Source organism: Pseudoalteromonas sp. T1lg122 (genome assembly GCF_002964825.1).
GTDB lineage: Bacteria > Pseudomonadota > Gammaproteobacteria > Enterobacterales > Alteromonadaceae > Pseudoalteromonas > Pseudoalteromonas gelatinilytica.
Genome location: NZ_PQCG01000031.1, coordinates 180,804 through 238,474 on the forward strand (window position 1 = coordinate 180,804; position 57,671 = coordinate 238,474).

The following is a 57,671-nucleotide window of genomic DNA, read 5'->3' on the forward strand; positions in this document are numbered from 1 at the left end:
ATGCGTGTGCTAGTAGCCAAATGGCAAGCAACGAAGACACGATTGAAGTGCCGAGTGTGGGTGGTCGTCCTGCGCGCATTATGTCGCGTCATACCTTATCTGAGGTTGTGGAGCCACGTTTTAGAGAATTATTCGAGTTGGCGATGGAAGAAATACGCCGCTCAGGTTTTGAAGACCAAATTGCTGCAGGTCTCGTCATTACTGGCGGAACAGCAAAAATGACGGGTGCAATGGAAGTGGCAGAAGACATTTTCCAAATGCCGGTCAGAATTGGCAAACCAATCGGGATTGTTGGTTTGACAGATTATGTAGATGATCCTTCGTACGCGACCGCGGTTGGTTTGTTACAATACGGCCGTACAATGCAATCGATGAATGCACAAAAGTCGAAAGCGGAAGGTGATAATAATTGGTGGAACCGTATTACTAAATGGTTCCAAGGTGAGTTTTAAGACTCAAGTCGGAGAGTAAACATGTTTGATATGATGGAACAGCACAGCGAAGAAGCTGTCATTAAAGTAATTGGCGTGGGCGGTGGCGGCGGTAACGCTGTTGAGCACATGGTAAAACAACAAATTGAAGGCGTACGTTTCATTGCCGCGAATACAGATGCACAAGCATTACGTAATTCGTCGGCTGATGTAACAGTACAGCTAGGTACACAAATCACCTCTGGTCTAGGTGCGGGTGCAAACCCTGAAGTGGGTCGTAACTCTGCTGAAGAAGACGCTGATACTATCCGTGCCAGCCTTGAAGGCGCTGACATGGTGTTCATCGCTGCAGGTATGGGCGGTGGTACGGGTACCGGTGCTGCACCAGTGGTTGCTAAAATTGCTAAAGAGTTAGGTATTCTAACGGTTGCTGTAGTAACACGCCCATTTGACTTCGAAGGTAAAAAGCGCGCTGCAGCTGCTGAACAAGGCATTAATGAATTGTCAGAAACTGTAGACTCACTTATTACAATTCCGAACAATAAATTGCTTAAAGTTTTAGGCAAAGGGACTACACTATTAGATGCCTTCGCAAAAGCGAATGACGTGTTATTTGGTGCGGTACAAGGTATTGCAGAGCTAATTACACGTTCTGGTCTAATCAACGTGGATTTCGCAGACGTACGTACAGTAATGTCAGCGATGGGCACTGCGATGATGGGAACAGCATCAGCGTCTGGTCCAGACCGCGCGCAAGAAGCAGCTGAAGCGGCTATTTCAAGCCCATTACTTGAAGATGTTGATTTAACAGGTGCTAAAGGTATCCTAGTTAATATCACCGCAGGTATGGATATTGCGATTGAAGAATTTGAAATTGTTGGTAACCACGTTAAAGCACTTGCGTCAGAAAACGCAACAGTGGTTGTAGGTGCGGTAATTGACCCTGAAATGAGCGACGAGTTACGTGTAACGGTTGTTGCAACAGGTTTAGGCGGCGATCGTCGTCCACAGTTTGGTATTGTTGATAATGGCTTTAAGAAAGCATCAGGTTCTGATGTACACAGCTCAATGAACCAAACGACTAGCAGCATGTATGTACCAAGCTTTGCAAGTCAAGGCAGCAGCGATGACGTAAGCATGTCATCTGCGTCTGAAAAGCAAGAGTCAGTACAACAAAGTACAGCGAGCAGCTCAGTATCTAGCAGCACTGAGAGCAGCAAAAAGTCTGATAAATCAGAGGGTGGCGATTACTTCGACATTCCTGCTTTCCTAAGAAAGCAAGCTGACTAAGACAGTTTTTGTTGGTAATTTTGTTCGATAAATAAACAAATTGGCAGCTGGATGTATTTATGATACAATTCGCCGTCTAACTGTAACTATAAGTGAGCGAACCTATGATTAAACAGCGTACGATTGCAGAAGTAGTCAAAGCCATAGGAATTGGACTTCATAAAGGTGAGAAGGTCACTATTACTCTCCGACCTGCGAGCGCAAATACTGGGATAGTATTTCGTCGCGTAGACCTTGATCCGGTTGTTGATTTTGAAACAACACCAGAAGCCGTTGGTGATACGCAACTGTGTACCTGTTTAACAAACAAAGATGGCGTTCGTTTATCAACGACTGAGCACCTTATTGCGGCGGTAGCGGCAATGGGTATTGATAATCTAATTGTTGAATTAGATAGCTCAGAAGTACCAATCATGGATGGTAGTGCATTACCATTCATCTATTTGTTACAAAAAGGCGGCATTAAAGAAGTAAATGCAGCTAAACGCTTTATTCGTATTAAAGAAAAAGTACGTATTGAAGAAGGCGATAAATGGGCTGAGATCGAACCATACGATGGTTTCCACATCGATTTTGAAATTGCGTTTGATCACCCAGCAATCAATGAAAGCCGCCAACGTATCGGTTTAGATATCACGGCACAAAGCTTCACTGAAGAAATCAGCCGCGCACGTACTTTCGGCTTTATGAAAGATATCGAGTATATGCACGCTAACAACCTAGCATTAGGTGGTAGCATGGATAACGCAGTTGTATTGGATGAGTTTAAAGTACTGAATCCAAACGGCTTACGTTATAGCGATGAGTTTGTTAAACACAAGATCTTAGACTGTGTGGGCGATATGTTTATGACTGGCCACAACATTCTAGGTAAAATCACGGCTTATAAATCAGGCCATGATTTAAACAATAAACTACTTCGTAAAATTATGGCGACTGAGTCAGCATGGGAATGGGCAACTTTCGATACCCCAGTGACTATGCCAGCACCAGGCTTAGAAGTAGCGACAGCTTAATCGCAAGCATATTACAGTTACAAAAAATGACGCTTTAAGTGTCATTTTTTTTGCCAAACTATTATCAAGAATTATAAGCCTAGAATAGCTTCAAGCTCGACCAACTGATTGATTTGATATGTAGGTTTAATATTCTCTGGTAGCTCAACTTCCGGGTGTTGTAACCAACACGTGTCGATACCCACATTGTGACCACCTAAAATATCACTGGCAGCGGTATCACCCACCATTAAAATCTGCTCTTTTGGCGGATTGCCCATTAATTGGAATGTGTGCTGAAAAATCTCTGGGGCAGGCTTTGCTTTACCGACTAACTCTGAAATAACAAGCCAATCGAACATATCCTGTAAACCGGTGTGCTCTAAGCGCTTTTGTTGTAACTTAGCAAACCCATTGGTAATAATGCCTAGCTTGGCGTGTGGCTTCAATTTTGTGAGTAATTCAACTGCACCAGGCAGTGGCACACAAATAGAGGCCATAGCGTCTAAAAAGCCATCGTTAAGTGCTTTTGCTGGTACATCGAGTTTATTTGCCCACTCGGTAAAGCGAGTTATCTGTAGTTCACTGGCAGTAATTTCGTGCTTTTGATATGCAACCCACAGCGGCTTATTAGTTGCTTGGTAATGATGATAATCTGACTCAGTAAATTCGACGCCGTAATGTGCAAACATCACTTTTAAACCTTCAAATGCATTAAAGCTAAAAAGCGTTTCATCTGCATCGAATAATACGTGGCTATACTTCATGGTTATCCTAATTACTGATTGAATAGGGTTGGGTGTAAAAATGGCGCCATGGCCAGTGTCAGCGCTTGTACATAAGTGCTTTCACGCGTAGCAAGGTGATTGGTCAATAAGCCAATAGCACCACCTTGTTGTTTGATATTAACAGTATTGAATGCCTCATCCATGACATCACCCAACTCTTTACCTGCCAGCAATGCATCGTAAAAAGGTTGCGGTAATGGCAGGTTGCTACTGCGACCAACGCTAAATTGTTGCTTGTTTGCAATCACCACAAAGGCAAAGGTTGCTGCGCCATAACTAAATTGTTCTGCGCCACCTTCCATTGCTGCATAAAAGTCGGCGTCAAAGTGATCTTGGCAATACTTAACACGATTTTCAGCACCGATGCGGGTTTCATCTTCACCTAGCGGTTGATCAGGCACGCCAGATGGCGCATGTTCACCTTTGCATTCAATCGTATGATTTGGGAAATAAAGACTAAAGACATGTTTAGCCGCGTTAATTTTAACGGGGTTCTTTGAACCAACAATAACACGTAATGTTTCTTTCAAGCCGACGACTCCATTGTTTTACCAGAGTCAGCAGTGTACCCGAGTGAGTTAAATCGGCAAGTCAACCGGGGCTAAATTTTCAAGAGCGCGTTTTTTCAAAATAATATCTTTGATCAACGGGGTTAGCACAAGCTCCATTGCTAAGCCCATTTTGCCTCCAGGCACCACAAGCGTATTGATACGAGACATAAAGCTGCCTTCAATCATGCTCAAATAGTACGGAAAATCGACGTCATCTATGCCACGAAAGCGAATAACAACAAAGCTTTCGTCTAGCGATGGAATGTCTTTTGCGCTGAATGGGTTTGAGGTATCAACAGTAGGAACTCGCTGGAAGTTGATATGAGTACGTGAAAACTGAGGAGTAATATGATTTATGTAGTCGTCCATCGAACGTACAATAGAGCCCATTACCGCCTCACGAGAGTGGCCTCGTTCCGAGGTATCGCGAATGAGCTTTTGGATCCACTCAAGGTTGATAATAGGCACCATGCCAATCAATAAATCGACATGCTTAGCAACATCATGATTCTCATCGACAGCACCACCATGAAGACCTTCATAGAACAAGATATCTGTATTTGATTCTAAATCTTGCCAAGGTGTAAAGGTTCCCGGTAATTGGTTATAAGGAACTGCTTCGTCGAAAGTATGTAAGTAGCGTCTGATTTTACCTTGCCCGGTTTCACCATATTGGTAAAAAAGCTCTTCAAGAGCGCCAAAATCGTTAGCTTCTCGGCCAAAGTAGCTAATATGCTTGCCTTCTTGTTGTGCTTCACGGACTTTTTTATCCATTTCTGGACGTGTATAACGATGAAAGCTATCGCCTTCTATGAAGGCTGCATCAATGCTTAAGCTTCTAAATATGTGCTTAATTGCATTGGTGGTTGTGGTAGTCCCCGCCCCAGATGAACCGGTAATAGCGATGATAGGGTGTTTAGCTGACATAATTATTCTCGTTATTGTTGATACCTATCGGCTTAAATAGTTAACCATTGTTGTGCTTAATGGTCAGTACCTTAACGCGTTTGGTATTATCGTGCATAAAATCAATCAGTAGAAACTGATAAAAAACGAACACGTCCTAGTTATAAAGGTCGAGCATGGTAAGGTCAAGTGACTGGCGGATTAATTAACGCTATCATGGGCTGATAAAAATTAAAACGAGAGAACAACATGAAATTGATTTCGTCTTTACTTTTCGTCGCAGCAGGGACATTTTTTACCAGTCACGCACATGCCGCGATGCCTAAAAGCGAAATATTACTTGCCGACTTAGACACCCCATATGGTATGCAGGTGTCGCGAGTAACCGATGATAAAACGTATAATAATCAACCGTTTTTAGTTGATGCTGGGCTTTACTACACCCATGAGGTTGTTGGCGAAAATGGCCAGTCACAAACCGATATTGCGTTTTATGACTTTGCATCTAAGAGCAGCGTGAATATCACCAACACGCCCGTCAGTGAATACTCGCCAACGCTTATGCCAAATCAGCAAGCCTTGTCTGCAATCGTGGTCGAAGCAGATGGCAAGCAAAAGTTATGGCAGTATCCATTAGCAGAAGAGCCAGCTGCGAGCCGAATTTTTGAATGGATTGAGCCGGTTGGCTACCATGCTTGGGGCGCTGATGAAGATCTCATCATGTTTATCTTAGGTGAGCCGCATACATTGCAATACACTCGTGTTGCAGCTGCTAAACCGCGTATTATTGCTGGGGATATTGGCCGTACTTTAATTTTTGATAAGCACACAAACAGTTATTTATTTAGTTATAACAAAGATAACCAACACTGGGTTGCGCGCTTTATGCCGCAAACAGAGGACGTTAGTGATTTATTTAGATTACCTGAGTCGGTGCAAGACTTTGCTTTAATTGATAAAGATACTGTGGCCTATGCGGTTAATAACCGAGTTCATAAGCGCAGTTTGTCAGAGCCAGAAGTGGTGTCACAGTGGCTTGATTTGAGACGCTTTTGTGATGGTTCAATCTCACGGTTAAATTATAAACAGAGCAAACTGGCATTTGTATGTAATAAATAAATGAGTAACGGTTTCAGCCTGATTACTGTACTGTGGTTAAACTATCCATGCTATTTGTAAGGAACGCCTTTGTCTTTTTCTGCCGAACAACTGAGTGTACAGCTGGTAAAAGCGGGCTGCCGCAGTACCTTTAAGATTAAGAATATTAACGAATTTATGCCAGCTAGCTCAAAAGAAGCATTTTATGTTCATGAGCAAAGTGGCCAAGCAAAAATTGTTATTAGACCTATATTTGAAGTATTCAGTGCTGATTTCGAGTCAATTGAGGGCATTACGCGTATCAAAGACTACTTTCACAGTAGTGAAATGACCCGTTTTCCAACTCGCATTTATAAAAGTGCACAGCCCTTTCATTATGGTATCGCATTTAAAGTCATGTCATCTGACGCTGCTGAACAATTTATATCTAAATTAACCGCTATTTTAGCGCAATAAAAAAGGGCCACATTGTGGCCCTTTTCGTATTTGCTTAAATTAGCGTTTAAGGAAGTTATTTACCGAGTTTAATTCACGATTTTTCAGAGCAATACAATCATTGATGCTTTCTTCAAGCTTACTAAGAGAGCGTGCATAACCAGGTACTTCAGTGATTTTATCGTTGAAGAAGGTTTTGGTTTTCTCTAAGCTTTTCGCATCACAGCTTGCCGTCGTGAAGAACGGTAAGTTTGGTACAAAGAACGGCGGTAAGTTCTTAGTGATCGCATCGTAATTGTTATAAATCCACTCAATAAACAGTGCTTCACGCTCTTTACCATAGCCTAAACCACCTAATAACGTACGCATATCAGAGGCTGTTACGTTATCTGTTAAGCTGTATTCTAGAACCGCATTTTGTAGCTCAGGTTTACCAAAGTAACCCATCGCTGCCAGCATCTTAGTACGAACTTGTGGATCTTTGGTCGTTTTAAAGGTTTGCTTGTACTTTTCAAGTAACTTCGCATCGCCATGGTAAGCCGCAAGGTTTAAATATGTTGAGGCTAAATATGGGTCAACATTTTCAGGGTTGTTTAAGTACAGTGCCGCTTGTGCTTTTGCTGTATCAATGACTTTTTGGTCATGGCCATCAAAGCCTAAACGAGCAATAACTTGCGCACGTAATTGCGATACCGCCGCGTCTTCACCTGCTTTTGCTGTTAAACCATATTGCTTAGCGGCAGGAGCAATGCTGTTACGGATAAACTTAGGCCATAAATCACGGTTGCTGTCGTCTTCGAATACGCGTTTTTGAGAAGCTAGGTAACCTAACGCTGTGTTTGCCACTAGTGGGTGAGCATCACTCACAAAGGCTTCTAAAGTTTGCATTAAGTGAGCCGCAGAGATAACACCCGCATCAAGTAATGAATCAACCGCAGAAAGTAACGCTAAGCGCTCACGCACCGTTAGCTTATCTGCTGCATTCTCTAATAGAGCATTGAACTGTGCATCATTTAATACCCAGCGGTAATAACCCATGGCACCTTGATCTGGGTAGATCCACTCAGGTTCAAAGTCGAGAGTCAATAGCTGTGTTTCTTTGTTCAGCAGAACATTTGCGGTTTTAACTTTGTCGCCCGCACCATACTTAATTGCAACCGGGACATTCCACAGTTGTGCAGGTGCATCAACGCCAGCATTTACAAAGCGGCTTTGGCTAATAGTAATTTTCTTACCATCTTGCGTTACTTTGATAAGTGGGAAAGATGATTGTTCGATAAATGATTTTAATACGCTTGCCACATCTTTATTAGACGCTTCGCCTAGTGCTTGCCATAGATCAGCGGCTTCTGCATTTTTATACGAGAACTTCTTCAAGTAAGCACGAATACCTTGCTGGAATGCCTCTTCGCCAATCCAGTTTTCAACCATAGATAAAACCGCACTCCCTTTACTGTAGGCAAGGCCAAGGCCGTCCATGATGTCAGCTTCAGTTTTGATTGGTTTACGAATAGGTTTAGTACTTAAACGCGCATCCAGTGCCATTACATGGTTTTGTGGCAAGTCTAAGTGCGACTCAAACTCTGGGTTGATTTGTGCAGTGATTTTCGCTGCCATCCAGCTTGCGAATGCTTCGTTTAACCATAAGTCATTCCACCATTTCATGGTCACTAGGTTACCGTACCATTGGTGGGCTAATTCATGGGCAATGATTGATACATTACGTTCTTTTTTGCTGCGCGTTGCTGTTGCTAGGTCTACCAATAAAATGTCTTCACGGTAAGTCACTAAGCCTGCGTTTTCCATCGCGCCAAATGGGAACTCTGGTACAGCAACTGAATCTAGTTTTTTGTAAACGTAAGGAATGCCAAAGTAATCTTCTAGTGCTTTTAACACACGCGGCATATTTTCTTTTGCGTAGTCAGCAAGATGGATTTTGCCTTGTGGAGTCAGAACGCGGCCAGGAATTGGCATGCCTTTAATTTCAAGCTCTTCAAACGGGCCTACAGCCATGGCGACTAAGTAAGAAGGAATAGGAGGCGTTTTGTCAAAAAAGTGCGTTGTCATATCGCCATCAACTTTGGTTTTTAAAACCGGTGTATTGGCATACACTTTTTGTGATGTTGGCGCTGTAATAGTTAGCTGAAATGGAATTTTATAACTAGGCTCGTCAAAAACCGGGAATGCACGACGCGCATCGCTCATTTCAAATTGGGTGAAAAGATAAGGCGTACCTTGATCTAAAGTTTTATATAAACCAACACTTTGACGGTTATAAGGGGCTGTAAAATCAACTTTTAAAGTGTATTTGCCTGGCTGAATTTTTTCTTCACAAGCGAATTTAACTTTGCCTGTTTTTAGCATTTCAGCACTTAGGTCACAGTTTTCTGCACCTAAAATTTTCGCCATGCTAACCGCATAATCAATACCGTTTAATTCGATATAATTCGTTGCTTTTAGAACCTCTAAAGCAATTTCGGTATGACCAGAAAAATTGTCTTTTGCAGGATCAAGCGTAAGTTCTACTTGTTGTGAGCTAGGCTTGGCAAGCTTTTCGATAACATATTCATTGGCATGGGCAGAGCTAACAGCAAGTGCAACACTTACCGTTAATAGGCTTTTTAAGAACATAAGTATCCCTGATTTTTTGTTGTTAGAAAGGCACCTGCTAAGAGGGGCGAATCACCATGCTATCAGGTTTTAATTTGAACAGTAATAAATAGTTAGTAACAAAGTTTGTCAGTTAATTATGGCGGTCGATGAAACGTTGCCAATGCAGGTGTGGGTTTATTTGTCGGACGTTTTGTAGCACGGCATTTAATAGTGCCAAATCAGTAAAGCGTTGTTCGTTGAAATCTTTAAAACCAAGTAAGTAGTTAAAGGCGTCTTTGCTATTTGCTTGCAGTGCATGAATACGCACTTGTTGTTCGAAGTTGAGCCGTAAGCTACTAATTGCGGTTTTCATACCTTGTTGATCGACATTAGGAATAGCACATTTTTGTAAGTAACCAGCACGTTCACCTTCACCCGAAAACCAAATGCGTACTTTTTCGCTATAGCGACCTGATTTTGCAGGTAAATCAAACATTAGTCGTTGTTGATTTTGATCTGTTAAAAAGTCTAAGTATTGATCAAGTCCAGCATCGAGTAATGCATTATGGATTGGCACATAGCGGGGTTTTATCTTGCCATGCGTATGAAAATCAAAGCAGCGAATACCGTCAAGGGTGACGATGTTATCTAGGGTTAAGTGGCCAATTTCATCGCTATAGGCACCAGTATAATAAGCAAATAAAGGCAGCCAAAAGTGCCAATGCTTAGCTTGCTCACGTGTTAAACGCTGATCACCATAGATGTAACCATTATACAGGGTATGTAATTCCATGGCCGAAAATGGCCTACGACCAAGATGGGACTTCAACCTAATACCTTGATAATAAAGATGTGTCGAAGAGTATACCTGATATACCCAAACCACCTCAAGATGCGAGTTTCAGTTGGAATTAAAAGCGATTTAGGCAAGGCATTGATTGCAAGTAATAGTGGTTCTATTGTTAAAATCAATATAAGTATCAAGTTTTCAGCTTAACGACACTGCCATAAAAACGGCAGTGTCGTTGTCAGCCTAAGGATTGCTATTAATCGCACAGTGCTTTAGCTAGACCAACCGGTTCGATTTCAACGCAAACTTGATCATCGTTCCAGTTTAAACCTACAAGTGCATCATCTTCGTTTAGGTCTTCAACCCATTCATCAAGGAACTCGTCTAGGCCAATTTCAACGGGCGTGTAGTCTTGCCACTCGTCTTTACATTGTGCTTTTGCAGCGTCTTCAGTGCCCCATAGTAATAGCACATCAGTGTCGCTAAATTGGTTTGATTCACAGACAACAAAACCACCATCTTCGGCACCGAGTGCCCACATAGATTCGTTCAAACGAACTTTTTCTACAAAGCTAACTAATTCTGATTCAATTTCGATATCGCTCATTTGCGTAACCCTTATCTTTATTTTCGTGGATCTGTTTGTTGTACCGCCGCTTTATCGGCGAATTTATGATAAAAATCAACTAAGTTATTTAGTTGGCTAAAATCAGTTAATTCGCGGAAGCGGATCCAATCTAGCAAGCAGTATAAACTGATGTTGAGGTATTCACAGCTTTTAAATACTGGCTCCAATAAATGACTATTTAAATAGGCTAATGTTTCAGCAATTCGTTCATTCTGTAAATTAAAAAACAGTTTGTCGGTGTTGGTATCAAACCCCGAGCGCTGACAAAGTAGAATTTCTACTAATGAATCATTACACGCATTGATAATGGTTAAATAGTTCTCTTGCTGCCAGCTAAGTAATGGCTGATCTGCTTGTTCAAGCAAATAGCGAATAATTGAGTTGGAATCACACAAGGTAAAATCATGGTCAATTAATACAGGAATTTTTCTGGCAGGGTTATGAGCAATCATGGTTTGTCTGTCTTGCTCAGAGAAAATATCCAAATTAATAAAATCAATAGGTAGGTTATTAAGTGCCGCCCAAATCCGAATACGGCGCACAAAAGGTGAAGTGGTAGAGCCTAGTAATTGCATGATGGTATCCTTTGCAAAAAAAAGCCGCTGTGAAGCGGCTTTTTGGATTCAATTGTGAAATTAATCAGTACGGCTTGTTACTTCAAGAAGATGATAACCAAACTGAGTTTGTACAGGGCCTTGTACTTGGTTAATTGGCGCAGAGAAAACGACTTTGTCGAACTCTGGAACCATCATGCCAGGGCCAAACTCACCTAATGCACCACCATCTTGACCTGATGGGCAATTAGAATGAGCACGAGCAAGCTCTGCAAAGTCAGCTCCTTGCTCAATTTGCTGTTTTAAATCCAAACAGTGAGCTTCACTGTCTACGAGAATGTGTCTTGCACTGGCTACTGCCATAACATCTCCCTAATGTGTGTTTTAGTATTAAATTACTAGTCTAGTTCAATATTTACCGAACGAAAAATTAAATTTATTTTGCAGTCAGCTCAGCTTCAATTGCATCGCGTAATGTTTGCGATTCTGGCTTAGTTTTACTGTTGAAGCGTTGTACTGTCTTACGGTCAGCAGACACTAAGTATTTGTAAAAGTTCCAGTTAGGTGAACTGGTTACTTCGTTTAAGTGCTTAAATATTGGGTTCACATCACTACCTCGAACGGCGCTTGTGGCAAACATATCAAAGGTTACACCATAATTGATGAAGCATACTTTAGCAGTGTCTTTTTCATCGTCTTCTTCTTGAAAAAAATCATCTGAAGGAAACCCTAATACGACTAAACCACGGTCTTTGTATTCTTTATGAAGGGCTTCTAAGCCTTCAAATTGCGGTGTAAAACCACAGTTACTGGCGGTATTAACAATTAATAGCGGCTTATCTTTAAATTCACATAAGTTGATTGACTCTTTCGAGCGTAATTTTCTCATTGTGACATTGGTGAAATCATCGCATTGACTGCTTGCTTTAGCTGCCGGTGTCGCTTCTGTGGTTTGTGCTGCAAGGTTTGTTGTTAGTAGGCCTGCTGCAAGTAACAAAGCATATTTATACATAGTTATTTCCCGCTAGTTATTTGTGATGAATATACGCTAATATGCAGCAAAGTGATCATTTAATTTCAGCTATTTATGACGATTCGCAAAGCAACTCAAAACGATTTAACTGACATAGTCGCTATTTATAACGAGACTATCCCTGGGCGTATGGTAACCGCAGATACCGAAGAGGTGTCGGTTGCAGATAGGCAAGTGTGGTTTGATAGCCATACACAGAAAAGACCTATCTTTGTTTTTGAGCAACAAGGTAAAGTGCTTGCTTGGCTGAGTTATAAGTCGTTTTATGGGCGTCCTGCTTACGATGGTACCGTTGAAATAAGCATTTACATCACTCAACAGGCTCAAGGACAAGGGCTTGGTAAACAATTGCTTACATTTTCAGAGCAGCATGCAAAAACACTTGATATCAAGGTGTTATTAGCTTTTATTTTCAGCCATAACCTACCGAGCATAAAACTGTTTAATCGCTTTGATTACAAGGTCTGGGGAGAGCTTCCGGATATTGCGATTATGGATGATAAAGCTTATAGCCTCACTATTTTAGGCAAGCGATTAGACCGTTAATACGTTAAAAAACTAATAAAAAATGCGGTACAAATTGTGACCCACTGTGATTTTAGACTACGCTAAAATAGGTATTTATTATTAAGCGGGTCTAGTCAACGGTGCGAAGAATATTAATTGTTGATAGCAATAGTGTTTTAGCCATGCGGGTAAAGGTGCTGCTGGAGCTGATTGGCTGCAGAGTAGAGCTATTACATTTTGCGATGGTTGATGATGCTGTTTTAGAGCAAGACTTTGATCTTGTTGCAGCTTCTCATGGTGTGCCAACCAGTATTATTAAAAAGCTTATGGAGGTATTTTCTCAAGAGCATTTCTTGCTTTTGGCTCCTAAAGCACAACGAAGCGATTTACTTGAGCATTTTAGTGAAGTAAATCGCCTGTTACCTAATGCTGTGGTCATTTACCCTTTCTTTGCCAATAAAGAAATTAGCTCTTTATTGGAAGGGGTGCTTGAGCTCGACAGCGATAATATTCTTCAACTTCCTACCGTGTTACTCGTTGATCATTGTGCTGAACGTTTGGCGCAAATAGCCCTGAATCTCAAAGGTGCACATATTAAAACCTTCACGGCTGATAGTACGGCGTCAGCATTGGATGTTATCAAAGAGCAAAATATTGATTTACTGATAAGCGATTTTACTTTTGAAGACGGTACTGGACTTGCGCTTTTCAACAAGCTCAAAACACGCCAGCCGAATAGTCGCTGTTTACTTTATACTTCTAAGCCTGATCAAGTCTCCATGGTGGCCGCTATTCGCCAAGGGGTGGAAGATGTGCTCATCAAACCGGTTGATGATAATAGCTTACTACAATCAGTGCATAAACTGTGGCAGACAGAGCTCTTAAGACGCCATAACAGTGAATTAGTGGAGCGTTTACAAAATACCGTTGATGCACTCATTGAAAAAGACAGCTTACTGCGGGTTATCTTTAAACATACCCCAGATGCTATTATTTTATTTGAACGCTGTGGCAAGGTAATTGAAACGAACGATGCCTGTGAACAGCTGTTTGAAAAACCGCTCAAAGAGTTTGAAAACTGCTCGGTCTATGAGTTCTTTGATGTGGCATCAACTGAGCGAATCAAAGATAAAATCGCAACCTTAAGTAAAAATCGTCAATTTAGTTGTGATTTACGACTACTTAAGAAAAATGGCACAGAGGTACCTCTTGTTGGTTCGTTTAATGAAATCGATCATCATGGCGAAATAGCGTTAGCGGTTATCTTTAAAAATGTGACTCATTTAAAAGAGAAAGAAGACTTGCTGCTTGAAGCAAAAGACATGCTTGAAGAAGAAGTAAAAGCCCGTACTGCCCAGTTAGAGCACGCTAAAAATGTTGCAGAAGCTGCAAATCACAGTAAATCTGAGTTTTTAGCAAACATGTCTCACGAACTTAGAACCCCTATGCATTCTATCTTAAGTTTTGCTCGCTTTGGGCTTGAGAAGGTTGCCAATGACGATTTAAGTAAAGATAAGTTAAATAAATACTTATCTAGAATTGAGCAAAGTGGTGAGCGCTTATTGTCGCTGCTAAATAACTTGCTTGATTTATCAAAGCTCGATGTCGGGAAATTCCCATTCAATCCACACAAACATAATTTAAGCAATATTATAAAAACCAGTATTGATGATGTGTCGGGCACAGCGCTTGAGCGAAATATTGCGATTCGGCCAATAGGCTTTGAGCAAGGCATTGTGCTTGAGTGTGACGAAGAGCAAATAAACCAAATCATGCGCAACTTACTCGGAAATGCACTGAAATTTAGTGAGCCGAATAGCGAGATTGATATTAGTTTAGCGGTGCATGAGGAGATGGCCGAAATCGCTGTTATTGACCGCGGAATAGGGATCCCTGAACAAGAACTTGAAAAGATTTTTGCTAAGTTTGAGCAAAGTAGTAAAACCAACAGTGGTGCGGGAGGCACCGGGCTTGGTCTGGCGATTTGTCGTGAATTCGTGTCCTTGCATCAAGGCACCATTATGGCAAGCAACAATGAATACGGGGGCGCGACTATTTTGGTTCGACTGCCCCTAGAAATAGACTTGCCACAACACTTGGCAAATGAACAACAGTCTATATCGATAAATTGATAAAACGGAAGAAGCAATCATGGCCTTGAAGCGTATTTTAGCGGTTGATGATGAACCATTTAATCTAGAAATTATTGAAGAGATCTTAGAAGATCTCGATTTTGAGCTGAAAATGGTTAATAGCGGCCCAGAATGTTTAGAAGTCGTTGAAGAGTTTGATCCTCAGGTGATTTTACTCGATGTGAGCATGCCACAAATGAGTGGTTATGATGTATGCCGTAAACTCAAAGAAAACCCAATCACACAAAAAATTATAGTGATGTTTGTCTCAGCGAGGGGCACGGTTGAAGAGCGTATGGAAGGCTACTCTGTCGGTGCAGAAGACTACATTGTTAAGCCATTTAGCCATGAAGAACTGAGACTGAAATTACAACATTTGAATCAAGTACTCATTGAAAAAGAGTCGTTAGAGCAACAGGTTGAAGATGCGACTTCAACGGCGTTTAACGCCATGGCAAACAGCAGTGAAATGGGGCAAATCGTTAATTACATCGAACATATTGGTTCGATTGATAATGAGCAAGATCTCGGTAAAGCCTTTTTAAACTGTTTAGGTGCGTTTGATTTACAAAGTAACGTGGAATTTAGGCTAGATGGTGAAGTGTTACATTTCTCTGTGTCGGGAGTGTGTTCACCCATAGTGATCGAGCTGTTTGAAATGCTCAAAAGTAAAGGACGTTTGCACGAGTTCTCAAATCGGATTTTAGTAAACTATGAAATGATTAGTTTGCTTATCTTAAACATGCCGGGACAAGACCCAGATAAGCATGGCCGAATTCGAGACCATATTTGCTTTTTAGTCAGTGTTACAGAGCAGCAGCTTAAAGCGATTCTCACAAAAAAAGAGCTTCTTCAGCAGCAACAACAATTGAATGATGCCGTCGGTAAGGTACATAGTAAATTTACTGGTTTAATTGAGCTTTTAAATGAAAACCGTATCAATAACGAAGCAATTTTTAAGCAGCTTCAAGAAGACTTAGAAAGGCGCATACCGACCATGGGCTTAGATGAAGACCAAGAGTGTTTATCTATCAAAAGGTCGATGAAACCATTCAAAACTCAGTAGCTCGAGAAGAGTCTGTAAAAGGGGTTAAAGCGGCCTTCAAAGAAATTGAAAATGACCTATCGCAATTATTAAAGCAATAGGTACATCGTTTTTATTATGCATCAAGCATCTCTGGGTAGGCCTTTTTCAACAATGCGAATTAAGCGTGCCGTTTTACGAAGCTTTAACTGGCGCTTATTTTTTTGCTGATCAAGCGCCCACTCGATATGCTCAGCGACCAAAGCTGTAGCGGTTGTTAACCTTTGCTCTAAAGCCTCGATTATTTGCTCGTTGTAATCAGCGTTACCTAATCCGACAGCGAGGTTTCTTAACCAGCGCTCGTGACCAATACGGCGTATAGGGCTGCCTTCGGTATTTTTAAGAAAGGTAGTTTCATCCCATGCAAATAAAACCAGTAAGTCTTGATCTTTAAGCTGCTTTCTTGGGTGAAAGTCAGCTTCATCGGTGAGCTGACCATAGCGATTCCATGGACACACTAACTGGCAATCATCACAGCCATAGACACGATTGCCTAGCAGCGGACGATATTCTTCTGGGATCGCGCCTTGTAACTCAATCGTTAGGTAAGAAATACACTTACGGGCATCAACGACATAAGGCTCGACAATTGCACCAGTTGGGCACAGCGTCATACAGGCAACGCATTTACCACAGCCTTCAAAACTATTTTCTTCATCAATAGGCAGCGGTATATCAACAAATAACTCACCTAAGAAAAACCAAGAGCCCGCTTCTTTATTGATTAATAAACTATGTTTTCCACGCCAACCTAAGCCTGCCTTTTCGGCTAGTTGTCTTTCAAGCACAGGGGCTGAGTCAACAAAAGGACGAAAACCGAGTTGGCCGATATGCTGTTCTATTTGTTGGCCTAATTTTTTCAAACGGTTGCGAATTAACTTGTGATAATCACGACCTAATGCATAGCGACTGATATACGCTTTGTCGGTTTGTTTAAGGTTTTTAGCAAAACTTGCATCAGGCGGTAGGTAATTCATTTTTACTGAGATGACTCGCTGCGTACCAGGTACCAACTCAGCGGGGCGCGCTCGCTTCATACCATGGGCTGCCATGTATTCCATCTCACCGTGATAGCCTAAATCTAACCAGCGTTGTAGCTGCGCTTCGTGTTTCGTTAGGTCAATATCAGTGATCCCGACTTCTGCAAAGCCAAGGTCTTTACCCCATTGCTTTATTTGCAGCGCGAGTTGTTCATAATCAATAGCGGGTGTTGTCACGGTCAATAAAAAAGTAGCCAAGAAGCGGCTACTTTAACATAGTTTGAGGTAGGCCCTGAACAATATTCACTTATTGTAGGGTAATTCCTTCGTCAGTAATAACAGCGATTAGTAAGCCATACTCGACGTTGTTTTCAGAAAATGCACGCGATAATCCACCTCTAGTGTTTTGCTTCATAGTGTTGTTGCTGATTAAATCATCAAGGCTCTGGCTAATGGCATCTGTATTATTGCTTTGCAGAATAATGCCGCATAGTTGATTTGAGCATTGCATATCATAAACAGTAATGTCTGCGTGTTCTTCTTGGTATTTCACTGTTTCATCGTAAACTAGTTCTCTAATTTGCGCTTTGTTGGTATCAGTTAAGCCATTCGCTAACTCAGAAACATAATCTTGAATTTGTGTAAATCCCATTTCGTTTAATGGCTGTGTATTAAACACTTTTTGACCGTTTTCTGTGTTTGTTACGAGTTCATCAAATGAGCTTATTGAATCTTTAGAGGCGTTTGTGTTGGCAAATGTATTGCTATAACTTGGAGAATCAGTCTCTTGTGATGATTGCGGGTTTATTTTTGTTTGAAGCGCTGATGACTCAATAGTAAGGGGGGCGGTCTCTTCAGCTGTTTCTACAGCCATAACATTGTGTGTACTGTTACTCTCAAGCAAGTTAACGACTTTATAAGTAATAAAAAGCGTGCATAGCGTGAGTACTGCAAAGAAAACATTTTTCATTTAAATTCCCTTTAGATGTTTTCTTATACAGTACTGTAACTAAATGAATTAAGTCAATTTTTACACAAAGCGTTTTAATTGCTCTTGGGTTTGTTGGCTCAGTTTGTGTGATTGTTGGCAATCAGCGAGTGATTCATCAATTTGCTGTTTAGCTTGCTCGCCCAAAGCCACAATTTGCTCTACCGTTTGATGAGTGTGGGTTTGGGTTTGCTCTAGTAAATGCACCGCGCTGACAATCTGCTGCAGCTGTTGTTGGTTTTGCTCAAATTCGCCAAGCATATTGCTAAAGCCTGTTGAGGTATTGCTAATTGCTGTTTCAGCCTCACTCGAGTGGCTAATTAGTTGCTCAGATTCTTTATTGGTTTCGCTAACGAGGGTGTTCATTTGATTAATAAAATCACTGATCTGGCGAGTTGCATCGTTTACTTTAACTGAGAGCGATCTGACTTCATCGGCAACCACAGCAAAACCTCGGCCAGCTTCACCGGCACGTGCCGCCTCAATTGCAGCATTGAGGGCAAGTAAATTGGTTTGATCCGAAAATTCTTCGACCATTTTCAAAATGGCGCGAATGTTCTCGCTGTTTTCTTTCAGACCAGACACAGTTGCTGAGAAGTTACCCAAAATTTGGCTTATCATCGCGACCTTTTTAACCAGTGCCGATAACTCAGTAGCCGAGTGCTGCACAAAGCTCAAGTGTTCATTATTTACTTGATGTACGCTGTCTGTATTCGCTGAGATATTCTCTAGGCTTGAAGTAATTTGATTACTTGAATCGGTAATGGTTTGACTGAATTTTATTTGCTGGTGGCTCATCTGTGCGGTTTGCTGCATAGAATGAGTCATCTTTAAGCTACTATCAGCACTGGCTTGTGCACTTTGGTACGTAGTGGCTAATAGTTTTGCTAGGTGAACGGTAAAGGTATTGTACTGCTCACTTAAATCTCGAAATTCATCGTAGGTAAAATGCGGTAGCTTGGCTGATAAATCAGCATCATGGCGATTGATTTGCTCAAGTGTGTCGCGCATTGCTTGCACGGGGCGCACAATCAAAAAGCGCATGTAGAAAACAGTAAAAATAAAGCTGGCGACGATAACAAAGGTCATTAACCAAAATAGTCCCATACCAGCTTGTTGCTCTGACAGGCTGCTATAAAGCCAGATTAATGTGATAGCTTGAAACGCAAACACAAAACCTAAATTACCGACAATCTTACGTGTAAGAGTGTAAAAGAATGTTTGTTCGATAAAATTATAAATGCGCATATAGCTACTCATTAAGGTGTTGTGTTGATTCATTTTGGCGTATTTTTTTATTATTCAATTTCACATAATTCAACAGTATAGCTTAGTTTTGTTGAGTTACAGTGACTGCAGTGTCATTTGTGTATGACACGGAAAATTAGTAAAAATACCATCTACGCCATACTCTAGCATTAATTCGATATCTTCCACTTTATCGACCGTGTAAGCATAAACTTGAAGGCCGCGTTGTTTTGCATCAGCAACAAACTCATGGTTTATAAAGTTTTTATCTACATGAATGCTGTAGGCATGCAGTTTTTGCGCAAACTCGCTGTAATTAATTGGAATAGAAGCTGTGAGTGCGCCAATCTTTACCCATGGCAGTTTTTGCTTGAGCCACATTAGTTGGTGATGATCGAATGAAGAGACTAACAGGTTATCTCTAGATATCTTTCCTGCACTGACATTTGACTCAATAAGCTCAACAAATTTATCTAGCGAAAAAGTATGTTTAAGTTCTAAATTGAGCAGTGTTTTATCATCAACCCAATCGATTGCCTGCTGTAAAGTCGGTACGACTTCGCCATTGCCTGCATCGTATTGCTGAATTTTTTCTTTTGAGCAGGCGTTTACCTTGCCGCGCCCAGAGGTTGTACGATCAAGCCAGGTGTCATGAATAATCATGTAATCATCAAGACAGCTTTGCACATCAATTTCGATACCATCTACTGCCAAATCAACAGCGGCGATAATGGCGCTCTTGGTATTTTCTGGATAGGTACCACTGGCACCTCTGTGAGCGAATACTTTCATCATTGCTTATACCTACGAGTCACTGACCATGTTTCATAAAAAGCGGCACTAATTACTAACGCGCCACCAATAAGAGTGCTAATTGAAGGTTGCTCATGCAAAATTAAAAAAGCGAAAAACGTACCGTATAAAGGCTGCAAACACGATATCAAACCAGCGGTTGAGGCTGATAAGTTTTTTAGGCTTGCTGCAAACAGTGAATGCGGTGCTGCTGTAAAAATAACCCCTACGGTAATTAATAGCAGCCAATTTATTGTATCAACTTGTAATGGCGGTACTTCGACAAAGGCGCACAGCATAATGCAGGCGATCCAGGTTTGATAAAGCATGGTTTGTGGGCCGCCATACTGGCTAAAGTAACGCTTGTGAACGATATTTCGAAAAGCAAAAAAGAACGCTGACAAAATACCAATAGCAATACCGAGTGTGACATCATTACCTAAGCTGGCATCTGGAATGAGTAAGTAAATCCCTAGCATTACCACCAAGGCGCTAAAAATATCTTTAAGCTGTGGTTTACTGCCATGAAATAAAGGCTCTAAAAATACCGTGATAACAGGGTAAGTAAAAAAGGCAATCATACCGACTGCAATACCTGCCAATTGCATACCTGCGAAGTAGGTAAGCCAATGTATTCCAACAATGACACCAAGTAACAAGGCGATGAAATAATCACGACGTGAGTGAAGCTTAATCGCTTTCTTTTGGATTGTGAGTAACAGCAGTAGTGTACAGCCCGCAATGGCTGTTCGGTAAACGGTAATATCTAATGCACTTAGGCTGACTAGCTTGGCAAATAATGCAGTACCACCAAAGAGTAGCACTGCAATATGTAAGTATATTAGGCTCTGTTTGTGCGCCTGCATTACAAACCTTGTTATTGTTGTTATTAACTCTCTTTGTAACGGTAATCCTTTACTTTGTAAACTCCCCAAATGGGCTAATCCATTCGTTTAGTTCCAATATTTCCACCCTTGTAAGTAATAGTGCAGCACATTTGGCTCATCAAGCGTCGATACTTTTTCGTTGTTAGCGCTAATGTCTGGCGTGAAAATAAACAGTTGTGCGTCATTTTCAGGGCGATAATAGCGGGTGTTAACAGGCAATAACTGGTGGTTGCTACACATTAAGTTGCAAGCCATAACAAAGCCCCACTCACCAAAAGAGGGCACATTCAAATGATAAGGCAAAGTATGAGCAAAGCCTGCTGCACTGAGCGTGTTGTTGATAGACCAAAATGCCTGTTTTGCAAAAAATGGACTGGTGGCTTGGGTGACCACAATTCCGTTATTTGGCAGTCGTGTTTTTACTAGTTGATAAAATTGCTGACTGTAAAGCCGTGCAAGGTTGATTGCTTTTGGATCGGGTAAATCAATAAAAATAATATCGAACAGTTGTTCGCTTTGCTCAACAAACACATAGGCATCTTGATGAATAATTGTCACTTTAGGATCACTCAGTGAGTGCTTGTTAAGTGTTGTGAGGTTGTGATTAGTTTGCGCAAGCCTAGCGACAGCAGGGTCTAAATCAACCAGGGTAATAGACTCTAATTGCGGGTATTTCAAAAGCTCTCTGGCTGCTAAGCCATCGCCACCACCTAAAATTAGAATTCGTTTTGCATTGCCATGGCGCACCATGGCTGGGTGAATAAGCGCTTCGTGATAGCGATATTCATCAATCGATGAAAACTGTAAGCCACCGTTTAAATAAAGGCGAATATCATCTTTATGACGAGTGAGTACGATTTGCTGATAGGGGGTTTGCTCTGAATGTACAACACGATCATCGTAAATTTGGCTTTGCCAAAGATACGTGAGCTGTTTACTAGCAAATAAGCAAAGCACCAATATTAAGCTAACTAAAACAAGTGTGAGCCTCAGTACTTTTCGACGGTTTGGGCTGATATGGTCGATAAAGTACCAAAGCAATAGCAGCGCAATACTTAGATTCATTAAGCCAAAGCTTAGGGCCGTTTTAAAAACCCCAAGCCAAGGTAAAAATAGAAAAGGAAACAGTAAAGTCGCGAGCAGGGCACCAAAGTAGTCAATAGATAACACATTGGCGAGGTTTGCTTTTAGCGCATAATGTTTTTCCATTAGGCGACTTAACAGCGGAATTTCTAAGCCAATCAAAATCCCTATTAGCGTGGTGAGTAAAATACTAATTGCTTGTAGTGGTAAGCCATAGGCATACGAGAAGTACAACAAGGGCACGCTCAAACCACCAAGTAGTGCAAGCGCTAACTCAAAACCTATAAAATAAGCTAGCAGTGGTTTATCGGGCACAAAACGCGAAAAATAAGAGCCTATGCCCATTGCCGCCATATAGACGCCAATCGTCAGAGAAAATTGGGTGATGCTATCACCCAAAAAGTAGGCACCCGTTGTTGCGATCAGCAGCTCATAGATAATAGAGCAAAGGCCAGCGACAAAAATACTAAACAGTAAAATGTGGCTTTCGCGAATTGATTTACTTACCACCCGGGCCGCCTCGTGAACGAAAACCAGCACTACCAATACTTTGCTCTCGAAGCTGTTTATCTACATAGATATTACTGTGTCCATAGGCGTAAACTTGCCAGTCAGCTTCATCATCATCTTTGCCATAGGCGAACAGAGATACAAGTAGCACAGGCACAAAAAACAGCAGGGCTATAGGCCAAACAGGAAATGTTGTTTCCATCGCTTGCTTTGCCTGTAAGCCTTTTTTGGTGATAGGTTGAAAAGAAATATCTGATTTATTTTTACCTTCCTCTAAGCGATTCAAAATCACAAAAAGGCATAAGCCAGCAATAATGCCTGACATCCACATTAGCGGAATAAGTATTTTACTATTCCCTTTGATTGGGATAATTCGAAACGTATAACTAAAATGTTCGGCACGCTTATTTGGGCCAAACGTACTACTAACGTAGGCGCTATATTGCCCCTTCTTGGGGAAGTGGACATCGTGATAAGTATAATCACGGTATTCAGTCCATTTTCCTTCTGAATCGCGTCCGGTTTCAGCCCATAGCTCATCTGCGTAACTAAATAAATAGTTGCCATCAGGGTCAAATACTTCAAGGTCAATGGCTTTCCACGAATTTAAAGGCAGTCTGCCTTTAATTTCTAAGCGCATCATCTGGCCATCTTCTGGCACATTAAATAGGTAGGCTTTATCTTGTCCGTCGTAGTCTTTAAAGTTGCCATATTGGCCACTGATAAGTGGCGCTTGTAGATCTGCACGTATTATTATGCAAGCCAAAAACGAGATGGCAGCAATAATAAAAAGCTTATAGATGTTCATCCATTACTCCATATATAAGCTTAAATAGCGATAGTGATGATAACAGCAACACAAATGGCAATGCTGCTTTCGATAACCGCAACAGCGGTGTTTTTATCGTGCATTGCTTGGTCGAGAGAAATTTTACTAAAAATAATTTTATCAACGAGGTAACGCACAATTGGTAAAATTAAAAAGCCAAATAATGCGTCAATAAAGAATAAGCTTAAGCTTTGTTGCCAACTATGAAAGCCACCAATAAGCGCATGACATAAGATAATAGCTAATGCCAACATGGTGCCTGAAAAGCTAAGTGCAACGGCTTTATTGCCTTTTTCTAGCTGCTCGTGAAGGTTGAATGCAGTAAGGTGATCATAGCCTTTGGCAAAAATGATCAGCATCAGTTGCCCTAAAAAGTAGAACACAATGGCTGATAACCAGGTGCCTTCGCCGGTTAATGCGCCACCAATGATAAGTGCTGCTGCCATATAGTTAGCTGCTTGTACTAAGCCAACGGCCTCGTTTTGTTGGTTAATTAATTGCTCTTGGTTGCAGAACAAGCGCAGCAGTAATTTGTCATTTAAAATACGTGAGCAGGTCAGTAGTACCATACCTAACACGCTGTACAGTGAAACATTCATCAAGTCGCTAACAAGCCCTTTACTAGGCCCAGCTAAAACAAAGCCGTAAATAATGGTGATAGCTCCTAAATAACCGCCTATCGATAAACCTAAAGCACTGTTGGCATTATCGGTTAACTGGCTGGTGGTGTTGTAAGGCGTTGCTAAGTTATACGACAGTTTTGCAAGGGCTATGATAGCAATGAACAGGCCAATGTAGGCGCTGTTATAGGCCATAGTCGAAAGGTAATGGGTTAAGTTAATATCCATATAGATTTGTTAGCTTGTTGTTATTTTCCGAAAATATTAACACAGAGTGTTTGTTGCAAAGAATATCAACGCCTCACTTTTTGCCAGAATTAATCAATTTCTTAAAAGTTTCATAGCTTTTGCCTGTCTCATTGTTAGGTTATGGGTTAAAATAACAACATAACCAACTAACAAGATAGTGAATGTCAAAACAGGATCCCAATCTCAGTCGAGAACAAGAAAAGTACGAAAACCCCGTCCCTAGCCGTGAGTTTATACTTACTCACTTAGAATCTCGCGCCAAACCAGCAAACTTCACACAACTTTGTGACGAATTACATGTGAACGATACAGAGCGCCAAATAGCGTTCAAACGTCGTTTACGTGCTATGGAGCGCGATGGTCAACTGTATTTCAATAAGTTTAAATGCTACGCATTGATCGATGAATCTGGCCTCGTTAAAGGTAAGGTCATTGGTCATCGTGACGGATTCGGCTTTTTAGAAGTTGAAGGTGAGAGTAAAGATTGGTTTATCGCGAAGCACCAAATGAATATGGTGTTACACGGTGACATTGTGCTTGCAAAAGGCAATCGTAAAGGCGCTAGTGGCAAATGCGAAGCACGTATCATTAAGGTATTAACCAATGAACGAGCACCGATTGTTGGTCGCTATTTTGTTGAGCATGGTATTGCTGTTGTAGTGGCGGAAGACCCACGCATAACGCAAGACATTATGATACTACCGGGTAGTGAAAATGGCGCGCGCCACAATCAAATGGTGCAGGTGCAAATTACCCAAAACCCTAGCCGACATATGAATGCGGTAGGTAAAGTAACCGAGGTACTGGGTGAACATTTAGCACCGGGTATGGAAATTGAAGTTGCACTACGCAATCACGATATTCCCCATGTGTGGCCAGAAGCGGTTGAGAAGCAAGTTGCTCATTTAGGTGAGTTTGTTGATGAACAAGCAAAGCTAGGTCGTGTTGATTTACGTGACTTACCGCTGGTGACTATTGACGGTGAAGATGCCCGTGACTTTGACGATGCCGTTTATTGTGAGCGTAAACCATCGGGTGGTTGGCGTTTATGGGTCGCTATTGCTGATGTGTCGCATTATGTAGGTATGAATACGCCTCTGAATAAAGAAGCGATTGAACGCGGTAATTCAGTGTACTTCCCTGAGCAAGTTATTCCGATGCTGCCAAAAGTGTTATCCAATGGCTTATGCTCACTAAACCCGAAAGTTGACCGCTTATGTATGGTCGCTGAGATGACAGTGTCAGATGCGGGTAAATTGTCTGGGTACAAATTTTACGAAGCGGTGATGAATTCACACGCTCGTTTTACCTACACTAAAGTGAATGCGATTTTACAAGGCGATGAAAAGCTGCGTGAAGAATATGCCGAGATGGTGCCGCATTTAACTGACTTGCATCAGATGTATATGGCACTAAAAGCAGCACGCCAAGAACGTGGTGCGATTGAATTTGAAACGTTAGAAACGCGTTTTGTGTTTAATGCACACCGTAAGATTGAATCAATCGTGCCAGTGGTTCGCAATGATGCACACAAGCTTATCGAAGAGTGCATGATTCTTGCGAACGTATCAGCTGCCCGTTTATTAGAAAAACACGAAGCAAGTGCGCTTTATCGTGTGCATGATGAGCCGGATGGTGAAAAGCTTGGTTTCTTCAGAAACTTTTTATCAGAGCTTGGTATTGAAACCGCGATTTCTGATGAGCCAACACCAAAAGAAATCACTCAGGTGTTAGCAAAATTAGGCGACCGTCCTGAAGCTGAGCTTATTCAAACCATGTTGCTTCGTTCGATGAAGCAAGCGGTGTATCAGCCAGATAACATTGGTCACTTTGGTTTGGCTTTGCCAGCCTATGCCCACTTTACGTCGCCTATTCGTCGTTACCCTGATTTAGTGGTGCACCGTGCAATTAAAGCCGTGCTTAAAGCGCAAGGTCAGCAAACATCCGGTGAGTACGCCTACACTGATGACGAAGTTGATATTTTAGGTGAGCAGTGTTCAACCACTGAACGCCGTGCTGATGATGCGACACGCGAAGTCGCAGATTGGCTGAAATGTGAATTTATGCAAGACCATGTTGGTGACGAATTTGGTGGGGTGATCTCATCGGTAACTAACTTTGGTTTATTTGTACGTTTAGACGACTTACAAATCGACGGCATGATCCATGTAACTAATTTAGGCAATGAATATTTCCATTATGATGGAGCTAAGCATTGCTTGATTGGTGAACAAACACATACCGTTTATCGTTTAGGCGATAAAGTAACGGTTCAGGTTTCATCTGTAAGTCTTGATGAGCGACGCATAAACTTAGTGTTAGCAGGTGAAGCGCAACAAGACCGTTATGCGCGTCGTCGTGGTCGTAGTGCCCCTGCAAAACCAAGTGTTCGTGCCCAGCTTAAGGCCGGTAAAATCCCTGGCAAAAAACCGCAGTCAGGCAGTTTTGAGGCTAAGTCAGGCGATAAAGACAACGAAAAACGTGGCAAGTCTTCTCATTCTAAAGGGCGTAAAAAACCTAATGGTAAACAAGCCGATGCTGTAAAAGCCGGCAACAAGAAGAGCAAGAAGAAAGCCACCAAAAAGGCAAAAAGACCGGGTAAGAATGCCCGTAAACGTAATAGCCGAGGAGCAAATAATACGTGAGTAATGAATTAATTTTTGGTTTTCACTCAGTTGAAGCAATTTTAGCAAAAGAGCCAGAGCGCTTTTTAGAAATTTATGCTTTAAAAGGACGTGAAGATAAACGTTTAAACCCGATTATTGATGAAGCACGTAAATTCGGTATTTCTGTACAATTTATGCAGCGTAAAGCGCTTGATAATAAAGCCGACGGTGAGCAGCACCAAGGCATTATTGCCAATGTAAAAGCAGCCCGTATGTATAACGAGAAAGATCTAGATGAGATCATTGCCCGTGAGGAAACGCCTTTCTTACTGGTACTTGATGGCATAACTGATCCGCATAACTTAGGGGCGTGTTTACGTAGTGCTGATGCTGCAGGCGTGCACGCGATTATCGTTCCTAAAGATAAATCAGCAAAACTCAATGGTACAGCGCGTAAAGTAGCATGTGGTGCGGCAGAAACAGTACCACTGGTACAAGTCACTAATCTGGCACGCACATTACGCGAAATTAAAGACGCAGGTGTTTGGGTTGTCGGCACTGCAGGTGAAACAGATACTGAGTTATTCGATGCAAATCTAACAGGGCCAATGGCGATTGTTATGGGTGCAGAAGGGGATGGTATGCGCCGCTTAACTCGTGAGCATTGTGATTTATTAGTTAAAATCCCAATGGCTGGTACGGTATCTAGCTTAAATGTGTCAGTTGCGACGGGGATTTGTTTATTTGAAGTGTTACGCCAGCGTAATGCAACGCAGATCTAACTACCGCAAAATTCCAGACACAAAAAAGCCGATGTAACATCGGCTTTTTTTGTATCTATTTCGTAAGATTAGATCTTTGCGAAAGCGTCTTGTAGTGGTGGTACTACTTGCTTCTTACGGCTTAATACGCCATCTAACCATACGCGACCGTCTTCTGATTTAACATCATAAGCAGCTTCGATTACAGATACGTCATCAGACGTAATTAGCATTTCTGAGCCTTCTTTCATGATATCAGTTAACAGGAGTAATACTGAGTGTCGATCGCCTTCTTCTTTAAGCTTAGCGATATCAGCTTCAAGATCTGCTTTGATTTCATCAAATACTGCAAGGTCGATAACTTCTAGCTGGCCAATACCTACTAGCTTACCGTTCATGTTGAAGTCTTTGAAATCACGCATTACTAAATCGCGTGCAGGCGTGCCTTCCACTGCTGATTTAACCTTGAACATGTCCATGCCAAGTTCTTTGAAATCTTCGATGCCAGCGATTTCAGCAAGTGCTTCAACACACTTGATATCAGCCGTTGTACATGTTGGTGATTTAAAGATCACAGTGTCGCTTAAGATAGCGCATAACATGATGCCTGCGATATCTTTTGGAATTTCTACATTGTAGAAGTCATACATCATTTTGATGATAGTGTTTGAACAACCAACTGGACGGATCCAACACTCAAGTGGTGTTGACGATGTTAAGTCGCCTAGTTTGTGGTGATCAACAACCCCCACAACACGTGCTTCATCGATGTCATCAGGTGCTTGTGTTTTTTCTGTGTGGTCAACGATATAAACGTCTTCGCCTGCGTAGCTAAGTTTTAGCTCAGGTGCTTCGAAACCGAATTTATCTAGGATAAATTGTGTTTCAGGTGATACTTCACCTAAACGCGTCGGGATCGCAGGTTCATTGATCTGGTTTTTTAAGTAAGCAAGCGCAATTGCACCGCAAATTGAATCTGAATCAGGGATCTTATGACCCACTACATACATTGACATTGACGGAACTCCTTTAAATTTGGCGGATATTTTAGCAAAGTATCGACAGATTGATACATAACAGACATGAAATTTTGTTGATCAATTACAACTGCCAATTAATGTCCTTTTTGGTTACACTTTAAGATATTGAAAACTGAGGAAGATACTGATGCGCTTGAGCCGAAAAGCATGGAATAATGTGGTGATTATTTCGATGCTATTGATGATTTTTTTCTTCAATGGCCTACATAAAAAGCTCAATACACAGCCTGTTGAAGAAGGAGTGCAAGCGTTACTCCCAGAGCAAAGCTTCATTTTAGCAATGGCATTTCCAGAATTAAAAATCGAGCGTATCGGCACCTCTTGGCGAAGCCAATCACAGCAAGAAACCGCATGGCAAGGCGATGAGCAGCAGCTCGAACAACTCGTTGAACTTTGGCAGCATCAAAAGCTGACTATTGCCAGTCTCCCTGTTAGTAAAATTTCACAGGCGTCGGCTGATTATGTTGCCTCCGTGTGGTTAGCTGGAGAGCAGTTGCCAGCGGTGTATCAGTTGTACAACATAGATCAGCAATACTATTTATTAGATAAGCGGTTACAGCGGGTATTTGAGCTTGAACAAGCTGATGCCGCTAAGTTATTCCCGTTATATCCGTTTTAAGAGAGTCACAGATGCCTGAATTACCAGAAGTTGAAGTTAGCCGTTTGGGAATAACGCCGCATGTGCTTAACCAAACAGTGGCCAAAGTAAATATTCATAACGCCAGTATGCGTTGGCCTGTGCCTGATGATGTATATCAATTACAAGGGCTTGAAGTTACTTCAGTGGAGCGTAGAGCAAAATATTTATTACTCGGTTGTGAGCTGGGTAGTGTTATTTTGCACCTAGGAATGTCGGGTAATTTACGGGTCGTGAGTGCTGATGAGCCACTGAAAAAACACGATCATATCGAATTTATTTTAGCCTCAGGTAAAGCATTAAGGCTCAACGATGCGCGTCGCTTTGGTGCCTGTTTGTGGCAAGCGCCAGGCGAATGTCATACCTTGTTAACCAAACTCGGGCCTGAGCCGCTAACTGATGAGTTTACTGCTAAGCGAGCCTACGAACAGTCTAGAAATAAAAAAGTACCAATTAAACAGTTTATTATGGATAACGCTGTGGTGGTTGGTGTGGGTAATATCTATGCCAATGAATCGTTGTTTAAGGCCGGAATTCACCCGAAACGAGAAGCCGGCAAGGTGTCTTTAAAGCGATTTCAGCAATTAGTGCCTATTATTAAAGAAACTCTCGCAGCGGCTATCACGCAAGGCGGTACAACATTAAAAGATTTCGCTCAAAGTGATGGTAAGCCGGGTTATTTTGCCCAGCAATTACTGGTTTATGGCCGCAAGGGTGAGCCATGCGTTAATTGTAAAGAGCCATTAAAAGAAATTAGATTAGGACAAAGAAGCACAGTGTACTGTTCTAATTGTCAAAAATAATAAAGAATCCCTTATCTATGTAGTATTGCAACAGATAGCAAGATAGAGACAGGCTTAAGGAATGAGAAGGTTGTATGCTATTAAACAAATACGTCATAGGGTGCGTGTGCTTGGCGGCACTGGTTGGTTGTTCTAAAGAGCAACCTCAAGTGGTTGTTGAAGAAGTGGTTACCGCTGAGGTTAAGCAGCTTGATGTGCCACTGTACGGGAATTACGTGGCACGCACAGATGCGTCGCTGGATGTTGAAGTGCGAGCGCGGATCACCGGCTTTGTACAAAGCGTAGAATTTGTTGAAGGTAGCTGGGTAAATGAAGGAGATTTACTCTACACCATTGATGATAGACCCTACCGAGCAAAACTTAATCGCGTTAAAGCGGCGCTGCAAAAAGACCAAGCAGCGCTGGCTAAAGCAAAGCGCGATGTAACCCGTTTAAAACCCCTCTACGAGCAAGACGCAGCAAGTCAGCTTGATTACGACAATGCTATTTCGATTCAAGAGCAAGCACAAGCCTCATTATCAGCAACCCAAGCAGAACTTGAAGAAACCAAGCTTGATTTAGAATATACCCGTGTGACGGCGCCAATTAGCGGCATGGTGGGTAGCTCAGAAGCCGATCTTGGTGCTTTGGTTGGCAGTAATGGTATTTCGCTCCTTACCACCATTCAGCAAATAGACCCTATTTTTGTTAACTTTAATATGTCGGCACTTGATTATTTGAATGCTAAGCGGCGTATGACCAGTATGATGGAGCAGCTACAAGCTGAGCAAAAGGGCAAGGCACTTGAAGGCTTTGTACGTATTTCATTACCTGATGGCAGCGAGTATCGATATTGGGGTGATGTGAGTTTTACCGACCCTAAAATTAGCCCGAAAACGGGCACATTTAAAGTAAGGGCAAAGCTGCCGAACCCTAATAGTGAGCTATTACCTGGACAATATACAAAAGCGCGTATCAAATTATCTGAACTTACAGATGCGATTGTGGTTCCAGAGGAAGCCACACAAGTGGAACAGGGCGGTATTTATGTCATGGTGGTCCTTGATTCTGGTGTGATAGAGCGACGCTTTATTGTTGTTGAGCATTACGGTGAACAGGGAATTGTTGCCAGCGGGGGCTTGAGTGCGGGTGAGCAAGTGGTGGTGAAAGGTTTACATCGCATTCGTCATGGTCAGCAAGTAAAGGCGATTTCGTTAGCCGAATTTGAAAAACGCCAAGTCGCACCTAACACTGACACTACTCCACTGGCGCCAGATAAACCAAGCAAACAAGATGATGAAAAAAATCAGCAGGGAGCTTAGCTATGTTTTCGCATTTTTTTATCAAGCGTCCAGTGTTTGCTATCGTTATTTCGTTAGTTATTTTACTCACAGGCTTGGTCTCGCTCTTTACCCTACCCATTGATCAATACCCAGATATTGCTCCGCCGTCGGTTAAAGTGTCTGCTTCATTCCCCGGCGCAACGGCTGAGACCGCATCTGAGTCGGTAGCTATTCCTCTTGAGCAAGAATTAAATGGCACACCGAATATGTTGTATATGGAGTCAAAGGCAACTAACTCTGGCAGTGTTGGGATCACACTCACCTTTGATGTTGGCACCGACCCTGATCTCGCCCTTGTTGATGTACAAAACACCGCAAGTCAAGCTGGTAGTAATTTACCTGTTGATGTGCAAACTGAAGGGGTGAATGTCTCTAATGAAAGTTCCGTTGAGCTTTTGAAACTGGCACTGACCTCTGATGACCCACGCTATGATGAAATCTATTTGAGTAACTACGCTAGCATCAATGTTGAGGCGGCTTTAAAGCGTGTCCCGGGGGTTGGTAAGGTACGTAACACTGGCTCGCGTTCATATGCTATGCGGGTCTGGTTAAAGCCTGATATTTTAGCGGGCTACGAGTTAACCGTGAATGATGTGACCGCAGCAATCAAAGCACAAAATAAAGAGGCCGCTGCTGGGGAGATCGGGGCTCAGCCAATGAGCGATGCTATTAAGCTTAACTTTCCGGTACGAGCACAAGGCCGGCTTAATAAGGTGGATGAGTTTAATAATATTATGCTGCGAGTTAATAGTGATGGCTCGATGATCCGTTTGCGAGATGTCGCAAGGGTTGAGCTAGCTTCCTCTGCGTATACTTTAAATTCAAAACTTAATGAACAGCCAGCCACTATTTTGCAGGTTTATATGTTACCAGGCTCTAATGCATTAGCGGTTACAGAGCGTGTTAAGGCTGAGATGGAGCGCCTGAGCGAGGCTTTTCCAAAGGGAGTGAAATGGCAGCTTTTTTATGATGCTTCAGAGTTCATCAAACTGTCGATTAATGAGGTGATTAATACCCTTATTCAAGCGCTGATCTTAGTGATTTTAGTGGTGTATTTATTTTTGCAAAACTGGCGAACAACTTTAATACCTGCGTTAGCTGTGCCGGTGTCGATAGTGGGCACCTTTATCGCCTTGGCTGCATTTGGTTTTACCATTAACAATGTCAGTTTATTGGCTATGGTATTGGCAATCGGCATCGTCGTCGATGATGCGATTGTCGTAGTAGAAAGTGTTGAGCGACTGATCAATGAGCAAAATATGGAGGTAGTTGCCGCTACTAAGCAAGCGATGACGGAGCTTTCTGGCGCCATAGTGGCAACCTCTTTAGTACTGGCAGCGGTGTTTGTGCCGGTGTCATTTTTAGCCGGTATTACGGGCATTATGTACCGAGAGTTCGCGATTTCAATTACGGTTGCGGTACTCATTTCAACCTTAGTTGCGCTAACCTTGAGCCCTGCTTTATGTGCGATTTTCTTAAAACCTAGTGCCCCATCAAAAAATAAGATTTTTAATAAATTTAATAACTGGCTTGAAGGTGTTGGCGAAAAATACACTTGGCTTGTAAAGGCATGCTCCGAAAAAGCAAAACGTAGTTATATTGGCTTTTTTATAATGGTAGGAGGCTGTTACTTTGTGTTTAGCCAATTACCAAGCAGCTTTATGCCGCAAGAAGATCAAGGACGCTTTTTTGTTGATATTACCTTGCCAGATGCGGCAACGGTCTCACGTACCAATGAGGTGATAAGTAAGGCAAACCAATATGTTATGAACCATGCCGGGGTGGCTTATTCATTCACGCTAGCGGGTGAAAACCGTCGTGCTGGTAGTGCGCAATCACATGGTCAAATGGAGGTTATTTTACAACCTTGGCAAGTGCGTGCTGAGCAAGGCTTTACGGTCACAAGTGTGATGAATGATATACGTAAGCAGTTGTATGCCATTCCGGATGCTGAGTTTAATGTGTTTCAACCATCAGCTGTAGCGGGGCTTGGTTCGGGCTCTGGCGTTGAGTTTGCGCTGCAAGAAAAAACAGGAGGCAACTTAACGAGTCTGGTTGAATCGCTTGAGGTACTGTTGGCAAATTTAAATAATCGCCCTGAAGTTGCTAAAGCAAGTAGCTCACTGCGTGGCTCAGTACCTCAGCTGTTTTTGGAATTAGATAGAGAAAAAGCCATGGCATTAGAGGTGCCGATTGCCGATGTATACAGCACAATGAAAGTACTGACTGGCTCATCGACAATTAATGACTTTAATTTATTTGGCCGGGTTTATCGGGTTAAAGTTCAAGCTGAAGATGAATTTAGAGCACGCCCTGAAAACCTCAATGAATTTTATGTGCGTTCAAAAAATGGCGCTATGGTGCCATCAAATGTGCTTGCTAAGTTAAATTTAACAACCGGTCCGTCGGCGATAAATCGCTTTAATATGTTTACCAGTGCCATGGTGAATGTATCGCCAGCTGACGGCTATGCATCGGGTGATGTAATTAACGTAATTAAAGAAGAAATGGCAAAACTACCGCCTAACCTTGGCTATGAATGGACAGGATTAACCTATCAAGAAATTCGTTCATCGGGTCAGTTAAGTATCGCTATCAGCCTTGCTATCGTGTTTGTATTTTTATTTTTAGCGGCGCTCTATGAAAGTTGGAGTTTACCGTTTGCGGTTCTATTAATAAGCCCGATTGCCATGTTAGGAGCCGCAGTATTGACCTTAGTGACGGGGCATGAAAACAATTTATTCTTCCAAGTAGCCTTTATTGCTTTGATTGGCCTTGCTGCAAAGAACTCAATTTTGATTGTTGAAGTGGCAAATCAGCTTTATCAGGAGGGGATGGATGCCGCTGATGCAGCAATAGAAGCCGCCCATTCTCGCTTTCGGCCTATTTTAATGACGGCAGCCTCTTTTGTGCTTGGTGTTTTGCCGTTAGTGCTTGCCTCTGGCCCCGGCGCCGTTGGTCGGCAGTCGGTATCTATGCCTATTTTAGGGGGAATGTTACTGGCAAGTTCTATTGGCATTATATTAGTGCCGCTGTTTTTTATTACTGCTGCACGCTTTGTGAAAAAACAGCCAATACTGGCTTCTAAAGAAGTAGAGGAGCAAGTCGATGCATAAATTGTTGCCATTGCTTTGTTTCGCTTGTATTCATGGCTGTGCTGTAGGGCCAGATTTTGAAATACCTGATCATAGTGAAGTTACTAATTTTATGGGCGCAACGGCAACGCCACAGTCGGAGGCTTTAGCGGGCTGGAAGCAAATATATAACGACCCTCATTTGCAAAAGCTGATTAGCCAAGCGCTTCTTAACAACCAAGATATGTTAATTGCGCAATCGAAAATTATTGAAGCGCGAGCTCGGTATCGAATTACGGATGCCGCTTTATGGCCTGATGTGAATGTAGGGCTTACTTCAGAGCGAGAAGAAGAGCTTAATAGCAGCCCAGAAAATACCTTTGATTTAAAAGGTTACTTAAGTTGGGAGCTAGATTTATTTGGTAGTAACCGACGCGCAAGCGAAGCCGCACTGGCAAATTATTATAGCCAAGAGCAAGCAAGAAACGCGTTGCAGCTCGCCTTGATTGCTGATGTTGCGCAGCAGTTTTTTGCCCTCAAAGAAGTTGAAGAGCAATTAAAAATTAGCCTGAGTACGATTAAGCTTCGCGAGAAGGAGCTTGAAATTGCACGTATTCGCAAAAAAGGCGGTATTATTTCAGGGCTAGAGCAGCGCCAAGCTGAGGTTGAATTAGAATCTGCGAAAGTGAAGATCCCACCATTACAGCACAGTGAAAGGCGGATTATTAATCAGTTAAAGTTTTTGATTGGTGATGCCAATGCTGATGTGCAAGGGGGTAATGAGTTATCTGTACAAACCCTTCCTAAGCAATTACCCACAGGGCTACCTAGCGAGCTTTTAAAACGCAGGCCAGATGTACAGCAAGCAATGTATCAATGGCAAGCAGCAATGGCTGAGATAGGAGTCGCAAAAGCGGCGTTATTTCCAAAACTTAATTTATATGCCGAGCTTGGCAGTGAAAGTACTGATTTTAGTGATTTGCTCGCCAGTAACTCGCAGGTTTGGTTGCTGGGCTCAGAGTTGTTAATGCCTATATTTAATATGGGGCGCAATCAGGCAAATTTAACGGTGGCGGAACAACGAGCTTATCAGGCAAGTATTCAATACCAAAAAACAGTGCTGGTGGCACTGCAAGAAGTGAGCAATCAGCTTTCGAATTATCAGTCTGCAGAGCAAAGCTATGATGCGCAAAGAAGCTTGGTGCTCAGTAGTCAAGATTACTACCGCTTAGCACGCCTTAGGTATAGCAATGGTGTTGCCAGCTCCCTTGATTTGATGGATGCACAGCGGCAGTTATTTTCGGCAGAAATTGCGTTATCGCAGGCAAAAAATGATCGCTTACAAAGCCTAGCAACGCTTTATAAAGCCCTTGGTGGTGGGTGGTATGATACCAATCCGCAATAATACTTAATCATTTTGAGGGATTAAACCTGTCGCTACCTACGTTAAAAATTTCTGATTTAGAACAACTAAATAACGAAATTTTTGCCTTGCTATCAACGAGCTTTTATTGCCTCAAAATAGATCTCTTAATTAAGCGAATTGGTATGAATTAAGCGAACAGGAACTGGAAAAAGAACAAGTTGTGGATTAGAGCATGCAGAAGCATGCTCTTTAAAACTTATAACTCAAATGGTGCTACACCGACGGCTTTCATTTTATAGCCGACTTGAGCTATTTCACCAGACCAGGTTTCGGTGCTGATAACGCCTGTTACGACAATCGCATCGTAGAGGCTTTCGATTGGTACGCCGTCTTTAATCGTGACATGCACAATTTGATTTGGTGGCGGTGGTGGCACGTGGATACAGGCACCAAAATAAGGAACCAATAAAAACTCGGTGATCACCTCACTATCGCCTTCAAGTGGTACAACAAAACCGGGAATACTCACAGATTGACCATTAAGCTCTTTTACCACAGGTGCATCAAGGTCTGGCTGCACCCAGTTTTGCTCAGAGCCTTCATGGTTTGCTTGTGCTTGGGTGTCGATTTGCACATGACCTTTTGGAATTAAATCTTCCCAGAAGATTTCTTTAGGTGCGCCAGCATTAGCGCTAGCACACACAACTAATGCGACTAAAGCGACGAATTTTCGAAAAAACGGCATAACATTCCTTAAATTTTAATACTCATACCATCAGCAAGAGAGTAGAAATACGCACGGGTTGCAGGAATTAACCCAACAATAAAGCCTGCGACCATTATCGCAGCTAAGAGCATGAGTTCATAGGATGACAATAAAGCAATATTTAGGCTTATTCCGGCATGGCTTTGCAAGTAATCTGCGCCGAGTAGCATTAAAGCATAGAACAGTGCGGTGCCAACAATGCAGCCAAGCCCTGTGATAAGTAACGACTCGACACTGATCAAGGTGAAAATATGCCATGGCCTTGCGCCAACAGAGCGCAAAATAGCAAGCTCTCTGCGGCGTTGATTGAGGCTTGAAAGCAGGCTCGTTAACATGCCAAGTAAACTGATCAGCACCACGACGATAGAAAATAACAGCAAGATTTTTTCAACAATAGACAGCATTTCCCAGAGTTCACGCAAGGTAACCCCCGGCATGATGGCTAGCAGTGCTTCATCTTTGTATTGGTTGATATTACGGCGCACTTGTAAGGTATAAAGTGGTGAATCAAAACCAAGTAAAAAAGCCGTTATTTGTTTTGGTGTGCCAACTAAATCAACATCATCATGCTGGTCATGGTCATGGTCATGGTCATGGTCATGGTCATGGTCATGGTCATTTGCATCAGCCTGAGCGGGTTCATGCTGATGGGCATGACTGCCATGAATTGCGTCAATTGCTGCAAGTGGAATATGCAGGGTTTTATCAACAGGTGTCCCCGTTGGTTTTAAAATACCAACCACTTTAAATGGGTTATCGTCATGGTTATGAAAGCTGGTATTGCCCATGCCGTGTGCAATCACCACTTCATCACCAAGTTGATAGCCAAGGGTATTGGCAACCTCAGCACCGAGTACAACCTCAAATAAATGATTAAACTCATGACCTTGTAAAAAGCTTAAGGGCTGCTTTTTAGCAAAGCGATAGTGCTCAAAATAGTCTTTATTTGTACCAAGTACAGCCAAGCCTTTATGGCTGTCGCCAAGCGACATAGGGATAGCCCATTTTACACCTCGCTGCTCAGAGATGAATTGATAGCTTTTCCAACTCACGCCATTGTTTGCATGACCAATGCGAAATACCGAAGACAGCAGTAGTTGGATGTCACCAGTACGCGCACCAACAATTAAATCAGTGCCAGAAATTGTATTGCTAAAGCTACTTTTAGCATCGACCCGAACCCGTTCAATCGACATGAGTAGCATCACGCTTATGGCTATTGTAAACAAAGTGAGTAGGGCGCTGGCTTTACGGTTTAATAAACTTTTTGTGGCGAGTTTAATGAGTAGCATCTGTGCCTCCTTGTAACTCGACCAGGCTGATACTTCGGGTAAATAGCGTTTGTAATGTTTCATCATGACTAACAAAAATTAGCGTGCTATTTGCTGCGCTTGCCTGCTCAAATAACAATTTTACGAAGGCTTGGCGATTTTGTGTGTCGAGTGCTGAGGTAGGTTCATCTGCAATGATAATTTCAGGGCTGCCAATAAAGGCGCGTGCTGCGGCAACTCTTTGTTGCTGACCAATACTCAGCTGTGCAACTGCTTGATGTTGCAAGGCGTCGTTTAGTCCTAAAGCAGTGAGTAAGCGACTTGCTTCCGCTGCTATTGTTGCACTATTTTTTAGAGCGTTGTTTTGCCTTTGTTTTGAAAACTGGCAACCTAAGGTCACGTTTTCAATGGGCGATAAATAGGGCAGTAAATTAAAGTTTTGAAAAATATAACCAATATGGTCGGCACGAAAACGGTCACGTTTACTATTACTCAGTTGGTTTATCGCTTTACCAAGAAGCACGATATTGCCCTGTGTTGGCACTGTGACACCAGCAAGCAGGGATAATAACGTTGATTTACCACAACCACTCGGACCGTGAAGAAAAACATGCTCGCCTTGATCAATATCTAGCTCAGGAATATTGATCGTCGGCTCAGGTTGTTTTGCGTGCCATTTGAAAAGCACATTTTCAAGCGTGATCATAACGACCTATGAATTGTTACCATCGCCAGTAATTTAATTTTCTACGCATTTTAAAATTACGAATAAAATTACGTGGTTTCGGCTTAAGTGCAGGATTGCTCAATAGTAATTCATTGCTAGCAGCAAGTACACGTTGACTCGATAAGCCGTCTTGGTATGGATGCAGTTGCTGGCAGAAGTGTTCGATTTTCGCCATTAATTCAGTGGGTCGTGTGAAGGCATAATCAATCGCCTCAGTTAGTTTATCGACATCTGTGACATCAATAAGGTGTTCGCCAGGTGCTTGGTTGCAGAACGTCACGACAGGCTTTCTCTGTAAGATAAACATAAGCAAAATAGATGAGGTATCACACAGCATGGCATCAGCAGCTTGTAATAGTGGTAATACGTTATCAGTCTCGACAAAGGTTAGATTGTCGTTTTGTAGAGCCTTGTATTTATCAACAAGCTCGCTTGGCATTTTGGGGTGAAATTGCACCAAAATTCGCCACTTGCCTTGCTCACTGTATGCTTTTATTTGTTCGTATAATTTAGGAGCAAGAGAAAGGTTCCGAGAAAAAGTTGAACAAATTAAAAGAGTTTGTCTTCTATCGCTTTCATCTAAGTATGGATTGTTTCCTATTTTTGAAAATAGCGGATCTAGGGTAGGCCAGCCCGTTTCTTTAGCTAAAAAGAAACCATGCTTTTCAGCTAGTTCCTCAAACTTAGAAGTTGTATTAGGACCTTGGGTACAATACAGGTCAAAGCAGCCTCGGATATTAAAATGATCTTCGTATCCTTTTCGATTTAGTTTTCCAGAATTAAAACCGTGAAAAACTGCTACTTTTTTTCCTGGAATAAAATTTGGAATCACATTTCCTGGAATGTATGAAATGTCTGGTTGCCACTGGATTACATCATCTATAGTTTCTAAACACGATTCATCTGAACGGAGGAAGTTCTGATTAACTTCATCACCATAGAAAAACCACTTAACTTCACCGCCACGCGCTAAAATCTCCCGTTGTAGTGGGCGTAAGATCGCGTACGAATAGTTCTGTGAAATAAACATTAAATATTTTTTTTCTGCGGTAGCTGCTAAGTAATCCAAGAAAACCTCCTATTGCGAGGGCACTAGTATAACGAAATAATGTTTATGACAGCAAAATTACTGAAAGTTTAAATTTTTATGGTTTTTATCGCATCCGCAGGCTGATGATGATAGTGCAATGATTGAGCTTTCAAGGCGTCTAGATTATTATAGGCGGCCATAACCCCAATCCCATACATGTGCTCACAAGAGCATGCCAAATACTATCGGAGATAGCATGACTAGCTATAAAGTTTTAGACGTAAACGATGATTTACCGATCCGTACCAAAGGTGCGGTACACAGTGGTAAAGTGCGTTCAGTTTATTGGTTAACTGATGAAGACAGCGCTCGTTTAATTAATGAAAAAGGTTACCAAGTTCCAAAAGGAACTGAGCTAGCTATTATGGTTATTTCTGACCGTATTTCTGCGTTTGATTGTATTTGGCAAGGTGAAAACGGTTTAAATGGTGTGCCTGGTAAAGGTATCGCGCTAAACTCTGTGGCATCTCATTGGTTTAAGCTATTTGATAAAGCTGGCCTTGCTGGTAACCATATTGTTGATATTCCACACCCTTATGTATGGATTGTACGTAAAGCAAGTACAGTAAAAGTTGAAGCCATTGCGCGCCAATATATTACTGGCAGCATGTGGCGTGATTACGCGAAAGGTACGCGTAATTTCTGTGGTATTGATTTACCAGAGGGCTTAGCTGCGAACCAAAAGCTAGATGACGTGTTAATTACGCCATCAACCAAAGGCATTATCACAGGTGTTGCAGATATTCCTGCAGTCGATGATGTAAATATTACCCGTGAAAACATCACGAATAACTTAGCTGTTTTTAACTTCAAGTCTGAAGATGATGTGGCTAAATATGAGCAATTACTTGTTGAAGGCTTTAAGCTGATCAGTGATGAACTTGCAAAGCTTGATCAAATATTTGTCGATACTAAATTTGAATTTGGTTATGTTGAAGACGTTGATGGTTCAGATAAGCTTATCTATATCGATGAAGTAGGTACACCTGATTCATCACGTATTTGGGATGGCTCAGCTTACCGTGACGGTAAAATCATTGAAAACTCAAAAGAGGGTTTCCGCCAGCTATTAATTAATAACGTGCCAGACAGCGACGTGTTATTAAATAAAGACCGTATGGGCGAGCGTGAGCAGCTTGCTAAAGACTACACCTTGCCAGAATCAGTGATGCTTGAAGTGTCTGATACCTACGTTGGCATTGCGAGTAAAATTATTGGTCAAGAAATCACGATTCCAAGCGACCCACGTAGTGAAGTGATCGCTATTTTAGATAAAGAATACGGCTTAATTAAGCACAATTAATTGTCGTTTTTTAACTTAGTCATGTGCTAAGTCAATATTATTAAAGCCAAGTTAGTTTTCTAGTAAAACTGCTTGGCTTTTTTCTTGCTTTTCATATCCTCTCTCATTAACTTAAGCTAAGATTAATCTATACTTATTAGCAAACTAAGCTAAGCAAGGTCTAATTATGACGTTTTTTTCGCATTGTGCCCGCACTGTATGCTCTTTTGTAGTTCTTTGTTGCTCAGCAAATGCTTTTGCTGGTGATATTTCATTTACCGTTCGTGACCAGTTTGGTAAGCCGTTAGCTGATGCTGTAATCGAATTAGAAAGTAATGCGAACTTACCGAGCACGCAATTACCCATAGCGATAATGGACCAGGTTGATAAACAATTTTCACCTAATGTATTGGTCATACAGCAAGGACAATCTGTTGATTTTCCAAATAGCGATAATATCCGTCATCATGTTTATTCTTTTTCGAGTGCTAAACCTTTCAATATTAGGCTTTACGCTGACCGTCCAGAGAAACCAGAGTTGTTTGATAACTCTGGGGTTGTAGTCCTTGGCTGTAATATCCACGATTCTATGGTGGGTTATATCTATGTCGCAAACAGTGCTAACACACTAAAAACAGCAGAGGATGGCAAAGTACAATTAAAAGGGATTACTTTACCGGCCAGTTTAACTATTTGGCACCCAAACCAAACCAGTGAAATTAACAAAAAATTATCGGTTACTGTAACTGAGCAAGTTGCTGATATTACAATTAATACGAATGAACCTGCACCGCGTAATACGTTTGGTGAGATGTTTAAGGCAGATAATGATTCATAGTTTAAGAGGGCGTATCATAGCCTTATGCGTAAGCTTGGTTTTATTAACTAGTTTAGTCAGTTTAGCGAGCTCTTGGTGGTCGACTAATCGCTTTAATGATCAAAAGTTACGTGAAGATATTAATGTCGCTGAAAATGTTTTTAAGCAATATTTAAGTGCTAAAGAAAGCCTGCTATTAACAGCCGCAAAGGTACTCACCGCAGATTTTGGCTTTAAGCAAGCAATCGCCACTCAAGATGCTGATACTATCAGTAGTGTACTGAATAACCACAGTCGTCGTATCAATGCTGATTTGATGTTACTGATTGATTTATCAGGGCAATTGGTTTCTGCAAATACTGAGTTTAACCATACGCCAGATGAGTTTTCTGCACTGATGAATGAATTACTCATTAATGCAGAACAATCAAATTTCATTGTACTTGACCAAACCCTTTACCAAGTAATTTTACTGCCAGTACGTGCGCCTCGTACTGTTGCCTACAGCCTTGTGGGATTTGAAATCAACGACCTAGTTGCAGCAGAGCTTAAAAACCTCACCACAATGGATGTGAGTTTTATTGGTGAAGAGGATGGTGTTGTAGAGACATCACTCACCAAGCAGCCACAAAGTGATTCAGTGTTAGCGCATTTTAATAACAAAACAACCCAGCGAATTTTTGGCGAAAAGCCTGTTTATAGAAACCGATTGGTTGAACTTCCGTCGTTACCAGGTCATTTTGTCTCAGTGTTGTTAAGTGCCGATTTAACGCAAAGTTATCGTGAGTTTGAGCAGTTGTTTTTCACTATAATTGTGCTTGCTGCTATCACGGTTGTCATCGGTGTGCTGGCCAGTGGGATTTTGGCCAAAAACCTGACCACACCGCTTTCAAAGCTTACCCTACTTGCTCAGCAATTTGCGCGAGGTAATTATAAAGCTGAATTTGTAGGTAAAAAACAAAGTAGCGAAATCACTACCTTAGTCGATGCATTTAATAACATGGGTAATGACATACAAGAGCGTGAGCAGCAAATTAGTTTTCAAGCCAGCCATGATTCTTTAACTGGCTTTTATACCCGTTCTGCGATGTTAGAGAGCATGGAAAACTTGTTTGTTGAAGGGGCTGAATACACACTCGTTGCTATTGATATACGCGGTCTTCGTCATATCAATGATAAATTAGGCCCGCGTATTGGTGATGATTGTTTAAAAGCCGTTGCTGAGCGAATTGGCGAATACTCAGCTCATCATAATGGGGTGAATGCTCGGATTGGCGGTGACGAGTTTTTAACTTTATTGCCAGCAGATGAAACGAAACAATTTAAAGATGCAGTAATGAAGCTGGTTACTCAGCTACAAGCAGGCTACTTAATTCAAAGCTTGAATATTACGTTACGCTTTAGCGTTGGGGTAGTGCATTGTCTTTCACAAAATGTCAGCCCTGAGGACTTAATGCGTCGCTCGTTAATTGCCGTTGATACCGCATCCTGTGAGCATAAAACCATTCACTATTATCAAGAAGGTGAAGACGAAGAGCACCTTGAGCGCCTTGCTATTATCGATGAACTTAAGCAAGCCCTTGTCGATGATGATGGTCAGCTGTTTATGACCTATCAGCCAAAACTAAATATTAAAACCAATTGTATTGATAAAGTTGAGTCGTTAATTCGTTGGCAACGCAAAGATGGTCAGTGGGTTTCACCAGAGCTGTTCATTGATTTAGCTGAGCAATCGGGGGTGATTGTTGAGTTAACTTCTTGGGTTGTGAAAACCGTAGTGTCTCAAGTTGCTGCATGGCAACAGCAAGGTATTACTATGCAGGCTGCGATTAATGTCTCTGCACAAGATATTGCATACCCAAGCTTTTACTCACACCTTGCTAAACAACTTGAGAAACATGCTGTTAATGGGCGTTTAATTACGATTGAACTTACAGAGCGAGATATGATTGAGAACGAAGAGCAAGGCATTAAGGCACTCGAAAACCTTAAAACCTTGGGTGTTAAAATCTCGTTGGATGACTATGGTGTAGGGCAAACATCGCTTGGGCGCTTAAAGTCATTACCGATTGATGAGCTAAAGCTTGATAAGTGTTTTATTTTGCAACTAGACCAGTCACGTCAAGATCAATATATAGTGCAATCGACGGTGACTTTAGGTCATCAGTTGGGCTTTTCGGTTGTAGCGGAAGGCGTTGAGAACAAAGATTCACTGGATATTTTAGTGCAAAACAAATGCGATTATGCACAAGGGTATTATTTAAGTAGGCCACTAAAATCAGAGCAGTTTTTGCAGTGGTTAGAGGTGTACAATGAAGCGTCTTAATTGGTTGTTTGGGTTAACATGCCTTGCTTTTGCAAGTTCTGGCTTTGCGGCGTCAGGTAAATTATTAGCAACACCCGGAGTCTCCCAGGTAGAAGGTAGTGCGGGTGGTGGTATTGTCCCTTGGGCGCAGCTTGCAGGCTATGCAAGTGATGATGAAATAGCAATAAATGGTTTTTGTAGCCGTGCAGATGTGAGTGATTATCGCCTAGATGTTTGTGGCGCGCAGCTAAATATTTATGATCGCGTTGAATTTAGTTACGCAGAACAACGCTTCGAAGTTCCGGCATTAAATACCGATATTGAACAATCAATAACAGGGGCAAAAGTGCGCTTATACGGCGATATCGTTTACAGTAAATGGCCGCAGTTGAGCTTGGGTGTGCAACATAAATCACTGGATGACGGCAGTATCGCAAACCTACTCGGCGCCAAAGACACCAGTGGTACCGATATTTATCTTGCTGCCAGTAAATTACACTTAGGGGCGCTTGCTGGGTATAACTGGTTTTGGAACACCACCTTTCGTTATAGCGATGCTAATCAGCTAGGCTTGTTAGGCTTTGGCGGCCCTGATAGCGATAAAGAATTGTTATTTGAAGCATCTACTGCAGTGTTTTTAACCCATCAAATAGCTGTGGGTGTTGAGTATCGTGAAAAGTCCAATAACCTTGGCTTAGGAGAGCAAGATTGGCAGGATGTGTTTGTTGCTTGGTTCCCTAACAAGCATGTTAGTGTGACCGCAGCTTGGTTAGACTTAGGAAGTATTGCTGGGGCTGAGGATCAAACAGGTTGGTATCTTTCTGTAACAGGGTATTGGTAATGATGAAAACACTTTTTACATTTGTATTTGCAGCTATGTTAGTTGGTTGTGCGAGTAGCAACAATAGCACCTTGTATCAGCAAATTAATGGTGAGCAAGGAGTTGAAAAGCTGGTTGATAGTTTTATTAATCAAATTGGCCGTGACGAACAAATTTTAGCTTATTTTAAACAAACGAATGTTGCCCATTTTCGCCAAGGTTTTATTACTCATTTGTGTAGCGTCACCGACGGCCCTTGTGAATACAAAGGCGACAATATGGTAGATATCCACACGGGAATGAACATCCCTGAAAAAGACTTTAACCGTGTAGTAGAGCTTTTGATTAATGCTATGGACGAACAACAGATCCCGCAAACGGTACAAAATAAGATTCTGAGTCGTTTAGCACCGCTGCGCCCTGAGGTAATTGATATTTAGCTATTGTTTATATTAAATTTTTACTTTATTGCATTCTTTGACTGTAGTCCTTAAACTTCAACAGAATTATTTAATGTATGGCTAAAAGCATGTCTTTTCTATTTATCTCTCGCAATAATGTACACGCCCGCTATTACAAAGAACTAATTGAGAAGTTACCCTTAAATTGCAAAGTGCACACGATGGGGGTACCAAGATTCGGTGCTCTGAAATACATCAAAAATACGACTAAGTATGATTTTAGTAAAATAATCTCGGAGCAACTATTACGTAAACAAGCGCGTAATAGTTTATGGAATAACCCGCTAATAATTAAAAGTTACTCTGCTTTGATGCTGCTTGTGGAGCGGTGTCGGTTCGCTAAGTATTATGATTTATTGAAGTCAGAATCGCCACAAGCTTTAGTCATTTGGAATGGTAATAAATTACCGAATGTTACTGTTTGTATGGCTGCTAAGGCTTTAGGAGTGACCACCTATTACTATGAAAATGGGTTACTGCCCGGAACAACAAGCTTAGATCCAAAAGGTATTAATTTTGCGGCTTCTGTACCGCGAGATAATCAATTCTATTTAAACTTTGATCCGCAGGGGAAGTTGCCATTTTCTGCGCCTGATTTAATTCCTAGAGCGAACCATAAAAAGCGTTGTAAGTTTGACGCTATCGAGTTACCCAAAAAATACTTATTTGTGCCATTTCAAGTTCCACACGATACTCAAATAGCTTGTTACTCTCCTTGGCTTAAGTCAATGGAAGAGTATTACGATGCTGTTGTTTCAGCTGTAAAACAGTTAAATGATCCAGAACTTAAAGTTGTTTTTAAAGAACATCCTTCATGGCATAAGCACTATGAGCACTTGTACGATAGAAATGATGTTGCCGTTTTTGCCAACGGAAATTGTACTCGAGAACTTATTAATGGTGCTGAAGCCGTTATAACTATTAACTCGACAGTTGGCTTAGAATCTTTATTACTTGATAAAAAAGTGATTACCTTGGGGCTTGCTTGTTACAACATTGATGAGCTCGTACTACACGCAAGTGATCAAACTGCCTTGATTAAGAGCTTGGAAAAACTACAAAATGGCTGGCAGACCAACAGTATTCTGAGAGATAAGTTTTTTACCTACTTAAAGCATGTGTATTGCTTGCCTGGTGTTTGGAAAGAATGTACAACTGAGCATGTTGAAGCGGTCGAAAAACGCTTAACTCAACAAGATACATTTGCACAGCTATCGCAAAAGGAAAGCTAATGAAGAACATCGTCTCGCCAGAATGGCTTAACGAGCATTTAAACCAGGATAACTTGGTTATCTTCGATGCAGGAATGGTACGTCCTGGTTTACCGGGTGAGTATGCGCCTAAGGCTATGCTTCCTAATGCACAGCGTTTTGATTTCAAGAAGGCGCTAGCAGATAACAGTAATCCTGTACCAAGCATGATGTGCAATAGCGAGCAGTTTGAAGAGCATATGCAGCTTGCTGGTGTTAACCAAGACTCTCTAGTTGTGATTTATGAAGACCAAGGCTTATTCAGTTCTGCCCGTGCGTGGTGGATGTTTAAAGCAATGGGCTTTGATAATGTAAAAGTTTTAAGCGGTGGTTTGGCTAAGTGGCAAGCACTTGGCTTTGCAACACAAGCAAGTTATTCAGCTGCTTCTGGTCAAGGCAACTTTGTTGCCAGCCCGCGTGTTGATTACTTCATCAGTGCTGAGCAAGTACTTAACTCACTTGATGAACAAAGCACACTAACACTTGATGCTCGCCCTTATGAGCGCTTTACCGGTGAATACGCTGAGCCGCGCGAAGGCATGCGCAGTGGTCATATTCCAAATAGTCGCAGTTTATCTCTTGCAACAGTGCTAAATAACGGTGAGCTTAAATCGCTAAGCGAGTTGCAGGCATTATTTGAGCAACATATAGCGCCGCATCACACCCAGTTGCAGTTTAGCTGTGGTTCAGGTGTAACCGCTTGCGCAATTGCATTGTGTGCCGATGAATGCGGTTACGCTAACTTACGTGTTTACGATGGCTCATGGAGTGAGTGGGGCGCTCGTCACGACTTACCTATTGAAACAGGCCCACATCAATAAACTCAGCGTAATTTTGCCAGCTGCCGATACTGTTTTTATTCAGTGGCTGGCGAATTTGCTTTTTACTCGCCGTGGCTGATGCTGCATTGTTTTTATAAAAAGTAAGGCTGTTTTCCTGCCAGCTTAAATCACAAAACGCATAGAGCTTTTGAGTTTGTAGGGTCGGCTCTGCCACCAATTGCTCATAGCTTTGCAAAAAAACGTTCTCAGGATACTTGTTGGCAAAATGACTGACTAATACCGAGTAATCTTGATGGAACGAGGCAATATCTTCAAGTGTAAAACTGTAGTGATGGAACACACTTTGCGGGCTATACATCTGCCTAAAATTGGCAATGCTGCAATCTTGCCAGTCCCGCTGCATACAAACGATTTTTGCATTAGGAAAAGCCGCTAAAATAAAATCAATATAGTAAAAGTTAAATGGCTGTTTATCACAACTTCTTTGGCCACCACTTAGCAGCTGGGCTCTTTGTTGATAGCTAGTCAGTGCTGTCTTTATCGCCTCAGATTCATATGCCTTATCGAGCATTTCGCTGTCAATCACACGCGCGGATTGCGTGGCGTGTTGTATCAATTGCGCAATATCATTTAATTCCCCAATGCCTCGTAGCTTTGAACTTTGATTAAGGATTTTCTCAACTAAGGTTGTACCAGAGCGGGGCATGCCAACGACAAAAACTGGCGAGAACTCAGAGTCACTACTTTTAATTGCTTGCTGCTTGCTCTGGGTAATCAGTTTTTGACAAAAGTGGCGATGCTGTGTGGCTTGATAATTAAGTTTACCGGCTATTGCTTGCTTACTTTGTGCAAAGTATTTAAATGCATTTTTGTAGTCATTGAGGTGCTCATAATTAAGAGCAAGACTATGAAAATACACTTGTTGGTCAATAATGCTTTTTTCTCTATCCGCCAAGGCTTGTAGTTTTTGAATATGTTGCTCTGCATCTATAACAGTATTGAGTTCAGCCTGCGAATAGTGGGCTTGATAAAAACTAGCTTGCTTTGTGGTTAGTTGCTGTAACAAGCTTTTAGCTTCATCGAACAGTCCGTGAATTTTATAACACACCGCCAAATTATAGCTAATTTGTGGGTTATCTTTATTGCGTTGGTAGGCTGCTTGTTGAAAGCTAAGGGCGTCGTCATAATGCCCTAAACGGGTCGCAATATTGGCTAATGTATCAAAGTCAGCGGCACCAAAGTCAGCTGTTTGTAGAGCGCTTTCATAATGCACAGCCGCATTACTTACTTTGCCTAACAGTACGTATAACTTGGCAAGTGCTAAATGATAATCGCAAAAGGGGCTAGGATTATCGCTTTCTCAAGTAGCTTAATCGCTTTGTTGATATCGCCAGCTGCGGTGTTGACTTCGCTGAGTAAAAAGTAACAAACGTGGTCTTCAGGATTTTGTTTTAGCCGCTGCACAAGTAAGTGATGTGCATCGGTTAGTTGTTTGTTGCTTAACAACTGTTGGATATGAGCGCGAAGCGCTTGTTGGGTATCATTTAGCATAAGCGCATAGTATACCAATTCTCCATAATACTTAATTATTTTCAGGCTTATACCAATCCCAATAAAAGCCCTGCCTAAAGGAGGCAAGGCTTTTATGGGTATATTTAATTACAGCTCAAAGTTATAGCTAAACTTCACACCGATAGTACGAGGCGCGGTGGTGTAGTGACCATAAACACGCTGTAGCTCAGGTAGCTCTTTGTTAAGCTCAGCATATTGCGACATACCTGCCCAAGACTTATCACGACGTACAGAAGTGAATGCATATTTATCGAATAAGTTGTCTACGTAAAGCGTTGCAGACCACATATCGCCAGTAATTTTGGCAGATAAGTTACTTAGTGCATAACCTGGTAATACTTCGCCGTCTGCTTTTAAGCCTACTTTGGTGATTACATCACTTTGCGCTGTGATACCGTAGTTTACGCTTAATAACTTATCACCTAAGACATCTTGCTCGTAACGAAGACCAAACGAGAATTGATGCTCAGGAGCACCTGGTAAACGGTCGCCTTTAGCACCATCATAGTAGCTTTGGTACTGCGCTAAGTCATCGCCTAACACGCCAAATAAGTACGGCGCATCTTCGGTCAATTCAGCCTTTGCATACGCGTATGTCGCATATGCAGCCCAGTTGTCACCAATCATTGCACGAGTAGAAAGCTCAACACCTTTTGAATTAGCAGAGCCTGCGTTCGAGGTAATTAGCTCTTGGCCATTTACAGTGCTGCTACCTACTTGCGCATCTTTCCAATCAACATTAAATAGTGCTGCATTGAAGTGTAGGCGGTTACGTAACCATGATGACTTAAAGCCTAGCTCATAGTTGACCGTTGTATCTGGTTTGTAATCTTCTTCGTTTGGCAGGGCACAAACTATTTGTTGCTCAGGTAATACATCAGGGCAAGGAGCAATACCGTTACCACCACCAATACGGAAGCCTTCACTTACAGTAAAGTAAGCAAGAATACCGTTATCAAATGTGTAATTAGCATTAAACTTAAATAAGTTACCGCTATCGCTGGCACTAACCGTTTCCATATCTAGATTAGCAAGTGAATCAAAATCCCCTGAGTAAAGCGGTGTAGCAGAACCTGATGTTGTAGAAACATCGTATTCGTAAAAACGTGCACCTAGAGTTACATCAAGCTGATCTGTAATGCTGTAGCCGATTTCACCAAAAAGTGCTTTTTCAGTGGTTTCGCTATCTGAAATTAGAATGTACTCAAGGTCTTGTTCAACATTAGGGATACCGCCACCCCAATATTCAGTCAGACCTGGCGTGTACTCACGGTCATCTGAGTGACTTTCTAATTTGTTATAGAAGCCACCTACGATCCAGTTAAAAGCGCTACTACTATTTGAAACTAAACGAAGTTCTTGCGTGAAGGTATCGCGCTCAGAGGTGTCGTGTGTGTAGCCAACGAATGAAGGGAAGTCGGCATAACCTGACCAAATATCGTAAAGTAGATCGGTTTGGTCGCGCTGACCTGATTGCTCATAGCTAGACCAACCTGATGCAGATACCAGCTCAGCAAAACCAAGATCCGCTTTAATCTCTAAGCTTAATAAATCGTTTTCTTCTTCGCCTGGCTCAAGTACACGGGCAACGTTTTCGTACTTTCCTGGGATACCTTGTAGCGCACTGCTATCAGCAAGTGAGCCGTATTGCGATGTTGAGTTACCGCCATTTTCTTGTTTTTGATAGAAGTAGTTAAGCGTTGCATCTACATCTTCGGTTGCAAGCCAACGCAGTGATAAACGTGCTGTGGTGATTTGCTCATCGTTAACATCGCTTACGCTTTTTAAGTTGGCATTTACATCGCTGCTGTCAGAAAAGTCAGGATTCGGATTTGATACACCTGGCTCTTGAACCACGTGCGTGTAGTCAATGTAACCCGGGTTATCGTAATAATTTAAGCTAGCGCGAAGAGCTAGTTTTTCTTCAATTAGCGGAGTGTTGAATACCACGCCAAACTCACCGCCTGTGCCGTCACTTTCGTTAATGCTAAATACATCACCTGTTACCTGACCTTCTGTTAAATCTAGATCGGGTTGCTTAAGCAAATAACGGATCGCACCGCCTAAAGTCCCTGCGCCATACAGTGTACCTTGTGGGCCAATTAGCACTTCAACACGGTCAACATCAGTTAAACGTAAGTCGATGCTAAGTGGAATTTCACCAACATAAGTGGCTACTGTGCCACTATCAGAAATACGGTCAGAGGTATTTGTGTTTAAACCACGAACGATAATCGGAGAGCCTTCACGACCACCTTGATCAGAAATTGTTAAGCCAGGTACCCAACGCGCGACATCTTCAAGATCACCAATGTTTTGATCGCTAATTACATCGCCGTTTAGCGCTGTAATGTTAAGTGGCGCATCTTGCACTGAACCTGCACGTCGTGTTGCAGTGATTTGAATAGTTTCAATTGATTTATCAACTTCGATAGCATCTTCAGCTGCAAACGCCATATTGCTATTGAATAAAACCGCAGAAATTGCACTTGCAAGTAGAGCAGGCTTAAAGGTGTTCATGATTGATTCCGATTTAGTTACAGTAAATTTATGCTTAAAAAATAGACGTTATTAATAGTTTAAGCTTAAAAATGATTAATTTAGTGAATTTATATCCAATTATAATGTATTTTTATTCTTTTCGTCCATGCAATATTTGCAATTAAATGCAAACTAATTGAATAAATACTCTACCTGAGGGTTAGTTATCGGAATAAGGACAGTGAGTGCAGCCATTACTGCAGCAATGGCCGCGTTTTAAAAAGAACCAGCGGCTAAATACCATGTAATTGTTTTGCATGGTGTAATCAAGATTTTCTATTAAATTTCCTTGAGAAAAATAAGGCTTAGCAAAGGCTAGTTGCTGTTCTAAAGGTTGTTGATAAAGTTTAGATAAAAATGAATTTATCTTTTTTATAGTACAGTCTCGGCATAAACACTCTGTTGCTGCCTCATCGAGTGGTAAAATGTTGGGCAGCTCGTTACACCAGCAGGCATTAATATTATCAGCTTGGCAGTGAAGGGTTGCTTTGCATTGTGAGCAAGTAAGGGTTGTCATTTAGTAAAAAGATGCTTTGAGATTGAAAAGGTAAGCATAGCAAATGGATAAATTAGACGCATTAGATGAGTTTGCCCGTTTTGGTGATAATCGATTTGAGGCAATCTCAGTGATTACAAGCACTCCTGACACACAAGGTGATGTGTATATTCTTACGCAAGACGTTTTCTGTCAGGTTTTACAGCGTGTTATCGATGGCGAAATAGATATCGATGAATTAGAACTTTGGGCAAATGTAGTAGAGTCCAGACAAGATATCGACGAAAGTGCCGTTGAGGGGGCTATTTACGCTTTAAGCAATAACGAGCAAATGGGTGAGTTGAATAAAAGTATGCTAGAGAAGTTATTAACGATAATGCAATAGCATGATGGAAGGTAAGCACGAAAGCTTTAAGCAAACCTTAAAGCTTTCGCTTACGAGCCAATGGGTTAGTGAGAAACCACAATTAAACGAATTGCATCCAGTTTAACTTGCGCTTTTTCAATGTAAGTAGTGAGTTCACTACGTTGCTTATCAAAGAAGCTAAGCTCTTCATCACGAATATTCGGGTTGATCTGCTTAAGTGCTGTTAAACGAGCTTGCTCTTCACCGAGTGCAGTTTGCATTTTCTCTAGTGATTCAGCGCGTAGTGTTTCAAGCTTGGTTTGTGCCATGCCTTGTGCGCTGGTGATCATTGGGTGAATGGCGCTTTGTAGTGCACTGGCTAACTTACTTGCCGTTTGGCGACCAACTGCAGACAACTGCTGGTTGAAGGCATCAAAGGCAACATTGTCGGCCAAGTTATTGCTGCTCTTATCTAATAAGATACGAATTGGCGTAGGTGGTAAGAAGCGACCAACCTGCAACGCTTTAGGTGCCATCGCCTCAGCAATAAAGATCATTTCAACAAAGAAGGTGCCAACAGGTAACTTTTTGTTTTTCAGTAACGCCACTGAGGCAGTACCAAAGTCATCATCACAAATCATATCTAAGCTGCCTTGCACCATAGGGTGGTCCCAGCTAATGAAATGCGCGTCTTCTTGCGAAAGCGAGGTGCTGCGATCAAACGTTACTGTGATGCCATCATCTTTCAAACATGGGAAAGATGGATTTAGCATGTGCTCAGTTGGCTTTAAGATAATGGTATTTTCACCTTTATCTTCTTGGCTTACACCGAAGGTATCGAACACATTGATCATGTAACTTGGCAGCGTGAATTGATCGTCTAATTCTTCGATATCAGCAACAAGACTTTCTGCTCGACCTTGACCACTTGAGTGCAGCTCTAGTAAGCGGTCACGACCACTTTCCATTTGCTTACGAAGCTTGGCATTTTGACCTGCAACTTGTTCTAGTAGTGGATCTAGCTCTTCTTCGTCACAATTGTGTGCACCAATAAACTCAAGTAGCTCTTCGCCAAACTCTTTATACAGCATTTGCCCAGTTGTCGAGGTTGTTTCAAACGCATCTAGGCCTTCGTTGTACCAACGTAATAACACTTCTTGTGCCGTGTTTTCGAAATACGGCACGTGAATGTTTACGTCTTGAGTTTGACCAATACGGTCAAGACGGCCAATGCGTTGCTCAAGTAAGTCTGGGTTAAGTGGTAAATCAAACAGTACTAGGTGATGCGAGAATTGGAAGTTACGACCTTCAGAGCCAATTTCAGAACAAAGAAGAATTTGTGCGCTGTCGTACTCATCAGCAAAGTAAGCTGCTGCACGGTCACGTTCAACAATCGACATGCCTTCGTGGAACACCGAGGCTTTAATTGCTTCACGCTCACGTAAAATCTGTTCTAGGCTAAGTGCGGTTTCAGCTTTAGCACAAATAAGCAGTACTTTTTCGTGTTTAAGGGTTTTTAACGTGTCGATTAACCAATCAACACGTGGGTCAAATGCGCCCCAACTGGCATTTTCACCTTCAAACTCTTGGAAGATTTTTTCTGGGAATAAAGCGCGAAGAGCAGTTAGCTCTGCATTTTGAATACCAGCCATGTTACCCAATACTGACATCGCCGTTTTATATTGTTTAGGCATCGCCATTGGATAAGCATGAAGTTTACGGCTTGGGTAGCCATCAATTCCGCTACGGCTATTTCTAAATAAAATACGACCTGTACCATGGCGGTCTAGCAGCATTGATAAAATTTCGTTGCGTGCCGTTTCATCACCTTGCTCTGCTTTGGTTAAAAGGTCTGTAATATCGGTTTCTTTTAATAACTCTTTTAATGTTGCTCGAGATGCATCATCAAGGCCTTTTTCACCCAGTAATTGGTTAGCAGCTTCGGCAACATCTTTGTAGTTACTTTCTTCTTCAACAAACGCATCGTAGTCGTAGAAACGATCTGGGTCGAGTAATTGTAAGCGGGCAAAGTGACTGCGGTGACCAAGTTGATCTGGCGTCGCAGTTAATAAGATAAGGCCTGGAATGTCTTGGCTTAACTCTGCCATACGTTGGTATTCAGTGCTTGGCTTACCATTGTTGATACTTAAATGGTGCGCTTCATCAACCACTAATAAATCCCAATCAGCCAGCGTAGCTTGCTCAAACCAGCGTTTTTTCTTGCTTAAGAACTCAAGGCTAGTAAGTACTAACTGTTCTGTTTCGAATACGTTTGGTGAGTCTGCAAATGCCTCATCACAACGTTCTTCATCAAAGATTGAAAAACGTAAGTTAAAGCGGCGTAGCATTTCGACTAACCACTGATGCTGTAAGTTTTCAGGCACAACAATCAATACGCGGCTAGCACGGCCACTGATGATTTGCTGGTGTAAAATCATACCTGCTTCAATGGTTTTACCTAAACCCACTTCATCAGAAAGTAATACGCGCGGCGCAAAACGTTTACCCACTTCTTGTGCGATATAAAGCTGATGCGGAATAAGGTTTGCACGTTGACCAATTAAACCTTTTAAAGGTGATTGCTGGCGCTCAAACTGGTGCTGCCAAGTTTGGTAGCGCAGCGTATAGCGGTCAAAGCGGTCTACTTGGCCTGCAAATAAACGGTCTTGTGGTTTATTGAATTTGATAAAGTGATCTAAAAAGGTTTCTTTTAACTGCGCTTTTTCACCATTATCAACGCGAGTGCCGTGATAGCATAGTAACTCGCCTTGCGCTTCAACAGACTCGACTTCTAATTCCCACTCTTCAACGCTGCGAATAATATCACCTGGATTAAATGCGACACGAGTAACAGGTGCTTCTGTTAAAGAATAAACTCTGTTTTCTCCACTGGCTGGAAATAAAATGCTGACCTGACGGCCTTCAAGGGCAACAACGGTGCCTAATCCTAAATCTGACTCAGTATCACTGATCCAACGCTGACCTAAGGAAAAATTCATGTATGTCTCGTCTATGAAGAAAAAAGGCGGCTATGTTACCTGTAACGCCATGCTACTTCAAGGCAGTAAACTCGCCGCACACAATTAAATTTAGTCAACCTTTTTAAGTCATTATAAAGGGTAAAAATTGTATGTATTTTAACCAGTTAAATAATTGTATATTTGTTTGTCATAAAAAGGACTTTTGTCGTAAATAGACTAAACTGAGTATATACCTGACGAATAAATCATAGCTTCATCCGCCGCTTGTTTAGTTTATTGGGTATAGCATAAAAATCATAAAACGTAAGGAAAGTGCTATGGAAAAAGCTTCGAACCTTGATAGTAAAATGTATGTGCTCGATACCAATGTATTACTCCACGAACCCCTCGCTTATTTATCTTTCCAAGAACATGATGTCGTTATCCCGATGACAGTATTAGAAGAGCTCGACCACATTAAAGATAGGAAACATGACGTCAGCCGTGACGCCCGTGTTGCTATTCGTGGTTTAGATGAAGTGCTAAAGGACGCTTCTCCAGAGCAAATGTTGCAGGGTGTCGCGCTCCCCAGCAATAAAAAGGCTAAAACAGAATCTCGTGGTCGCTTAATTATCGTTAATGACCATTTATTTGCAGACAGTATTTCGGGGTTACCTGGCAACGAAAACGACCATCGCATTATCAATTGTGCTGTTCATTTACAGAAGCAACACAGCGATAGCAAGGTTGTGCTTGTCACCAAAGACATCAATATGCGCCTCAAAGCGAAAGGGGCAGGGCTTAAATTTGTTGAAGACTACAGAACAGACCAATTAATTGACGACATAGCGTTGCTAACTAGCGGCTATAAAAAAATTGACGGTGATTTTTGGCAACAGGTTGGAGAATGCGAAACAGAGCAGCAAGGCCGAGATACCTATCATCATGTGGCAAAAAGCACGATTAGCGATGTGTTCTGTAACGAATATATTTTAGATGAAAGCGACCACTTTGCGGCTCGAGTAACAAGCTACGATGATAAACAAATTACTTTAAAAGATATCAGTGTTGAGCGTTTGATGAGCCATACCGCGTGGGGTGTTAAACCAAAAAATGTGTATCAAGGAATGGCACTTGATGCGCTGCTTGACCCAAGCATTGAGTTGGTGATTTTAACTGGCCCCGCTGGCTGTGGTAAAACCTTGCTCGCCCTTGCCAGTGCGCTTGAAATGATTATTGAAAAAGGCATTTACGATAAAGTTATTGTCACTCGTAATACCCCAGAGATTGCTGAGTCGATTGGTTTTTTACCGGGCACCGAAGAAGAGAAAATGGCGCCGTGGTTAGCTGCTATCACCGATACGTTAGAAGTGCTGCATAAAGGAGATGAGAATCCGATTTCAAGCCGTAATTACATTATGGAAAAAGCCAACGTACAGTTTAAATCGGTAAACTTTATGCGTGGTCGTAGTATTCAAAATGCTGTTGTTATTTTGGATGAGAGTCAAAACTTAACCGCATCACAGCTGAAGACCATTATTACTCGCTGCGGTGAAGGCACTAAACTCATTTGCTCAGGTAACCTAGCGCAAATTGATAGTAACTACCTCACGCCTGTGACCTCAGGCTTAACCTATATTGTTGAGCGTTTTAAAGATTTTGAGGGTAGTGCCACTGTTAACTTAAACGGTGTAGTACGTAGTCGTTTAGCCAGCTTTGCTGAAGAAAATTTATAACTTGCCAGTATACCTATGCCTCGTTAACCTAGCTGTTACCGAGGTAAGGTACTTATAAGCCAGTGAATTTTTTACCGTTAAAGCATTACTATCGCTCTTTAGCAGTGGCACTTATTGTGCCGCTGCTGGTGGCGTTTTTTTTGTGTTTACACTTATATAATTTAAAACTTGAGCGGGCGATAGAAAGCAGGCAAAACGGTTTTAATAATATCTCAGCTCAACTTAGCCATGCGATGAGTGCCGCAGATGGCCTCATTGACACCATGTTTAAACTCTACGAGCAGCCACTTTCTTATGATTTTGATCCTAGTTGGGCGCGCAATGTGAACCAGTTTGATCATTATTACTATCAAACCGTTGGTGATGGAGTAGGCGAGATAGTTGGGCAAGGAAAGTTTGCCTCAACCGCTTATGCAATTAATCAATGGCGACGAGTAATTGCCCTTGGTCCGTCTTTTAATACCACGCTGTCACTTATTCAATCTTTAGAAGCGGTTGCTTATGTTAATGAGCAAGGCTTTGTTTATATTAAGCGACGTAACACAGCAAAAAGTGAATTTTTGACCAGTGTGCTAGATAACAAGTTTCGGCCTCTATTAGTGAATAGCAACAAGCTTGCTTCGAGCCCCGTGTTGACTATTAATGGCCATGCCTACTTTGCAATTGGTAAGCAACGAGCAGCCAATAGTCGTGATTACATCGTGTTGATTTATGACCTTGAAGCAATTTCTAGTTGGTTAAAAAAAATATCGCCTAACTATGGTGAGTATATTTTTATCAACCAAGATAACCAAGTTATAGCCAGCTCAAAGACACAACTTAACACTGCCGTCAGTGCTA

General features: G+C 41.8%; 51 protein-coding genes and 1 pseudogene (2 of these 52 cut by a window edge). 25 read left to right on the plus strand and 27 right to left on the minus strand.

Annotated features, from left to right (window positions below; translation table 11 throughout):
• From ftsA to lpxC, 3 genes are all read left to right on the plus strand, one after another.
• Positions 1–452: the 3' end of a cell division protein FtsA gene (gene ftsA / locus C2M33_RS11665; protein WP_063702596.1), read on the plus strand. 781 nt of this gene lie to the left of the window's left edge; only the last 452 of its 1,233 coding nucleotides appear in the window; the start codon falls outside the window, past its left edge; its stop codon occupies positions 450–452.
• Positions 453–473: 21 nt separating this feature from the next.
• Entirely contained in the window at positions 474–1,721 is a 1,248-nt protein-coding gene (gene ftsZ / locus C2M33_RS11670) for a cell division protein FtsZ (RefSeq protein ID WP_105174507.1), read from the plus strand.
• A gap of 104 nt (positions 1,722–1,825) precedes the next feature.
• A complete protein-coding gene (lpxC, locus tag C2M33_RS11675; RefSeq protein WP_036971181.1) occupies positions 1,826–2,737 on the plus strand; it encodes a UDP-3-O-acyl-N-acetylglucosamine deacetylase in 912 nt (303 codons plus the stop codon).
• A gap of 71 nt (positions 2,738–2,808) precedes the next feature.
• Here lpxC and yjjG read toward each other — a convergent pair whose 3' ends face one another.
• From yjjG to C2M33_RS11690, 3 genes are read right to left on the minus strand one after another with little or no spacing between them, the layout of a single operon-like run.
• On the minus strand, positions 2,809–3,483 hold the full coding sequence (gene yjjG, locus C2M33_RS11680) for a pyrimidine 5'-nucleotidase (protein ID WP_063702591.1): 675 nt from the start codon (positions 3,481–3,483) through the stop codon (positions 2,809–2,811).
• An 11-nt stretch (positions 3,484–3,494) separates the two neighbouring features.
• On the minus strand, positions 3,495–4,034 hold the full coding sequence (yjjX, locus tag C2M33_RS11685; protein WP_063702590.1) for an inosine/xanthosine triphosphatase: 540 nt from the start codon (positions 4,032–4,034) through the stop codon (positions 3,495–3,497).
• A 48-nt stretch (positions 4,035–4,082) separates the two neighbouring features.
• Entirely contained in the window at positions 4,083–4,982 is a 900-nt protein-coding gene (locus C2M33_RS11690) for a phosphoribulokinase (protein ID WP_054561042.1), read from the minus strand.
• 228 nt (positions 4,983–5,210) lie between these two features.
• Between C2M33_RS11690 and C2M33_RS11695 the strand changes: the two genes are divergently transcribed.
• Positions 5,211–6,080: a hypothetical protein gene (locus tag C2M33_RS11695; RefSeq protein WP_105174508.1), complete on the plus strand. Its 870-nt coding sequence runs from the start codon at positions 5,211–5,213 to the stop codon at positions 6,078–6,080.
• A gap of 69 nt (positions 6,081–6,149) precedes the next feature.
• On the plus strand, positions 6,150–6,515 hold the full coding sequence (locus C2M33_RS11700; protein WP_105174509.1) for a hypothetical protein: 366 nt from the start codon (positions 6,150–6,152) through the stop codon (positions 6,513–6,515).
• Between the two features lie 39 nt (positions 6,516–6,554).
• On the opposite strand, the gene C2M33_RS11705 is transcribed toward C2M33_RS11700, so the two are convergent.
• The 6 genes from C2M33_RS11705 to C2M33_RS11730 form a co-directional block, all read right to left on the minus strand.
• Positions 6,555–9,125, minus strand: coding sequence for a M1 family metallopeptidase (locus tag C2M33_RS11705; RefSeq protein ID WP_105174510.1), 2,571 nt, complete (start codon positions 9,123–9,125; stop codon positions 6,555–6,557).
• Positions 9,126–9,237: 112 nt separating this feature from the next.
• Positions 9,238–9,915 (minus strand): hypothetical protein, encoded by a 678-nt coding sequence (locus C2M33_RS11710; protein ID WP_105174511.1) that lies wholly within the window; start codon positions 9,913–9,915, stop codon positions 9,238–9,240.
• A 217-nt stretch (positions 9,916–10,132) separates the two neighbouring features.
• A complete protein-coding gene (locus C2M33_RS11715; protein ID WP_054552718.1) occupies positions 10,133–10,483 on the minus strand; it encodes a DUF2750 domain-containing protein in 351 nt (116 codons plus the stop codon).
• 17 nt (positions 10,484–10,500) lie between these two features.
• Positions 10,501–11,079, minus strand: a complete 579-nt coding sequence (locus C2M33_RS11720; protein WP_105174512.1) for a glutathione S-transferase family protein — start codon at positions 11,077–11,079, stop codon at positions 10,501–10,503.
• 60 nt (positions 11,080–11,139) lie between these two features.
• Positions 11,140–11,421 (minus strand): peptidylprolyl isomerase, encoded by a 282-nt coding sequence (locus tag C2M33_RS11725; RefSeq protein ID WP_054552716.1) that lies wholly within the window; start codon positions 11,419–11,421, stop codon positions 11,140–11,142.
• Positions 11,422–11,494: 73 nt separating this feature from the next.
• Positions 11,495–12,070, minus strand: a complete 576-nt coding sequence (locus C2M33_RS11730) for a glutathione peroxidase (protein ID WP_063702578.1) — start codon at positions 12,068–12,070, stop codon at positions 11,495–11,497.
• 75 nt (positions 12,071–12,145) lie between these two features.
• On the opposite strand from C2M33_RS11730, the gene C2M33_RS11735 reads away from it, so the two are divergent.
• The 3 genes and pseudogenes from C2M33_RS11735 to C2M33_RS11745 all read left to right on the plus strand — a co-directional run bounded on the left by C2M33_RS11735 (position 12,146) and on the right by C2M33_RS11745 (position 15,876).
• A complete protein-coding gene (locus tag C2M33_RS11735; protein WP_063702576.1) occupies positions 12,146–12,637 on the plus strand; it encodes a GNAT family N-acetyltransferase in 492 nt (163 codons plus the stop codon).
• Between the two features lie 143 nt (positions 12,638–12,780).
• On the plus strand, positions 12,781–14,730 hold the full coding sequence (locus C2M33_RS11740; RefSeq protein WP_063702574.1) for a sensor histidine kinase: 1,950 nt from the start codon (positions 12,781–12,783) through the stop codon (positions 14,728–14,730).
• Positions 14,731–14,749: 19 nt separating this feature from the next.
• Positions 14,750–15,876, plus strand: a pseudogene (locus C2M33_RS11745) (response regulator).
• A gap of 21 nt (positions 15,877–15,897) precedes the next feature.
• Here C2M33_RS11745 and queG read toward each other — a convergent pair.
• The 8 genes from queG to C2M33_RS11785 form a co-directional block, all read right to left on the minus strand.
• The gene (gene queG / locus C2M33_RS11750) at positions 15,898–17,031 is read right to left on the minus strand and encodes a tRNA epoxyqueuosine(34) reductase QueG (RefSeq protein WP_105174571.1); all 1,134 of its coding nucleotides are present in this window, start codon (positions 17,029–17,031) and stop codon (positions 15,898–15,900) included.
• 70 nt (positions 17,032–17,101) lie between these two features.
• Positions 17,102–17,764, minus strand: coding sequence for a hypothetical protein (locus C2M33_RS11755; protein WP_105174513.1), 663 nt, complete (start codon positions 17,762–17,764; stop codon positions 17,102–17,104).
• A gap of 60 nt (positions 17,765–17,824) precedes the next feature.
• On the minus strand, positions 17,825–19,042 hold the full coding sequence (locus C2M33_RS11760; RefSeq protein ID WP_063702568.1) for a methyl-accepting chemotaxis protein: 1,218 nt from the start codon (positions 19,040–19,042) through the stop codon (positions 17,825–17,827).
• Positions 19,043–19,126: 84 nt separating this feature from the next.
• The gene (locus C2M33_RS11765; RefSeq protein ID WP_063702566.1) at positions 19,127–19,825 is read right to left on the minus strand and encodes a glycerophosphodiester phosphodiesterase; all 699 of its coding nucleotides are present in this window, start codon (positions 19,823–19,825) and stop codon (positions 19,127–19,129) included.
• Positions 19,822–20,688: a DMT family transporter gene (locus C2M33_RS11770; protein WP_105174514.1), complete on the minus strand. Its 867-nt coding sequence runs from the start codon at positions 20,686–20,688 to the stop codon at positions 19,822–19,824. Before C2M33_RS11770 ends, C2M33_RS11765 begins: the two co-directional genes overlap by 4 nt.
• A gap of 87 nt (positions 20,689–20,775) precedes the next feature.
• Positions 20,776–22,302 (minus strand): polyamine aminopropyltransferase, encoded by a 1,527-nt coding sequence (locus tag C2M33_RS11775; RefSeq protein WP_233999177.1) that lies wholly within the window; start codon positions 22,300–22,302, stop codon positions 20,776–20,778.
• Positions 22,292–23,110 carry a hypothetical protein gene (locus tag C2M33_RS11780; RefSeq protein WP_063702562.1) on the minus strand — a complete coding sequence of 273 codons (819 nt, stop codon included), beginning with the start codon at positions 23,108–23,110 and terminating at the stop codon, positions 22,292–22,294. The genes C2M33_RS11775 and C2M33_RS11780 overlap by 11 nt, the downstream gene beginning before the upstream one ends.
• 20 nt (positions 23,111–23,130) lie before the next feature.
• Complete coding sequence (locus tag C2M33_RS11785; protein ID WP_063702559.1) at positions 23,131–23,979, minus strand: DUF350 domain-containing protein; 849 nt, start codon at positions 23,977–23,979, stop codon at positions 23,131–23,133.
• A gap of 182 nt (positions 23,980–24,161) precedes the next feature.
• Between C2M33_RS11785 and rnr the strand changes: the two genes are divergently transcribed.
• Positions 24,162–26,645 (plus strand): ribonuclease R, encoded by a 2,484-nt coding sequence (rnr, locus tag C2M33_RS11790; protein ID WP_063702557.1) that lies wholly within the window; start codon positions 24,162–24,164, stop codon positions 26,643–26,645.
• The gene (gene rlmB, locus C2M33_RS11795; RefSeq protein ID WP_063702555.1) at positions 26,642–27,388 is read left to right on the plus strand and encodes a 23S rRNA (guanosine(2251)-2'-O)-methyltransferase RlmB; all 747 of its coding nucleotides are present in this window, start codon (positions 26,642–26,644) and stop codon (positions 27,386–27,388) included. Before rnr ends, rlmB begins: the two co-directional genes overlap by 4 nt.
• Positions 27,389–27,456: 68 nt before the next feature.
• Here rlmB and C2M33_RS11800 read toward each other — a convergent pair whose 3' ends face one another.
• Entirely contained in the window at positions 27,457–28,383 is a 927-nt protein-coding gene (locus C2M33_RS11800) for a manganese-dependent inorganic pyrophosphatase (RefSeq protein WP_063701986.1), read from the minus strand.
• 151 nt (positions 28,384–28,534) lie between these two features.
• On the opposite strand from C2M33_RS11800, the gene C2M33_RS11805 reads away from it, so the two are divergent.
• The 5 genes from C2M33_RS11805 (at position 28,535) to C2M33_RS11825 (ending at position 35,648) form a co-directional block, all read left to right on the plus strand.
• Positions 28,535–29,026: a hypothetical protein gene (locus C2M33_RS11805; RefSeq protein ID WP_063701988.1), complete on the plus strand. Its 492-nt coding sequence runs from the start codon at positions 28,535–28,537 to the stop codon at positions 29,024–29,026.
• 11 nt (positions 29,027–29,037) lie between these two features.
• On the plus strand, positions 29,038–29,847 hold the full coding sequence (mutM, locus tag C2M33_RS11810) for a bifunctional DNA-formamidopyrimidine glycosylase/DNA-(apurinic or apyrimidinic site) lyase (protein ID WP_063701991.1): 810 nt from the start codon (positions 29,038–29,040) through the stop codon (positions 29,845–29,847).
• Positions 29,848–29,921: 74 nt separating this feature from the next.
• Positions 29,922–31,148: an efflux RND transporter periplasmic adaptor subunit gene (locus C2M33_RS11815; RefSeq protein WP_063701993.1), complete on the plus strand. Its 1,227-nt coding sequence runs from the start codon at positions 29,922–29,924 to the stop codon at positions 31,146–31,148.
• A gap of 2 nt (positions 31,149–31,150) precedes the next feature.
• Positions 31,151–34,285, plus strand: coding sequence for an efflux RND transporter permease subunit (locus tag C2M33_RS11820; protein ID WP_063701995.1), 3,135 nt, complete (start codon positions 31,151–31,153; stop codon positions 34,283–34,285).
• Entirely contained in the window at positions 34,278–35,648 is a 1,371-nt protein-coding gene (locus tag C2M33_RS11825) for an efflux transporter outer membrane subunit (protein WP_082874000.1), read from the plus strand. Before C2M33_RS11820 ends, C2M33_RS11825 begins: the two co-directional genes overlap by 8 nt.
• A gap of 217 nt (positions 35,649–35,865) precedes the next feature.
• Here the strand turns inward: C2M33_RS11825 and C2M33_RS11830 are convergent, their stop codons facing one another.
• Genes C2M33_RS11830 through C2M33_RS11845 form a run of 4 tightly spaced genes read right to left on the minus strand, consistent with a single transcriptional unit; the run spans position 35,866 to position 39,442 of the window.
• Complete coding sequence (locus C2M33_RS11830) at positions 35,866–36,354, minus strand: DUF3299 domain-containing protein (RefSeq protein WP_063701997.1); 489 nt, start codon at positions 36,352–36,354, stop codon at positions 35,866–35,868.
• Between the two features lie 8 nt (positions 36,355–36,362).
• The gene (locus C2M33_RS11835) at positions 36,363–37,667 is read right to left on the minus strand and encodes an ABC transporter permease (RefSeq protein WP_105174515.1); all 1,305 of its coding nucleotides are present in this window, start codon (positions 37,665–37,667) and stop codon (positions 36,363–36,365) included.
• Entirely contained in the window at positions 37,654–38,352 is a 699-nt protein-coding gene (locus C2M33_RS11840) for an ABC transporter ATP-binding protein (RefSeq protein ID WP_063702002.1), read from the minus strand. Before C2M33_RS11840 ends, C2M33_RS11835 begins: the two co-directional genes overlap by 14 nt.
• Positions 38,353–38,368: 16 nt before the next feature.
• Complete coding sequence (locus C2M33_RS11845; protein ID WP_233999179.1) at positions 38,369–39,442, minus strand: CDP-glycerol glycerophosphotransferase family protein; 1,074 nt, start codon at positions 39,440–39,442, stop codon at positions 38,369–38,371.
• Between the two features lie 217 nt (positions 39,443–39,659).
• On the opposite strand from C2M33_RS11845, the gene C2M33_RS11850 reads away from it, so the two are divergent.
• From C2M33_RS11850 to C2M33_RS11880, 7 genes are all read left to right on the plus strand, one after another.
• Positions 39,660–40,766: a phosphoribosylaminoimidazolesuccinocarboxamide synthase gene (locus C2M33_RS11850; RefSeq protein WP_063702004.1), complete on the plus strand. Its 1,107-nt coding sequence runs from the start codon at positions 39,660–39,662 to the stop codon at positions 40,764–40,766.
• Between the two features lie 166 nt (positions 40,767–40,932).
• On the plus strand, positions 40,933–41,583 hold the full coding sequence (locus C2M33_RS11855) for a methylamine utilization protein (protein WP_063702006.1): 651 nt from the start codon (positions 40,933–40,935) through the stop codon (positions 41,581–41,583).
• The gene (locus C2M33_RS11860; protein WP_063702008.1) at positions 41,573–43,888 is read left to right on the plus strand and encodes an EAL domain-containing protein; all 2,316 of its coding nucleotides are present in this window, start codon (positions 41,573–41,575) and stop codon (positions 43,886–43,888) included. The genes C2M33_RS11855 and C2M33_RS11860 overlap by 11 nt, the downstream gene beginning before the upstream one ends.
• Positions 43,875–44,708, plus strand: coding sequence for a DUF3034 family protein (locus C2M33_RS11865; RefSeq protein WP_063702010.1), 834 nt, complete (start codon positions 43,875–43,877; stop codon positions 44,706–44,708). The genes C2M33_RS11860 and C2M33_RS11865 overlap by 14 nt, the downstream gene beginning before the upstream one ends.
• Entirely contained in the window at positions 44,708–45,127 is a 420-nt protein-coding gene (locus C2M33_RS11870) for a group I truncated hemoglobin (RefSeq protein ID WP_063702012.1), read from the plus strand. The genes C2M33_RS11865 and C2M33_RS11870 overlap by 1 nt, the downstream gene beginning before the upstream one ends.
• An 89-nt stretch (positions 45,128–45,216) precedes the next feature.
• A complete protein-coding gene (locus C2M33_RS11875; RefSeq protein ID WP_063702014.1) occupies positions 45,217–46,380 on the plus strand; it encodes a capsular polysaccharide export protein, LipB/KpsS family in 1,164 nt (387 codons plus the stop codon).
• Positions 46,380–47,219: a sulfurtransferase gene (locus tag C2M33_RS11880; RefSeq protein WP_105174516.1), complete on the plus strand. Its 840-nt coding sequence runs from the start codon at positions 46,380–46,382 to the stop codon at positions 47,217–47,219. Before C2M33_RS11875 ends, C2M33_RS11880 begins: the two co-directional genes overlap by 1 nt.
• Here the strand turns inward: C2M33_RS11880 and C2M33_RS11885 are convergent.
• From C2M33_RS11885 to C2M33_RS11895, 4 genes are all read right to left on the minus strand, one after another.
• Positions 47,194–48,453: a tetratricopeptide repeat-containing sulfotransferase family protein gene (locus C2M33_RS11885; protein WP_233999180.1), complete on the minus strand. Its 1,260-nt coding sequence runs from the start codon at positions 48,451–48,453 to the stop codon at positions 47,194–47,196. The two genes, C2M33_RS11880 and C2M33_RS11885, sit on opposite strands and share 26 nt — an antisense overlap.
• A gap of 47 nt (positions 48,454–48,500) precedes the next feature.
• Positions 48,501–48,731: a CDC27 family protein gene (locus C2M33_RS21350; protein ID WP_233999181.1), complete on the minus strand. Its 231-nt coding sequence runs from the start codon at positions 48,729–48,731 to the stop codon at positions 48,501–48,503.
• A gap of 108 nt (positions 48,732–48,839) precedes the next feature.
• On the minus strand, positions 48,840–51,272 hold the full coding sequence (locus tag C2M33_RS11890; protein WP_105174517.1) for a TonB-dependent receptor: 2,433 nt from the start codon (positions 51,270–51,272) through the stop codon (positions 48,840–48,842).
• Positions 51,273–51,453: 181 nt separating this feature from the next.
• A complete protein-coding gene (locus C2M33_RS11895; RefSeq protein WP_082874001.1) occupies positions 51,454–51,810 on the minus strand; it encodes a DUF5522 domain-containing protein in 357 nt (118 codons plus the stop codon).
• 43 nt (positions 51,811–51,853) lie between these two features.
• Between C2M33_RS11895 and C2M33_RS11900 the strand changes: the two genes are divergently transcribed.
• Positions 51,854–52,174 carry a hypothetical protein gene (locus tag C2M33_RS11900; protein ID WP_105174518.1) on the plus strand — a complete coding sequence of 107 codons (321 nt, stop codon included), beginning with the start codon at positions 51,854–51,856 and terminating at the stop codon, positions 52,172–52,174.
• A gap of 65 nt (positions 52,175–52,239) precedes the next feature.
• Here C2M33_RS11900 and rapA read toward each other — a convergent pair whose 3' ends face one another.
• A complete protein-coding gene (gene rapA, locus C2M33_RS11905) occupies positions 52,240–55,134 on the minus strand; it encodes an RNA polymerase-associated protein RapA (RefSeq protein ID WP_105174519.1) in 2,895 nt (964 codons plus the stop codon).
• Between the two features lie 299 nt (positions 55,135–55,433).
• On the opposite strand from rapA, the gene C2M33_RS11910 reads away from it, so the two are divergent.
• Together C2M33_RS11910 and C2M33_RS11915 are read left to right on the plus strand one after the other, a co-directional pair.
• Positions 55,434–56,831, plus strand: coding sequence for a PhoH family protein (locus tag C2M33_RS11910; protein WP_105174520.1), 1,398 nt, complete (start codon positions 55,434–55,436; stop codon positions 56,829–56,831).
• A 62-nt stretch (positions 56,832–56,893) separates the two neighbouring features.
• On the plus strand, positions 56,894–57,671 hold the 5' end (the start) of the coding sequence (locus tag C2M33_RS11915; protein WP_105174521.1) for a response regulator. Its footprint extends 2,651 nt past the window's final position; only the first 778 of its 3,429 coding nucleotides appear in the window; it begins with the start codon at positions 56,894–56,896; its stop codon lies beyond the right edge, outside the window.

Excerpts from the sequence above, each read along its gene's own strand:
- C2M33_RS11735 (WP_063702576.1), top strand. The coding sequence starts at position 12,146 with ATGACGATTCGCAAAGCAACTCAAAACGATTTAACTGACATAGTCGCT.
- C2M33_RS11770 (WP_105174514.1), bottom strand. The coding sequence starts at position 20,688 with ATGCAGGCGCACAAACAGAGCCTAATATACTTACATATTGCAGTGCTA.
- C2M33_RS11805 (WP_063701988.1), top strand. The coding sequence starts at position 28,535 with ATGCGCTTGAGCCGAAAAGCATGGAATAATGTGGTGATTATTTCGATG.
- C2M33_RS11865 (WP_063702010.1), top strand. The coding sequence starts at position 43,875 with ATGAAGCGTCTTAATTGGTTGTTTGGGTTAACATGCCTTGCTTTTGCA.
- C2M33_RS11840 (WP_063702002.1), bottom strand. The coding sequence starts at position 38,352 with ATGATCACGCTTGAAAATGTGCTTTTCAAATGGCACGCAAAACAACCT.
- C2M33_RS11690 (WP_054561042.1), bottom strand. The coding sequence starts at position 4,982 with ATGTCAGCTAAACACCCTATCATCGCTATTACCGGTTCATCTGGGGCG.
- C2M33_RS11895 (WP_082874001.1), bottom strand. The coding sequence starts at position 51,810 with ATGACAACCCTTACTTGCTCACAATGCAAAGCAACCCTTCACTGCCAA.
- C2M33_RS11720 (WP_105174512.1), bottom strand. The coding sequence starts at position 11,079 with ATGCAATTACTAGGCTCTACCACTTCACCTTTTGTGCGCCGTATTCGG.
- rnr (WP_063702557.1), top strand. The coding sequence starts at position 24,162 with ATGTCAAAACAGGATCCCAATCTCAGTCGAGAACAAGAAAAGTACGAA.
- C2M33_RS11765 (WP_063702566.1), bottom strand. The coding sequence starts at position 19,825 with ATGATGAAAGTATTCGCTCACAGAGGTGCCAGTGGTACCTATCCAGAA.
- C2M33_RS11870 (WP_063702012.1), top strand. The coding sequence starts at position 44,708 with ATGATGAAAACACTTTTTACATTTGTATTTGCAGCTATGTTAGTTGGT.
- yjjG (WP_063702591.1), bottom strand. The coding sequence starts at position 3,483 with ATGAAGTATAGCCACGTATTATTCGATGCAGATGAAACGCTTTTTAGC.
- C2M33_RS11815 (WP_063701993.1), top strand. The coding sequence starts at position 29,922 with ATGCTATTAAACAAATACGTCATAGGGTGCGTGTGCTTGGCGGCACTG.
- C2M33_RS11875 (WP_063702014.1), top strand. The coding sequence starts at position 45,217 with ATGTCTTTTCTATTTATCTCTCGCAATAATGTACACGCCCGCTATTAC.
- ftsZ (WP_105174507.1), top strand. The coding sequence starts at position 474 with ATGTTTGATATGATGGAACAGCACAGCGAAGAAGCTGTCATTAAAGTA.
- C2M33_RS11780 (WP_063702562.1), bottom strand. The coding sequence starts at position 23,110 with ATGAACATCTATAAGCTTTTTATTATTGCTGCCATCTCGTTTTTGGCT.
- C2M33_RS11880 (WP_105174516.1), top strand. The coding sequence starts at position 46,380 with ATGAAGAACATCGTCTCGCCAGAATGGCTTAACGAGCATTTAAACCAG.
- C2M33_RS11850 (WP_063702004.1), top strand. The coding sequence starts at position 39,660 with ATGACTAGCTATAAAGTTTTAGACGTAAACGATGATTTACCGATCCGT.
- C2M33_RS11740 (WP_063702574.1), top strand. The coding sequence starts at position 12,781 with ATGCGGGTAAAGGTGCTGCTGGAGCTGATTGGCTGCAGAGTAGAGCTA.
- C2M33_RS11825 (WP_082874000.1), top strand. The coding sequence starts at position 34,278 with ATGCATAAATTGTTGCCATTGCTTTGTTTCGCTTGTATTCATGGCTGT.
- C2M33_RS11705 (WP_105174510.1), bottom strand. The coding sequence starts at position 9,125 with ATGTTCTTAAAAAGCCTATTAACGGTAAGTGTTGCACTTGCTGTTAGC.
- C2M33_RS11820 (WP_063701995.1), top strand. The coding sequence starts at position 31,151 with ATGTTTTCGCATTTTTTTATCAAGCGTCCAGTGTTTGCTATCGTTATT.
- C2M33_RS11800 (WP_063701986.1), bottom strand. The coding sequence starts at position 28,383 with ATGTCAATGTATGTAGTGGGTCATAAGATCCCTGATTCAGATTCAATT.
- C2M33_RS11730 (WP_063702578.1), bottom strand. The coding sequence starts at position 12,070 with ATGTATAAATATGCTTTGTTACTTGCAGCAGGCCTACTAACAACAAAC.
- C2M33_RS11755 (WP_105174513.1), bottom strand. The coding sequence starts at position 17,764 with ATGAAAAATGTTTTCTTTGCAGTACTCACGCTATGCACGCTTTTTATT.
- C2M33_RS11855 (WP_063702006.1), top strand. The coding sequence starts at position 40,933 with ATGACGTTTTTTTCGCATTGTGCCCGCACTGTATGCTCTTTTGTAGTT.
- C2M33_RS11785 (WP_063702559.1), bottom strand. The coding sequence starts at position 23,979 with ATGGATATTAACTTAACCCATTACCTTTCGACTATGGCCTATAACAGC.
- C2M33_RS11695 (WP_105174508.1), top strand. The coding sequence starts at position 5,211 with ATGAAATTGATTTCGTCTTTACTTTTCGTCGCAGCAGGGACATTTTTT.
- C2M33_RS11860 (WP_063702008.1), top strand. The coding sequence starts at position 41,573 with ATGATTCATAGTTTAAGAGGGCGTATCATAGCCTTATGCGTAAGCTTG.
- C2M33_RS11900 (WP_105174518.1), top strand. The coding sequence starts at position 51,854 with ATGGATAAATTAGACGCATTAGATGAGTTTGCCCGTTTTGGTGATAAT.
- C2M33_RS11830 (WP_063701997.1), bottom strand. The coding sequence starts at position 36,354 with ATGCCGTTTTTTCGAAAATTCGTCGCTTTAGTCGCATTAGTTGTGTGT.
- C2M33_RS11910 (WP_105174520.1), top strand. The coding sequence starts at position 55,434 with ATGGAAAAAGCTTCGAACCTTGATAGTAAAATGTATGTGCTCGATACC.
- C2M33_RS11890 (WP_105174517.1), bottom strand. The coding sequence starts at position 51,272 with ATGAACACCTTTAAGCCTGCTCTACTTGCAAGTGCAATTTCTGCGGTT.
- C2M33_RS11715 (WP_054552718.1), bottom strand. The coding sequence starts at position 10,483 with ATGAGCGATATCGAAATTGAATCAGAATTAGTTAGCTTTGTAGAAAAA.
- rapA (WP_105174519.1), bottom strand. The coding sequence starts at position 55,134 with ATGAATTTTTCCTTAGGTCAGCGTTGGATCAGTGATACTGAGTCAGAT.
- C2M33_RS11760 (WP_063702568.1), bottom strand. The coding sequence starts at position 19,042 with ATGAGTAGCTATATGCGCATTTATAATTTTATCGAACAAACATTCTTT.
- lpxC (WP_036971181.1), top strand. The coding sequence starts at position 1,826 with ATGATTAAACAGCGTACGATTGCAGAAGTAGTCAAAGCCATAGGAATT.
- C2M33_RS11835 (WP_105174515.1), bottom strand. The coding sequence starts at position 37,667 with ATGCTACTCATTAAACTCGCCACAAAAAGTTTATTAAACCGTAAAGCC.
- C2M33_RS11725 (WP_054552716.1), bottom strand. The coding sequence starts at position 11,421 with ATGGCAGTAGCCAGTGCAAGACACATTCTCGTAGACAGTGAAGCTCAC.
- mutM (WP_063701991.1), top strand. The coding sequence starts at position 29,038 with ATGCCTGAATTACCAGAAGTTGAAGTTAGCCGTTTGGGAATAACGCCG.
- C2M33_RS21350 (WP_233999181.1), bottom strand. The coding sequence starts at position 48,731 with ATGCTAAATGATACCCAACAAGCGCTTCGCGCTCATATCCAACAGTTG.